Source organism: Streptomyces sp. NPDC086989, from assembly GCF_044745505.1.
In the GTDB taxonomy this organism is placed as follows: domain Bacteria; phylum Actinomycetota; class Actinomycetes; order Streptomycetales; family Streptomycetaceae; genus Streptomyces.
Genome location: NZ_JBIVAL010000007.1, coordinates 389,907 through 447,577, shown reverse-complemented (window position 1 = coordinate 447,577; position 57,671 = coordinate 389,907). Strand labels below are relative to the sequence as shown.

Sequence of the window (57,671 nt, the reverse complement as noted above, 5' to 3'; positions counted from 1 at the left end):
GGGATCCAGCCGACCGGCTCGTCGACCGTCACGGCGGTGACGCGGTCGAGGTCGGCGCCGGTGGTGGGGCGAATCAGCACCGGGGTGCCCGTCTCCTTCGCATACGTGGTGAGGGCCGCGCCGGTGCTGAAGACCCGGGAGTCGGTCAGCTTGAAGGAGTCCGGGCGGAACGGGGCGTCGAAGAGCGGTATGCCGGAGCCGATGACGACCGGGTAACACCTGATGACCAACTCGTCTATCTCCTCACGCAGTTGCCCGGCGAGGCCGGCCCCGCCGCACAGCCAGATGCCCTCTCCTTCCTGGCCCTTGAGGTCGCGGACGAACTCCACCGGGTCCGTGCCGACGACCTCCACGGCGGGGTCGAGCGGGGCGAGGGTGCGGGAGAAGACGTACTGCTTCAAGTGCGGATAGGGGCTGGTGACACCGGCCGCGAGACCGTGCTCGTAGGTGGCACGGCCCATCAGTACGGTGTCGAACCGCCTGTTGGGGACTCCGTCGAGGCCCAACGGCCCCCGGCGGTGGGCCGGGATCGTCTCGGGGTATTCCGCCAGCAGGGCGGCGGCGAGGTCGCCCTCGAAGGGGAAGAGGTCGAACCGGTCGAACCGGCCGTCGGGGCCCGCGACGAACCCGTCGAGGGTGGTTGCGACGTAATAGGTGAGCCTGCGCACACGTCCTGCTTTCGTCGGTGGGTGCTCGGTGCCTGCCGTGTGGTGCGGTGTGCCTGGTGACGTCACTGACGCTATGGCGGCGGCCGTGCGGCAGGCATCAGTCGTCCCGACGTAACGTGAGCGGTCTCCGAGGCGCCGGGGACGGCCGGCATCGGACGGGCCGGACGGACAGCGGGCCGGATCCCCGCCCACCAGGGGGTCTGGTCCCCGCAGGGGCCGCGGGGACCCGGCCCCCGGACCACCGGCAGGGCCGAGTGGCCCAGTCCCGGGTGCCGGGGCCGTGGTGGGCGGCCACAGTGGGCGCGGAGGGGGAAAGGGCGGGCGCGGGCGGTGCCGCGCACGCGGGACGGCGCGTGCCGTGGCATGCGGCCCCGCGGCCGGGAAACGGGAGAACGGGAGCACGGCGATGGCATCGGACGCACCCATGCAGCTCGGAATGGTCGGACTCGGCCGGATGGGTGCCAACCTGGTGCGCCGGCTCATGCAGGACGGACACCGGTGCGTCGTCAACGACCTCGGCCCCGACGCCGTACGGGCGTTGGAGCGGGAGGGGGCGACACCGGCGTTCTCGCTGGAGGAGCTCGTCGAGCGGCTGGAACGGCCCCGCGCCGTGTGGCTCATGGTGCCGGCGGGCGTGGTCCAGGAGACCCTGGACCGGCTGGTCGGGCTCCTGGAGCCCGGCGACACGGTCATCGACGGCGGCAACTCCTACTACCGGGACGACATCACCCGGTCCCGGGCCCTCGCCCAGCAGGGCATCCACTACGTCGACTGCGGCACGTCGGGCGGTGTCTGGGGCCTGGAACGCGGCTACTGCCTCATGATCGGCGGCGAGCGGGAGCCCGTGGAACGGCTCGCCCCCGTGTTCCGCACCATCGCGCCCGGCACCGGCAGCGCCGAGCCCACCCCCGGCCGCACCCGGACCGGGGGCACCGCGCCGCAGGGCTACCTCCACTGCGGCCCCAGCGGCGCCGGTCACTTCGTGAAGATGGTCCACAACGGCGTGGAGTACGGGATGATGGCCGCCATCGCCGAGGGTCTCGCCATCATCGAGCACGCCGACGCGGGTCTGCGCCCGCGTACCGCCGACGCGGAGACCGCTCCGCTGTCCGATCCCGACGCCTACGGGTACGAGATCGACGTGGCGGAAGTCGCCGAGGTGTGGCGCCGCGGGTCGGTCGTCGGCTCGTGGCTGGTCGACCTCACCGCCGACGCCCTGGCCCGCTCCCCGCAACTGGACGACTTCACGGGCCGCGTCTCCGACTCCGGGGAAGGCCGCTGGACCGTGCTGGCGGCCATCGAGGAGAGCGTGCCCGCACCGGTGATCAGCGCCGCCCTCTACCAGCGCTACGAGTCCAGGGGCCTCGGCGCGTTCACCGACAAGGTGCTGTCCGCCATGCGCAGCGAGTTCGGCGGCCATGCCGAGAAGCGCCCCGGGGGGGACGCGTGAGGGGGCCCTCCGTGGACAGGGACCCCGCCGCCTCCCGGCCCGGGCCGCGCCCCGCGGACCACGTCGTCGTGCTCTTCGGTGCGACGGGTGACCTGGCCCGGCGCAAACTGCTGCCGGGTCTCTTCCACCTCGCCAAGGCGGGACTCCTGCCGCAGCGCTACCGCATCGTCGGCTCGGCCCCGACGGCCGAGGCCCTGAGCGACGAGCAGTTCCGCGCCCACGCCCGCCAGGCCGTGGCGGAGTTCGGCCGCTCGCGGCCCGAGGGCCCCGAGTGGCAGGAGTTCGAGGCCGCCCTGTCCTTCGGCGCGGCCGACACGGACGCGACCGGGCCTCTGGAGAGGGCGGTGGGCGAGGCCGAGCGGGCCGTCGGCGGCGCTCCGCGGCGGCTGTTCCACCTCGCCGTCCCGCCCGTGGCGTTCACCTCCGTCATCGAACTGCTCGGGGCCACGGGGCTGGCCCGGGACGCGCGTGTCATCGTCGAGAAGCCCTTCGGGACGGACCTCGCGTCCGCCCGCGCCCTCAACGCGGCCGTCCACGCCGTCTTCGACGAGTCCCGGGTGTTCCGCATCGACCACTTCCTCGGCAAGGAGGCGGTGGACAACATCGTCGCCATGCGGTTCGCCAACGGTCTCTTCGAGCCGCTGTGGAACCGCGAGCACATCAGCCACGTGCAGATCGACGTACCCGAGCAGATCGACATCCAGGGCCGCGCCCATTTCTTCGAGGGCACCGGAACCTTCCGCGACATGGTCGTCACGCACCTGTTCCAGCTGCTCGGATTCGTCGCGATGGAACCGCCGGTCTCCCTCGAAGCGCAGTCGCTGCGGGACGAGCAGGTCAAGGTCTTCCGCAGCATGCGGCCCCTGGACCCCGCCCACGCCGTGCGCGGCCAGTACACCGGCTACCGCGCCGAGCCGGGGGTCGATCCGGCCTCCGACACCGAGACCTTCGTCGCGCTGCGCGTCGACATCGACAACTGGCGCTGGGCCGGCGTGCCCTTCCACCTGCGCTCCGGCAAGGCGCTGGCCGAGAGCCGGCACGTCGTCACCCTCGGCCTGCGCGAGCCCGTGCTCAACATGTTCCCCCTCGACGCCCGGGAGGCGGCCGACGGCCGTGCCAACGCACTTATCATCGACTTCGCCGGCCCCGGCTCCATCACCGCCCGCTTCCTCGCCAAGAAGCCCGGCCCCACGATGCAGCTCGCCCCGGCCGACATGGTCTTCAACTACCGCAGCTCCTTCACCACCGAGAACTCCCTGGAGGCGTACGAGCACCTCATCCTCCAGGCCATGCTCGGCGACCAGTCCTTCTTCACCCGCTCCGACGGCATCGAACGCCTGTGGGAGGTCTCCGCGCCGCTCCTGGACGCGCCTCCACCCGTCGTCCCGTACGCCCCCGGGTCCTGGGGGCCCGAGGCCATCGCCTCCCTCGTCTCCCCCCACCGGTGGCACCTGCCCGAACGGCACCGGCCCGGCGCGGGCGGTGAGTGACGCCATGCTGGGACTCCCCGACCACATCAGCACCTGCCTCTTCGACCTCGACGGCGTGCTCACCCGGACCGCGAAGGTCCACGCGGCCGCCTGGAAGCAGATGTTCGACGGCTACCTGCGGCAGCGCGCCGAGCGCGACGGTTCGCCCTTCGCGCCCTTCGACGCCGTGCACGACTACGACGAGTACGTGGACGGCCGCCCCCGCGAGGACGGCGTGCGCACCTTCCTCGCCTCCCGGGACATCACGCTGCCCGAGGGCACCGGGAGCGACGGCCCCGACCGGGAGACGGTCCACGGGCTGGGCACCCGCAAGAACGACCTGGTGCTCCGCGCGATCCGCGAGCAGGGGGTGGAGGCCTACGAGGGCTCCGTGGCCTACGTGCGCGCCGTACGCGACGCGGGTCTGCGCCGCGCCGTCGTCTCCTCCAGCGCCAACTGCCGCGACGTGCTGGTGGCGGCCGGCATCGAGGACCTCTTCGAAGGGCGTGTCGACGGCATCACCATCGCCGAGCGGGGACTGCGGGGCAAACCCTCCCCCGACAGCTACCTGGCGGCCGCCCGCCTCTTCGGCACCGCACCGCGCGATGCCGCCGTGTTCGAGGACGCGCTGGCCGGGGTGGCCGCCGGCAAGGCGGGCGGCTTCGGTTTCGTCGTCGGCGTCGACCGCACCGGCCAGGCGGACGAACTGCGGGCGCACGGCGCCGATGTCGTCGTCACCGACCTCTCCGAGCTGCTGGACCACCGATGATCACGCACGAGAACTTCGCGCCCGATCCCTGGCAGCTGCGGGAGACGGCACTCGACCTCGGCGTCCTCGCGCAGAGCGAATCCGTCTTCGCCCAGTCCAACGGCCATCTCGGCTGGCGCGGCAACCTCGACGAGGGCGAGCCCCACGGCCTGCCCGGCTCCTACCTCAACAGCGTGTACGCCAGCCACCCGCTGCCCTACGCCGAGGCCGGATACGGGTATCCGGAGTCCGGGCAGACGACCGTCAACGTCACCGACGGCAAGGTCATCCGGCTGCTCGTCGACGACCACCCCTTCGACCTGCGCTACGGCGAACTCCTGTCGCACGAACGCGTCCTGGACTTCCGCACCGGCGTCCTGAGCCGCTCCGTGGAGTGGACCACACCCTCCGGCCGGACGGTACGCCTGACCTCGCACCGCATGGTCTCCCTGGCCCAGCGGGCCGTCGCGGTGATCTCGTACGGCGTCGAGACCGTCAACGGCCCGGCCACCATCGCCGTACAGTCCGAGCTCGTCGCCAACGAACAGTTGCCCACGACCTCGGGCGACCCGCGCATGGCCGCCGTCATCGACTCCCCGCTGCTCCCCGAGGAGCACTACGCGAACGGCACCCGGCTGCGCCTCATCCACAGCACGGCCACCAGCGGGCAGCGCGTCGCGGTGGCGGCCGACCACATCGTGCAGGGCCCCGACGGCACCGCGTGGGCCGCCGAGAGCGAACCGGACGTGGCCCGGCTGACCGTGACCGCCACCCTCGAACCCGGGCAACGGCTCGAACTCGTCAAGTTCGTGGCCTACGGGTGGTCGGCGGAGCGCTCCCTGCCCGCCGTGCGCGACCAGGTGGAGGGCGGCCTGGCCGGGGCCCGCACCACCGGGTGGCAGGGGCTGGTCGACGCACAGCGGGCCTGCCTGGACGAGTTCTGGTCCTGCGCCGACGTCGAGGTGGAGGGCGACGAAGAGGTCCAGCAGGCGGTCCGGTTCGGCCTCTTCCACCTCTACCAGGCCTCCGCGCGCGGCGAGCGGCGCCCCATCCCGGCCAAGGGCCTGACGGGCACGGGCTATGACGGCCACGCCTTCTGGGACACCGAGTCGTTCGTGCTGCCCGTCCTGACGCACACCGCGCCGTACACCGTCGCCTCCGCGCTCGCCTGGCGGCAATCCACGCTTCCCCGCGCGCTGGAGCGCGCCCGCCAACTCGGCCTGGAGGGAGCCACCTTCCCCTGGCGCACCATCAACGGCGCCGAGTGCTCCGCCTACTGGCCCGCCGGAACCGTCGCCTTCCACGTCAACGCCGACATCGCCGCGGCCGTCGAGCGGTACGTGTTCTCCACCGGTGACCGGGAGTTCCAGCGCGGTCCCGGACTCGACCTGCTGGTGCACACCGCGCGGCTGTGGCGCTCACTGGGCCACTTCGGCGCCGACGGCGTCTTCCACATCGACGGGGTCACCGGCCCCGACGAGTACAGCGCCATCGCACGCGACAACCTCTACACCAACGCCATGGCCCGGCGGAACCTGCGCGCCGCGGCGGACGCCGTCTCGCTCCACCCGGACCGGGCACCGGACCTCGGCGTCAGCGCCGAGGAGATCGCGGACTGGCGCAACACCGCCGCGCGGACGGCCATCCCGTACAACCGGCGGCTGGGGGTGCACGAGCAGTCCGCCGGATTCACCGACCAGGAACCCTGGGACTTCGAGGCCACCTCCGAGGACCAGTACCCGCTGCTGCTGCACTTCCCGTACTTCGACCTGTACCGCAAGCAGGTCGTCAAGCAGGCGGACCTGGTCCTGGCCATGTTCACCTGCCCGGACGAGTTCAGCGCCGAGGAGAAGGCCCGCAACTTCGCCTACTACGAGCCGCTGACGGTCAGGGACTCCTCCCTGTCCGCCTGCTGCCAGGCCGTGCTCGCCGCCGAGACCGGACACCTGCGCCTCGCCTGGGCCTATACGCGCGAGGCGGCGCTGATGGACCTGGACGACCTCGAACACAACACCCGGGACGGCCTCCACATGGCCTCGCTCGCCGGCACCTGGATCGCCCTGGTCCAGGGCTTCGGCGGGCTGCGCCGCATCCGCCCCGCCCCGCCCGCGGACCCTCAGGACCAGCCGTCCGGGATCGCGGGCCCCGTCGAGCCGGACGCCGCCGCGCTGTTCGCACCGCGGCTGCCGTCCTCGCTGACCCGGCTGGCCTTCAACGTCCGCGTCCAGGGGCGGCTGATCCGCCTCGACATGGGACAGTCGACGGTCCGCTACACGCTCCTGTCCGGAGGGCCCCTCACCGTGACGCATCACGGCACCCGGGTCGAACTCACCGTGGACACGCCGACGGACCTTCCCGTCCCACCCGCGCCCGACTCCCCCGAACCCCGCCAGCCCAAGGGCCGCGCCCCCCGCACCTGAGGTGTGCGCGGCACGGCGCGCAGACGGTGCCTCAGGGCCGCTCCGGACCGGCCGCACCCGCCACGCGCGGAGGCCACGCCGCGGGGTCCAGCAGGCCCAGGACGTAGGCGCGGGCGATCAGAGCGGGGCGGTTGGGCACGCCGAGCCGTCGGCAGAGGCGGGTCACGTGGTAGTTGACCCCGTCGACGGTGAGACCCACCTCGCGGGCGATGGCCGATCCCGACGCCCCCGCCGCGACGAGCGGCAGGATCCGCGCCTCCTGGGGGCCCAGGCCGTCGGCCGGGTACTGCGGCGGCGGCTCGGGCCGGTCTGCGCCCGCCTCCTCGGTCAGCGAGACGAGCAGGCGGGGGACGTCGTCCTGCGGGTCGGAGACCGGTTCGACGGTGACGCGGCCGTGCCGGGCCGCCCCCCGGACCTGCCAGCTCACCTCGACCGGGTAGCGGGACCTGCGGCGCGAGCGCAGGGCCTCGTCCAGCCTGAGCAACTGCCGGTCGTTGGTCGGAGTGAGGAGGTCGAGGAGTCGGCGGCCTTCCAGTTTTCCCGGTTGCAGCTGCCATGCGGAGGCGAACGCGGGGTTCGCCCCGAGGATCAGGCCGTACGCGTCGCTGATCGCCAGCGCAACGGGCGCCCTGTCGAACAGGCTGACGAAGCGTGACCGCCAGGCCGCCGCCGCTTCGCCCAGCGCAGGCCGTGCCGGCTGTGCCACGCCCTCTCCCTCTGCCACGGCCGACTGCCCCCGATCAAGGCCCGCTGCGGACATCACCCCTACAAGAATAGGTAGTCGTCGTCCGCCGTCGCCCCGGCGGCCGCGTCACTGTGGACACGACACGGCTGACGTGACCAGAAGAGGCAGACGCCATGAACGAACCGCACACCACCGGCCCCGGACCCCTGGACGACGACGCTGCGCACCTGCCGGTCGTCGACGTGAGCGGGCCGGGGCTGACGAGCACCCCGCTGCAGACGGCCATGGGGCACGCCCGCCGGCTCGGTCCGGTCTTCGTCCAGCGCTTCCACGATCGGGAGACCGTGTTCGTGAGTGCGGCGGAGCTGGTGGAGGAACTCTCCGACGAGCGGCGCTTCGCCAAGGGCATCGGTCCGGCGCTCGAGAACGTACGCGAGGTCGCCGCCGACGGACTGTTCACCGCGTACAACGACGAGCCCAACTGGGCCAAGGCGCACGACATCCTGCTCCCGGCCTTCGCCCTCACCTCGATGCGCACCTACCACCCGCACATGCTGCGGGTCGCGAAGCGGCTCATCGGCTCCTGGGACGCGCGGTTCGCCGCGGGCTCCGATGTCTCGACCCCGGTGGACGTCGCCGAGGACATGACCCGGATGACCCTCGACACCATCGGGCTGTCCGGCTTCGGCTACGACTTCGCGTCCTTCGAACGTGAGCAGCCGCACCCGTTCGTCCGGGCACTGGTGCGGGCCCTCGCCCACAGCCAGGCCAAGCTCGGCCGGGTGCCCGGCGCGGACCACGCCGCCGAGGACGCGGCGTTCGCCGAGGACGCCGCCTACCTGGCCAGGGTCGTCGACGAGGTGATCGAGCGGCGCAAGGCGTCGGGGGACACCTCGACGGACGATCTGCTGGGCCTGATGCTGGGCTCCCCGCACCCCCGGTCGGGCGAGGTGCTCGACGAGGCGAACATCAGGAACCAGGTGATCACGTTCCTGATCGCGGGCCACGAGACGACGTCGGGCGCCCTTTCGTTCGCGCTGTACCACCTCATGAAGAACCCGGCCGTACTGCACCTGGCCCAGGCCGAGACCGACGCCCTGTGGGGTGACGACCCGGACCCCGAGCCCGCCTTCGAGGACATCGGCAGGCTGCGCTACGTGCGCCAGGTCCTCAACGAGACGCTGCGGCTGTGGCCGACGGCCGCCGCGTTCGCACGCGAGGCGCGCGCCGACACCGTGATCGGGGGCCGCCACCCGGTCAAGGCGGGGCAGCGGATGCTGGTGCTGACCCCGATGCTGCACCGCGACCCGGTGTGGGGCGACAACGTCGAGGAGTTCGACCCGGACCGGTTCTCCGCCGAGGCGGAGGCGGCCCGTTCCCCACACGCGTACAAGCCGTTCGGCACCGGGGAACGGGCCTGCATCGGACGGCAGTTCGCCCTCCACGAGGCGACGATGCTGCTGGGCATGCTGGTGCACCGTTACCGCTTCCTCGACCGGGGGCGCTACGAGCTGCGCATCAAGGAGACGCTCACGCTCAAGCCCGACGGCTTCACGCTGACCCTGGGCCGGCGCAGCCCGGCCGACCGCTCCCGCAACCGCGCGGGCCTCGCGGCGGTCCTCCCGGCCGGCCACGGGGAGAACACGCAGGCGCCCGCCGCGGGGCCCGCCCCCACCCGGGCCCTTCCCGGTACGACGCTGACGCTGCTGTACGGATCCAACTTCGGCACCTGCCGCACGTACGCGCAGGACCTGGCCGAGACGGCGGCGGAGCTGGGCTTCGGGACGCGTGTCGCGCCACTCGACGACCACCGTGACGGCGGACTGCCCACGGACGGGCCGCTGGTCGTCGTCGCCGCGTCGTACAACGGACGGCCCACCGACGACGCGGCCGGATTCGTCTCCTGGCTGACGCAGGCGGCCCCCGGTGCCGCGGAAGGCGTGCACTACGCCGTCCTGGGTGTCGGGGACCGCAACTGGTCCGCCACCTACCAGCAGGTACCCGCGCTCATCGACGGCCGCCTCGCCTCGGCGGGTGCCGTACGCCTGATGGACCGTGCCGAGGCCGACGCCTCCGGGGACCTCGCGGGAGCGGTACGCGGCTTCACCGCTGGCCTGTGCCGCACGCTGCTGGAGCGCTACGGCGACCCGGCGTCCGTGGCCGCGTCCCGGGCGGAGGATGCCACCGGCCCGGCGTACGACGTCGTCGAGATCACGGGTGGGCCGCTCGACGCACTGGCCCGGCGGTACGACCTCCAGCCGATGACGGTGACGCACACCGGGGACCTCGCCGACCTCGGCCACCCGGCCGGCAGGTCGAAGCGCTTCCTGCGCGTCGCTCTTCCCGAAGGGGTCCGCTACCGCACCGCCGACCACCTCGCCGTCCTCCCGGCCAACGACCCCGGGCAGGTGGAGCGGGCGGCCCGGGTCCTGGGCGTGGACCCGGACTCGGTGCTGACCGTCCGTACCCACCGCCCCGGCCGGACCGCCCTGCCGTTGGACCGCCCCGTCGCCGTGCGCGAACTGCTCTCCCGGTACGTCGAGCTGCAGGCCCCGGCGACCGCCGAGCAGGCGGCCGTCCTCGCCGTGCACAACCCGTGCCCGCCGGAGAGGGCCGCGCTGGAACGGATCGCTGCGGCCGCGGCCGCGGGGGCCGACGGGGCCCGCCCGGGCAGCCTCGTGGACCTCGTCGAGGAGCACCCCGCGCTCCGGGGCCGGCTGCCGTGGCCCGTCCTGCTGGAACTGCTGGAGCCCCTGCGGCCCCGCCACTACTCCATCTCCTCGTCCCCGTCGGCAGGTCCGGGGCAGGCAGACCTGATGATCTCCCTCCTGGAAGCCCCCCACCGCTCGGGCCGGGACGGCGTGTTCCGCGGAGTGGGCTCTTCGTACCTGCACCGGGTGCGTCCCGGGGACACGGTCCTCGCCCGGGTGCAACCGTGCCGGGAGGCCTTCCGCATTCCGCACGACGGGCGGACGCCGGTCATCATGATCGGCGCGGGTACCGGGCTCGCTCCGTTCCGCGGAGCGATCGCCGACCGTCGTGCACTGCGCGCGTCGGGAGCCGAACTGGCGCCCGCGCTGTGCTACTTCGGCTGCGACCACCCTGACGTGGACTACCTCCACCGGGCGGAGCTGGAGGACGCCGACCGCGAGGGCGCCGTGTCCATGCGACCCGCCTTCTCGCTGGCACCGCAGGGCGAGGTCCGGTTCGTACAGCACCGGATCAAGGCGGAGGGTGAGGAGGTCTGGCGGCTGACCGAGGCGGGCGCCCGCATCCACGTCTGCGGGGACGGCTCCCGCATGGCCCCGGGGGTCCGCGAGGCCTTCCGGCAGCTGTACGTCCGCTACAGCGGGAAGGACGGTTCGGCGGCCTCGGAGTGGCTCCGGGGGCTGGTGGCGGAGGGCCGCTACGTGGAGGACGTCTACGTGGGCGGCTGACGGGCCGTCCCGTCGAGCGCACGGTCCGCCACGGCCGCGGAGTGCCCCTCCGTGGCCGTGGCCAGGGGGAACTCCGTCCAGACGGTCTTGCCGCGCCGGGTGTAACGGGCGCCCCATCGTTCGGTGAGCTGGGCCACCAGGAAGAGGCCGCGGCCGCCCTCGTCGGTGGTGCGCGCCCGTCGCAGGTGCGGAGCCGTGCTGCTGCTGTCGGAGACCTCGCAGATCAGGCTGCGGTCGCGGATGAGCCGCAGGGTCACCGGCGTGCCGCCGCCGTACCGGTAGGCGTTGGTGACCAGTTCGCTGACGACCAGTTCGGCGGTGAAGGCCAGCTCTCCCAGGCCCCACCCGGTCAGGGTGGTCTCCGTCAGGTGCCGCGCCCGGCCGGCTGCGGCCGGCTCGGCGGCCAGCTCCCAGAAGGCGACGTGCTCCGGCGCCAGCACGCGGGTGCGGGCGAGGAGCAGTGCGACGTCGTCCGGTGGGTGATCCGGCAACAGGGCGTTCTGCACCGCCGTGCACGTCTCCTCCAGCGAGCGGCCGGGCCCGGTCAGGGCCCCTCGCAGTCGCTCGATCTCCTCGTCGAGGTCGAAGCCACGGGCCTCGACCAGACCGTCCGTGTACAGCGCCAGCAGACTTCCCTCGGCGAGTTCCAGTTCGGCGGATTCGAAGGGGAGGCCACCCAGCCCCAGCGGCGGCCCCTCGGGCAGGTCGGGCAGGCTCACCGTACCGTCGGGGGCCACCAGCGCGGGGGGCAGATGACCCGCCCGGGCCAGGGTGCAGCGCCGGGAGATGGGGTCGTAGACCGCGTAGAGGCACGTCGCGCCCACGATCTGACCGGCCCGCGTGCGGCCGTCTCCAGGCGCCTGCTCAGCCGCCAGGCGGCTGACCAGGTCGTCCAGGTGGGAGAGGACCTCGTCCGGAGCGTAGTCGAGGCCCGCCAGGGTGTGCACGGCCGTGCGCAGGCGGCCCATGGTGGCCGCGGCGTGCAGGCCGTGGCCCACGACTTCGCCGACGACGAGGGCGACGCGGGCTCCGGAGAGCGGGATGACGTCGAACCAGTCGCCGCCGACGCCGGTGGCGGCATCGGCCGGCAGATAGAGGTGAGCGACCTCGACCGCACTGTATTCGGGCAACTCCTGCGGCAGCAGGCTGCGCTGCAAGGTCACCGCGGCCTGGTGCTGCTGGGTGTAGCGGCGGGCGTTGTCGATGCACACGGCGGCGCGCGCGGCGAACTCCTCCGCCAGTGTGAGGTCGTCCTCCTCGAACGGCTCGGGCCGCTCGGCCCGCCACAGGCTGAGCAGGCCGAGGAGCAGACCGCGGGCCGTCAGTGGTACGACGATCAGTGAGTGGGCGTTCAGTTCGAAGGCGCGCCGTGTGCGCTCCGGATCCTGGAAGTACCAGCCGGGGCTGCTGCGGAGCTCCGCTTCGAGGATGGGCTGCTGCTCGGCGAGACACCTGGCCTGCGGCGTACGGGGGTCGAAGTGGAAGACCTCTCCCGCGGGGTACATCACCCCCAGCGCCTCCGCCATGACCGAGTGGACGGCCATCCTGCGGACCGGTCCGCTCGCCTCCTCGGCGCTCTCGTCGCCTCGGGCGACCGACTCCAGCAGATCCACCGAGACGGCGTCCGCGAGGTCGGGGACGGCGACGTCGGCCAGCTCCCGGGTGGTCCGGCCGAGGTCCAGTGTGGTTCCGATGCGGGCGCTCGCCCGGTTGAGGAGCGCGAGCCGCCGCCGGGCCCGGTAGCGGTCGGTGACGTCTTCCACCTGTTGGGTGACTCCGAGGATCCCGCCGGAGGGGTCCTCCATCCGGAACGCGGACACCGACACCACCCGCTCGTGATCGGGGTCGCTCCTCAGGCGGCAGGGCTGCTCGGTGAAGATCAGGGGGGCGCCCGTCTCCAGCACCCTGCGCAGCCGGCTTTCGATGGTCTTCAGATCCGGGCCGATGAGGAAGTCGCCGATGGTCCGGCTCCGGATCTCCGCCGCGGAGAGTTGCGTGTACCGGGCCAGCGCCCGGTTGATCCGCAGGATGCGCAGGTCGGGGGCGTGGACGGACAGACCGATCGGAGAGCGCCGGAACAGACCGTCGAGGACGGACCGGTCCGTCTCCCACTGGAGCACCTCCTTGGCCGGGGCGGCGACGAGGAACCACTCGCGGGCCGGGCCGTCGCGGATCACGGCGCGGACGCGGAGACCCACCTCCACCCGTCGCCCGCTGCGGTGCATGACGGGCAGGACGCCGGACCAGCCCCGGTCGCGCTCGCACGCGGCAGCTGCGGCCCGGACCGCCTCATGGTCACGAGGGTCGGACAACGACTCCAGGGCCGTGCGGCCGAGCACCTCGTCGGGCGGGTAGCCGAGGAGCTCCTGTGCGCGCTCGCTCCAGCCGACGACGCGGCCGTGGCCGTCCAGAACCGCCGAGGCGGAGTTGTGCAGTGCGAACGGGTCCTCGGGCACCTCACCCGGCCCCGTCGCCGGTGCGTCCATCGCTGCCACCCTTCGACCTGCTCGCCCTGCCGAACGGACCGCACAGCCGCATGACCGCGGCGACCACCCGGAGTGACCGGGGACCAGAGGTCGAGCGGTCGGAGCAGTCGGCTCACCTTCAGTATCGCCGCGCCGCCGTGGGTCGGCAGAAGCTGATCCCCCGGGTGGCGACAGGGCTGGTGGGCGGGGGCGAGGGAACCGGGTACCGTCTTTGTCATGTTCTTCCCAGAGGCCGATTCACGCGTGAGGGCGTGTATGGGCCCCTGCCGGCGTCCTTCGGCGTCGCCGCCCGTCCCGTCGCCGCCCGTGTCCCGCCGATGAATCCGTAGCCTTCACACCATGACCCGGGAGAACCCGTGACCGACAGCAAGAACATCAACAACCCCGTGGGCCAGGGCGGCGGCCAGCGCAAGAAGCTGTCCCGCGCCGAACGGCAGAACAACGGCCCGCACCGCAACCTGGACCGCCAGGGTGCGGCCGACAGGAAGGCGGAGCTGGTGCGCAAGATGCGCGAGAAGGCACGCGCCGCCGAGGCCACCGGGCAGACCGGCGAGGACACCGCACAGAGCTGACGCACGGCCGCCGCACGGCGGCACCCTAAGGCAGCGGTCTGCGCAAGGCAGTCCCTCCCCGGCTCCACGCGCGGCGGATGTGGTCGGCCAGCCGGTCTTCCAGCAGAACCGTCGAGGCGCAGCCGAAGGCCACGTCAGCCTCCAGGGCGGGCTCCTCGGTGACGAGTCCGCCGATGACCTCGCGGCGTACGACCTGTTCGTGGACGGCGTCGGCCTCGACGTGCTCAGCGTAGAAGTGCTCGGCGGCGGGTCCGGCTCCGGAGCGCCGCATCGCCTTGGCCAGCCGCCTCGACCCGGGTGACGAGGTGACCTCGACGCATGCGAAGTGGCCGACGAGTGCGCCGCGCAGGGAGCGGTGCAGGCCGAAGAGGGACATCAGGTTCACGGTCGCGAGGAGGGGCGCGGGCGCATGGTCCAGGTAGCGGCCGTAGGAGGGGTCGAGGCCGAGGTCGGTCATGAGGTCCGCGAAGAGCTGCGCGTGGATGCGGTCGGCGCGGCCGGCGCCGAACTCGTCGTACTCGATGGCGACCATGGCGGCCTTGGCCCGCCCGGTGAGCCGGGGGATGACCCAGGCGTGCGGGTCCGCCTCCTTGAGGTGGTAGAGGGAGCGCAGCGCCGCGTACTCGCGCAACTGCCAGAGCTCCCCCTCCGTCGCCAGGTGGTGGCTCAGGCTGCCGGAGAGGTCGGCGGGCTCGACGAGCAGCGGGGCGAAGGCCTCCTCGACCGTTCGGGGCGCATCGGCCAGCTCGCTGCGCAGGGCGTCCAGGAAACGCTCTTCCATCGCCTGGCGCAGCCGGAGCAGGTCCGGGTCCCACTCGCGTGCGTCGTCCACGCCGTCGAAGCCGCGGTAGTGCAGCTCGTAGAGGAGGTAGAGGGCGAGCTGGAGGTCCTCACCCCAGGGGTCGGCCGCCGGTACGGCCCCCGGGGCGTACCGCGGCAGTCCCCCGGACCGCAGGGCGTCCGACACGGCGCCGGACAACTCGCCGCGCCCCTCCACCAGACGGGGGCTCCGGCCGTCTGCCGGGGCGACCGGGTCCGGGCTGAGAGGGTGCATCACGGGTTCCTGTCCTCAGGCGGCGGTGTGGTTCGCTCGCGGCGGCGGTGGCTGGTGTCGCACCAGGGATACGTACGGCTGCGACGGCATGTGCAGATGGCGACCGTGAAGCGGTCGGAGCGCGCGACCGTGCCATCGTCCAGGACGATGTCGACCGGGCCCTCGATGAGGACGGGCCCCTGCGGGTCCACGGACACGCGGCGGGCGGGCCTCACCCCGTAGGCCGGGCAAGGGCTGTCGTCAGGGGTTCTGGGCACGGATGACCACCAGCTCTTCCCACTCTTCGGCCTCGCTCGCCAGGCCTCGCCGCTCCAGCCAGATCCGCCGCGAGCGCAGGACCGGTCCCCAGGGAACGGACGCCTTCGCCGTGACCTGCGCGGACAGCCCGGCCCCGGCCAGCCGGTCCACGGTCTCCTCGGCCCCGCACATGCCGGAGTGCACCATCAGCAGAGCGCCGCCTGGACGCAGCAGGGCGGAAGCGGTCACGCAGATCCGGTCGATCACGAGGCGTCCGTCCGGGCCGGCGTCCCACGCGCGCTGCGGCCCCCGCGAGGGCAGTGTCACAGCCGGAGCGGGCACGTACGGCGGGTTCGCCAAGATCAGGTCGAAGCGCCGGCCGACGGTACGGGCCCTGAAGTCGCCGTGCAGGACGCGCAGGGGGAGCCGGTGGAGCACGGCGTTCACACGCGCTGACATGACGGCCGGCCAGGAGACGTCCACCGCCGTGACCGAGGCGCCTCTGCGAGCGGCGTGCAGGGCGAGCGCGCCGGTCCCGGTGCCGATCTCGAGGACGCTGGTGCGGGGCCCCAGCTCCTCACGGGCGAGTGCCGCGGCGAGCAGGTGGGTGTCCGCCTGCGGGCGGTAGACGCTCGGCAGGGCGACGAGGCCGTCGGCGAGAGTTCCCAAGGTGAGGGCCTGGGCCGTACTGGACACGCGTACCTCCCGGGATCGCGGCGCCCGTAAGGCCGCTTCGTGGACGTCATACGGCGGCTGCCCAGGGTGGGCGGCCTCATGCAGCGTTCCGGCGATCTTCGGACCATCGAAACCTCGCCGTGCTCACGGCAGCGGCGGCCTGGCCCTGTGCCACCGGGCCTACCAGGGGGCGCGGGCGCAGATGGTCTTGCCGCCGTCCGGGGTGGGTTCGATGTGCACCTCGGTGGTCAGGTGGTTGATCAGTTGCCACCCCCACCCGCCGGTCCCGTCGAGGTGGGGCGGGCGCGGCTCGGGCGGGTCGGGACTGGTGTCGGTGACACGGATGTCGATGTGGTCACCGTTCAGTTCCAGGTGCAGCAATGCGGGCCCACGGGTATGGCGCATGGCATTGGCCACCAGCTCGCCCACGATCAGGAGCACGGCGTCGTCGTTCCCCGGCGCGGCGGGCGGCCGGATGCGCGCGGCATGGTGGAGGAAGGCGCGGGTGGCGTCGCGCGCCGACGTCGTGGGCTGTCCGCTGCGGGACAGGGACCGATCGAGCACGGGTGCGTCCATACGTCCTCCTTCCACCGGGCTCTACCACGCACCTGCCCGCTCCGGGGAGGAGAAACCCGGCAAAAACCCCCGGTGGTGCTCCCGGCCAGGCGTCGGCTCAGAGTTCGCGCGGCGGCTTCCGGATGGCGGCCCGTACCAGTCCCAGCACAGAACGGTTGCGTCGTCTCTCGGCGGGACGGAGCTGCACGGTGGGCGCGCCTACGGCGGCAGGGCGTACCGGCCCGCCGGGGGCCGGTACGGGCACCGGCCCGCCGGGGGCCGGTACGGCGGGGGCCGGTACGGCGGACTATCCCGCCGTACCGCTCAAGGTCCGACCGTCCTGGGCCGCCACCCCCGGGTCGCACACGTCAGCGAGCCATGCCGTGTTCAGCTGCTCCCGCGCCACGGCCAGCGCTGCGTCGATGTCCCGCGTCCCGGTCGAGACGCACAGCGTGTAGACCACGTCCTCCATGTGCTGGCGCACAGGTCCATGAGGAGCTGCGGCCCGGAGCGCCGACTCCCTCTCGTACTCCTCCACCAGACGTGTCAGCACCGCGGGGTGAGTCATCAACACGATCTCGCTCCTTCACGCACGTCGAGTCACGGCCGGCCGGCCGCCCCCGGCGTGCCGCATGCCCCGGCACGGGCGCCCCAACCGCGACGCGCTGAGCGCGTTCGAAAGGCACGTTTGAAACCAAGAGACGCGTGAAGAAGCGACGTAACCCAGGCCCCACCTCACGAAGCAGGAGACACATCATGGGCATCATCGCGTGGATTCTCATCGGTCTGTTCGCCGGCCTCATCGCCAAGGCGATCATGCCGGGCAAGGACCCGGGCGGCATCATCATCACCATGCTCATCGGCATCGCCGGGGGACTCCTCGGCGGCTGGCTCGGCAAGGTCATCTTCGGCGTCGACTCCATCGACGGCTTCTTCGACCTCTCCACCTGGATCGCGGCCATCATCGGCTCCGTCATACTCCTGGCCCTGTACCGCCTGGCCGTCGGAAGCCGGCACTCCCACCGGCATGCCTGATTGCGGCTGCGGCGTGTGGGCGTAGACGCCCATCGCCTTTCCATGACCGTTCAGGCCGCATGCGCAGGGCCGGCCGCCACTGCCAGATGGCGGCCGGGTGCGGATGCGCACACCATGACCGGTGACGTGACGCCCCCTGATCCGCCCGACGAGGGCACCTAGGGAGATCCCATGCCTCAGCAAGAGCCCCAGGGCCCCGACCCGGTGACACTCCACCCGCGCCCGCCCTTTCCCGACCAGGAGCAGGACCATCCCGGCTCCACGGAGCGGATGGAGCCTCGACCCGACCACGGCGAGGACTCCTACCAGGGTCACGACGCACTGCTCGAACGGGCGGCGGTCGTCACCGGCGGCGATTCCGGCATCGGCCGGGCCGTCTGTCTGGCGTTCGCCCGCGAGGGTGCGGACGTCGTCTTCACCCATCTCCCCGAAGAGGCGGACGAGGCGGACGAGACGGCGCGCCTGATCCGGGCGGCGGGCCGCAAGGCCGTACCGGTCGCATGTGACATCCGGGACGAGGAGCAGTGCGAGGCCCTGATCGACCGGGCCGTGCAGGAACTCGGGCGCATCGACCTCCTCGTCAACAACGCTGCCTATCAGATGTCCCAGCCCGACGGGATCGAGGCGATCACCACGGAGCAGTTCGACCGGGTGATGAAGACCAACCTGTACGGGATGTTCTGGCTGACCCGTAAAGCCCTGGAACACATGCCGCGTGGCGGCTCGATCGTCAACACCACCTCCGTGCAGGGCTACCAGCCGAGCCCGCACCTCCTCGACTACGCGATGACGAAGTCGGCGATCATCTCCTTCACCCACGGACTGGCCCAGATGCTCGCCGAGCGCGGCATCCGCGTCAACGCAGTCGCACCCGGGCCCGTATGGACGCCGCTGATCCCCGCGACCATGCCCGACGCGACGAAGTTCGGCGAGCAGTCACCCCTGGGCCGGCCCGCCCAGCCCGCCGAGATGGCGCCCGCCTACGTGTTCCTGGCTTCGCCGCAGGCGAGCTACATCACGGGGGAGATCGTCAACGCCACCGGCGGCACACCCCTGCCCTGACCACTTCGCCGGCAGCGCACCACGTGCGCTCCGTCGCCCCGTCAGGATGCAGGGGGTGTAGGGGGTGTTCCCCGATTCGCCATGGCCAGAGGAGACGACATGGGCGACGTGGGCGATCCGTCCGAGGGTCTGTACGGGCGACTGCGGCGGGAGTGCGTCCACCGGGCGGACGATCTGTGGGCCGTCAGCCGCGCCCTGCACGCGGATCCCGAGCTCGCCTACGAGGAGCATCGTGCGGCCGGCCTGCTCACCGACGTCCTGCGGCGCGAGGGATTCGTCGTGGAGAGGGGCACGGCCGGCCTCGACACGGCCTTCGTCGCCCGCGCGGGAAGCGGGCGGGGACGCTGCGTGGCACTGCTGTTGGAGTACGACGCGCTGCCCGGCCTGGGACATGCGTGCGGACACAACCTGATCGCCGCGGCCGGACTGGGGGCCGCACTGGCGTTGCGCAGCGTACGGGGGGAGGAGTTCGAGGGCACCGTGCTCGCCGTGGGGACACCCGCGGAGGAGCGGGGCGGGGGCAAGGTCGCCCTGGCCGAAGCGGGTGTCTTCGACGGTGTGGACGCTGCGCTGATGTTCCACCCCGGCGTGCACGACTGGTCCTGGGCGCCGCTGACCGCGCAGACCCAGGTCCGCGTGGGCTTTCACGGCCGGGCAGCACATCCGACGGGCGATCCCACCCGGGGAATCGATGCCCTGGCCGCCCTCATCCAGCTGTTCAACACCGCCGCCGTGATGAGCAGGCGGTTGCCGTCCGGGGCACACGTCCAGGGGATCGTCACCGACGGCGGCAGCGCGACCAACATCGTGCCGGCTTTCGCCGAAGGCCTGTTCGGCCTGCGTGCGGCCACGAGCACCGCCCTCGATGCGCTGGTGGCCGAGATCGGCACCTGGGCGGAAGGCGTGGCGACCGCGACCGGCACCACGGTGGAGGTGACCCGCGCGGGCAAGGGTTACGCCCACTTCCGGGACAACGACGTGCTCTCGGACCGGTTCGGCGTGCACATTGCACACTCGGGAATCCGGCTCACCCAGCCTGTCGGCGGGGTGTTCCTGGGCTCGTCCGACATCGGCGACGTCAGCAGCCGGGTCCCTTCCATCCATCCCTTCGTCGCCATCCTGGGCGACGAGGCATCGGACCACACCCCCGCCTTCGCGCGCGCCGCCGCCTCGCAGCGGGGCCGCGAGGTGATGCTGGCGGCCGCCGAAGCCCTGGCCTGCACGGCGGCCGACGTCCTGACCGACCCCGGCATCACCGCCCGGGCCTGGGCCCGCCACCGGGAGAAGGCGGCGGCCGGCCTCTGATTCCCGGGATACGCCGCCTCGCGCCGCTGTCTCGCCCCGCGTTCGACGCATACGGCCACGTTCGACCACGCACGAGTGACACCGGGCTGTCGCACGCGTGCCCCGGGCCGTGCCGGGTACGCGCGCTCCATGCCCACCTCCAAGAAAGTCAACGCCGCCCCATGGAACGACAGCACGCTCGCACTCCTGGTGCACGGATACGCGTGGCTGCCCGACCGGATGCGCGGCAGCCTCGACGGCACGGTCCGGACACGCCTGATGGGTCGGCCCGCGATCGCCCTGCGCGGCCCGGACGCGGTCAGCTTCTTCTACGACGAGAAGCACGTCGTACGCACCGCGGCCCTGCCCGACCCGGTCCTGGACACCCTCTTCGGTCAGGGAGCCGTCCACACCCTCGACGCAGACGTGCACCTGGTGCGCAAGGCGATGTTCATCGCCCTCCTCAAGGACGGCGCCGGGGTCGCCGCGCTGGGCGAGTCCGTCACCCGGCGGTGGCGCGAAGCGATGGCCGATCGGCAGCAGGACCGCGTGGTGCTCTTCGACGAGGCCGCCAGGGTCCTCGCACTCGCCGTCCGCGACTGGGCGGGCGTCCCGCTCTCCGACGCGGCGGCCGCCGGCCTGGCCCGCGACTGCACGTCCATGGTCGACGGATTCGCCACCCCCGGCCCCCGCCACCTGCGCGCCCGCCGGGCACGGCGCCGCCAGGAGGACGCCCTCGCCGGCCTCATCACCGATGTGCGCACCACCCCCGAGGCGGACTCCACGGGTTCGGCACTGGAGGCGGTGGCCTGGCACCGCGACCTGGACGGAACCCTTCTGGACCCCCGTACCGCCGCGGTCGAGCTCCTGAACATCATCCGCCCCACGGTCGCCATCGCCTGGTTCGCGGCGTTCGCCGCCCACGCACTGCACCGGTGGCCCCATCACCGCGGCGCCTTGCGGGCCGGCACCGCAGGCTCGTACGCCGAGGCGTTCGCCCACGAGGTACGGCGCTTCTACCCCTTCGCGCCCTTCGTGGCGGGCCTCGCGGCACAGGACCTGACCTGGCAGGGGGCACACGTTCCCCAGGGCGCACTGGTACTGCTCGACCTGTACGGCCAGAACCACGATCCGGCTCTGTGGGAGGATCCGTACCGGTTCGACCCGCGCCGGTTCACCGGCCCCGAGGGACCGAAGGACTCGCTGGACGACCTCGTGCCCCAAGGCGGCGGGGACCCGGCGAGCGGCCACCGCTGCCCCGGAGAGGACATCACCGTCACCGCACTCGCGGCCATCGCGACGGAACTGGCGCGGCTCGACTACGAAGTCCCCGACCAGGACCTCGGGATCCCTCTGTCCCGCATGCCCACGCTCCCCCGAAGCGGCTTCGTACTCCGCCTGAGGTGAGCGGCCGGGGCCTGCACCGGTCGCCCCGGCGTCCGCCGGGGCGACCGGGAGCACTACGGCCCCCGGCCGGATGTCCCGGGCGGCGCTCTCGCGTTCGCGGCGGCCCCACGGACAGGGGTCCTGCCCGAGCCGCCGCAGCGCCTCACGGCTTGATCGTCACCTCCGCACACCGGGTGACGACGGATGCGAGTTCGTGCCCGTCGGCGTGCAGCCGGCGCTGCGTGCGGGCGCCGTTGCCCCGCTCGTGCAGGTGCGCGATGGCTTCCCGGACCCGCTCGTCATCGCCCTGATCCTTCAACGCCTCCCGCACGTGCCGGTACAACGCATCGATCGCGTCCTCGGCAGACGTCTCCCTCATGGTCTCGGGGTGCAGCAGGGGTCCGTCCAGGCCGGAGCGTCCGGCCCGCCAGGACGCCAGTCGCAGCAGACTCGTACCGATCCTGGCAGGAGGCCGCCCGTCCTGCCAGGCGCGGGCCGCCGTCTCGACCAGGCCACGGATGAGGGCGGCGAGCAGGACCGGCGTGGTGGCGTCCAGGCATACGTCGGCCACCCGGACCTCCACGGTGGGGTAGGCGGCCGACAGCCGGGCGTCGAAGTAGATCATGCCCTCGTCGCGCAGCACTCCGGTGTCGAGCATCGCGCGGACCTGCTCGTGGTAGCGGTCGGCGGAGCCGAAGACGTCCACCGGCCCGGCGGACGGCCACCGGTTCCACACCCGGCTGCGGTAACTCCCGTACCCGCTGTCCTCGCCCTGCCAGAAGGGCGAGTTGGCGCTGATCGCCGTCAGGACGGCCAGCCAGGGCCTGATGCGGTCCAGGACGGCGACGCCCTCCTCGTCCGACGCGACCGACACGTGGACGTGGCATCCGCAGGTCAGCTGCTCCTGCGCGGTCAGGCCGAACTGCTCGCCCAGCCACCGGTAGCGCGGCCCGGCGTTCAGCGACGGCTTGACGGGCAGCGGGGATGTCGCGACCGCCGCCACCACGGCGCCGGCGCTCGCCGCGTGGTGGGCCGCCTCCCGGCGGATGCGGACGATCTCCTCTTGCAGCTCACCCATCTCGGTGACGGGTTTCGTGGCGAACTCCAGCTGCTCCTTCTGCAGTTCCTTCTCGAACTCGTGGTCCCGTCGACCGTTCGTGGCGGAGCGCTGCCAGGCCGAGCGCTCCGCGGCCGCCAGCACGGCCCCCGACACAGCGAGCGGTGCACCACTGTCCGCGTCCACGAGCAGCAGCTCCTCTTCCACTCCTACGCTTCGCATGTCGCCGCCTGTGGATCGAACCGTCAGATGCCGCGAACCTGCCCCGCCTCCCCTCGGCCATGCCGCCGCCCCGAGCGTTCTCCCCGGTGGAGGCCTCCGGCGCCAGAAGGTTCCCGTCGGTCCGAGCGTCGAGCTCCATCACCGGGGCAGGCGCGCACCGGAGGTGGTCGAACTTGCCCCGAAGGGTGGTTACGGTGCGGAGGATGTGGTCGGCGGTCGCGGAGCGGGCCGACTATCTGCGTCGCGCGGCGCGAGGAGCCGGGGCCGAGCGGGACGAGGTCCTGCTCGGTGCCAAGACCGTGGTCGCGGCGATGGCGGCGTGGGTCCTGGCCCGCCACCTGCTGCCTCCCGCGGTGTCGACGTTCGCGCCGTTCACCGCGCTGGTGGCACTGCAGGCCACCGTGTACCGCTCGGTGCGCGTCTGCGTCCAGTACGTGCTGGCCATGGCAGCGGGAGCCACGCTCGCCGCATCCCTGGCGGCTTCGGCGGGCGTCCACGGGTGGACGTTCGGCTTCCTCACCCTGGTCGCCCTCTGCATCGGCAGGATCCGGCGCTTCGGGCAGCAGGGCACCCAGGTGGCCGTCGTCGGCTTCTTCGCGTTCTCCTCCGGACAGGGACAGATCGCCTACATCGGCCACCTGGTCGCCTCCGTGGGCATCGGCGCGCTCTGCGGCCTCGCCGCGCATCTCGTTCTCGCCCCCGCCCGCCACACCCACCGTCGCCGGCAAGCCGTCACCGACCTCTACACCACCATGGCCCAGCGCCTCGACGACCTCGCCGACACCCTGGAGGCAGGCGATCCCGACCGGGACCACCTGCGCCAGTGGCGACGCGACTGGCACGGGCTGTCCGCCGAATGCGAGCGCATCCGCCACGCCATCGACACCGAGATCGAAAACGGCCGCATGAACCCCCGCCGGACCATCGGCGGCGCCGGTGAGGCCCTCCCCCGCGCCCGGGAAGCGGTCACCGTCGCCGAACGCGGGATGGACCACCTGCGCTCCATGACCCGAACCGTGGACTACGCCCTCGACAGTGGAGAGCTGGGGAATCTGCCGGCCACCTTCCGGACCCGCTTCAGCGCTGTCCTGCGCGCCGTGGCCACCGCGCGGGAGGAGATCGGCCGGGCCTCCCCGACGGACGCGGACCGGCTCGACGCGGAGATCGACGGGGCAGCCGCAGATCTTGAGCGGGTGCAGTGGCGGGAGCGGACCTCCCCGGGAGCCTCCCCGGCCGTACACGCCGTGCAGGGCACGCTCCTCACGGATGCCGGCCGCCTCCTGGTTGATCTCCGGTCGGGCTGGCAGAGCGTCGCCCGTACGTCGTAGGCCTCGACGATCGGCTTCGTCGCCCGGCCCAAGGGCGGTAGCGGCCGCGGGTACCGCTGGTAGCGGGCCGGCCGGGGGTCAGCCAGCCTCGAATCCAAGGACCTCGGCCACGGCGGTTTCCAGCTCCTCCACGTCCCCGGCACTCCCGGCGATCACCGCGTACCGCCAGGAACGGCCGTCGGGCGGCGCGTCCGCGTACAGCACCACGCCCTCACCGCGATCCGGATCGAAGGCGAGGCGGGAGGCGCGCAGTCGGCCAAGGGCCCCTGTGAAGTCCATGGGGTTGCGCGTCCAGCCCTTCGCCACCGCCCACGCCGGGGGCGGCGCGGCCGATCCCGCGGTCAGCCGGGTGACCATGGCGTGGGGTGTGGTGGTGGCCGTACGGCGGATGTTGCTCTCACTCGCGTACGCGACGCCGGCCGTGTCCACCAGGGCGTCGAGCCCGAAGGGCCCGGCGTAGCCGTGGTCGGCCAGGTGGCGGCCCAGGGCCGTTCCCCACTCCTCCAGTTCCGCGGCCACGTGCGCCCGGGACGGCGGCAGCGGGGAGACGTATCCCGTGAAGGAGCCCTGCACCGTGCGCATCGCGCCGGTGAAGAGCGCGCGTGTCCCGGTGGCGGAGACCTCCAGCTGGACACTGACCGATTCGGCGACGTCGAGGCACTCCTCCACCACCCACAGGCCCTCGGGCCCGCCCACCGTGTCGAGCGGCAGGCTCGCCCCGCCCCCGAGGTCGTCGCGGGACACGAAGCGCATTCCGTGCCCTCCCGCCGAACGGTCGGGCTTCACCACGACACGCTCGTGGTCCCTCAGGAGTTCGCGGGCCACGCCTTCGGTCTCCGCGCGAGGACACGTCCGCCCCGCGGGCAGCCGCATGCCCAGTTTCCACGCCGTCTCGCGGAAGCCGGACTTCGTGTTGAGCAGCATGGTCATCCGCAGCGCCGCCTCGGCAGCCTCGACCGTAGGGTACGGGTGCACCGCGATGCCGATGTCCCGGGCGAACTCGATCGCCGACGCGTCCAGCGCCGTCGGCAGCAGCGCCGCACCCTTGTCACCGGCGAGGGCCCGGACCTGCTCGACGAGGCCGGCCTCTCGCACCGCCCGTGCCAGCGGGACGGCTCCGGCAGGGGGCACCTCCACGACCGCCACCGAATCCGGGGGCACCCCCGTCAGGTCGTACACGTACCGCAGGAAGTCACGGCTCAGCGGCACGGGCGTGACGAACACGTCCCCCGGCCGAAGCAGCCACGCCTTCCGCGGCGCCTGCTGGGCCCACGTGGTCAGGATCTGCCCCTCGTCGAGATCCACCGCCAAGTCAGAGAGGAAGTTCGCGAACACGACGAACGGGCCTGTCTCAGTCACTGCGCTGCTCCTCTGGTCGCCGCACGGACCGTCCACGGTCAGCGTGGGATCAACCGCTCGGCCCCCGCCCGGTGCGGCCCCCCACGGGAAGTCGCCACTGGAACATGGAGGCGAGTCAGGGGAACGGTTCCCACGCCTCGGGGCCGGCCCCACGCCACTCCACGAAGTCGGGGTCGGTCAGGTCGACGTCCTCGGCGTTCTCCATCCCGGCAGCGGCGAGGAAGGCCCGGACATCGGCCGGGCGGTGTGCCACTCCGATGGCGACGCCGTCATAGCGGACACGTCGCCAGCCGTGCTGGTCGGGCGGGTAGATGATCAGCTTGGCGGCCATGGGCCCAGCCTCTGCCGCAGCCAGCGGATCGGCACCCCTTCACATCCGAACGGGTGAAGTCCTCTGCCCGCTTGAGGCCCGGCGGCGCCCACTCACGGCTGAACCGACCGGCCGGAGCCCAGCACGGAGTCGTCGAAGGTACCCGTGCCGGGCAGCTGGTGGCGGGCGGCGATGACGGCGGCGTGCACGTCCGTCGTTCCGGTGGACACGCAGAGCGCTCGCTCGACGGCCTCCATCTCCCTGCGCACGGGCGACCCGCCTTCCGCGGCGTCGAGTACCGAGAGCGCCCAGTACCGGTCGAGGAGGCCAGGAAGCACGGCCGGGTGAGCCATCAGCATGGGTGACTGCCTTTCGCCAGCGGATCCGATTCGTGGCCGTCGTCTGCCCTCCCGATCACCGTTGAACCCTCTGGACCCTGGCGGGGCGGCGGGCCGTGGAGCCTGCCGCCCCGCCCGGGCGTCGGGGTCAGGACGGGTCGCCGTACAGGAGTCCGCGTCCGTTGGTGCCGACGTACACGCGGCCGAAGGCGTCGGGGTCGCCGGTGATGACGGCGGTGCCGGCGATGCCGCCCCACTGGTGGGCGTCGTCGTTGACGCGGAGCCAGGTGGCGCCCTTGTCGGTGGAGCGGAAGACTCCGGTGACGTCCTTGACGGTGCCGATCAGGTACAGGGCCTGGTAGGCGGCGCCCGGGGCGGCCTTGCCGAAGCCGAGGGCCGAGGCGGACTTCACCGGGGCGAGCCCGGTGAAGGTGCGGCCGGCGTCAGTGGAATGCAGGAGTCCCTGGCCACCGCCGGCGATCCACAGGTCCCCCGGGACCCCGGGAACGGCCTTGAGCCGGCCGTCCGCGGGCAGGTTGGAGGCCCGGGCGCTGAAGGTCGCCCCGCCGTCGGTGCTGGCGTAGAGCGTGCCGGCGGCCAGGGAGTAGAACGTCCCGGCCGAGGAGCGGTCGGCGACGACGACGGCGTCAGTGCCCAGGCCGCTGACCTTCGACCAGCTCGCTCCCCTGTCGGTCGAGCGGTACGGGGCCTGGCCGGCCTGCGTCCAGATGATGGCCGAGCCGTCGGCGGACAGCGCTACCCGGCCGCTGTCCGCGCCGGCCACCGGTTCTGACGCGAAGCCGTTCCAGCTGCGGCCGCCGTCGGTGGAGTAGGCGCCGTCCTGCGCACCGCCACGGCCGACGCGGACCATCATCGAGGGGTTGGACTGCGCGAAGTCGATGGATGTGCTGTTGCTCATCATCGGGTTCTGCAGTCGCCCGGAGGGCACCTCGGTCAGGGAGTCGTGGCGGAACCCGCCCTGGTCGCCCATGGCCGTGACGACGTGGGCGCCGCCGGGCGGGGCGATCGCGTCCAGCAGTGAGGTCTCCTCCAGCCCGCGGGCCCCCACGCTCCAGTGGCTGGTGCCGCCGTTGTCGGAGGCGTTGGCGTCCTTGCTGCGCAGGATGCCGCTGCCGGTGCCGTACAGCACGTGCCCGGAGTCGAAGGGATCGATGGCCAGGGCGGTCATCCAGTGCCCGGTCCCGGTACCCACGTACGGAGCGGCGGAGGCGTCCCGCACCGACTTTTCGGCCAGTGCCTTCCATGTCGTGCCGCCGTCGGTGGTCCGGTAGATCTCGTCCTGCGGCCACCAGCGGTCGAGGGTGGTGACCATCACCGTGGAGGGCTTGCGCGGGTCGACGGCCAGACCGGAGAACCCGTAGCCGCCCTGGGACGGGGAGATGTTCTTCCACGCCCCGCCGGCAGGCGTGTGCTTCCACACCGAGCCCGCCGTCACGCCGTTGGGGCCGAGTGCGTTGGTGTACGTCAGGTACAGCGAGCCGTCACCGGAGACCACGCCGTGCTGGGGCAGCTGACCGGTGGGCTGCCCGGGGACGGCCTGCCAGGTGCTGCCGCCGTCGGTGGAGCGGTAGAGGGAGGTGGACCTGTCGGCTACGCCGACGTAGACCGTCTTGCTGCCGGCCGGGCCGTACGTCACGAAGGAGATGCCCGCGCCGCTGCTCGCCCCGTCCTTGACGGGGAACGAGGAGACCTGGCTCCATGTCGCGCCGTGGTCGGTGCTGCGCCACAGGCCGTTCTTGCGTGTGCCCAGCAGCAGCGTGCCGTTGTCCGCGGGGTTGATCGCCAGCCGCTCGCCCGCCCCGCGGCCGTCCTCGTTGCCGCCCAGCTTGAACGGCAGGTCGGTGCGCTGGAACGTGCGGCCACGGTCGTTGGAGCGCAGGATCGCGCCGTTACCGGCCCAGTTGTTGGTGTAGGTGCCCGTGGCGAGGTAGAGCCTGTCCGGGTCGACGGGGTCGGTGGCCAGTGAGTCGATGCCCAGCAGGTTCCAGTCCTTCTCGCCGAGCCAGTCGGTCAGCGGGACCCACTGCTCGGCCCCGGTGTCCCAGCGGTAGGCGCCGCCCATGTCGGTACGCGCGTACAGCAGGCCGCTCTCCCGCTGGTTGAACACCAGCCCGGTGACGTAACCGCCGCCCACCACCTGGGCGTTCCGCCACGTGTACGGTCCGGATCCGGACGCCTGGGTCTCGGCCGTCCTCACCAGTTTCCACTGCTGGTTGGTACCACCGTGGCCGCGATACTGGATGACCGCCGCGCCGTCGGCCGTGGAGCCACCGGAGACGTCCAGGACCTGGCCGCTCCTGCGGGAGGTGAGGACGACGGCGTCGGAACCGCTCACGTCGTCGATCCGCCATTGCTGGGAGGTGGAGGAGCTGTCGGTCTGCTGCTCGGCGGCGGCCGCCTGACCTGTCGCGTCGCCCGCCACGCCCAGCACTTTGCCGCTGTTGCGGTTCACCAGCTCGTAATAGCCGTCCCCGGTGGGTCTCAGCCTCCACTGCTGGTTGGCGGTGTTCTGGTCGGTCCACTGCTGGATGCGGGTGCCGTCGGCGGTGGAGAAGGCGTTGACGTCCAGCGCCTTGCCGCTGCGTACGGAAACCAACCGGTAGTAGGCGTCGCCGTCGACCGTCGCCGCCCGCGAGTCCTCCTGTACGAACACGAGGTACGGCACGAGGACGGCGGGCACACCGAGCAGCAGACCGGTCGCGGTCCAGCGACGGCGGTGACGCCCGCGGTGCCCGCCCTGCGTGGGGTTCTTCATGGGGGGTGTTCTCCTTGCGTGCCATCAGAGGAAAGGTGGATCCGGCTACCGGACGACCGGATCCGGCTCCTTGTGGTCACAGGCCCGCCAAAGGGTTGCCTTGAGCCGGTAGCTTTTTTCAAGTCGCCTCGAAGTGCGGGTGGGCGCTGATGGGTTGCGGGGTCCGACGCCCGGTGCCGCGGCTGGAACCACAGACGTCAACCCCTGGCCAAAGCACCGGCTTTGCCCGCATACCCTTGCCGACGTCAAGGTGTTGCGCCGTACGCGGCGGATCGCCCCCTGAGGGGGTGGGGATGGGTCTCATGGATACGGATCACACGGGGCTGGTCGTCGCGGCCCAGGCCGGTGACGCTCAGGCGCGCGAGGAACTGATCCGCGCGTACCTGCCGTTGCTCTACAACATCGTCCGGCGAGCGCTGAGCGGACACGCCGACGTCGACGACGTCGTCCAGGAAACCCTGCTGCGGGTGGTGCGCGACCTGCCCGCCCTGCGTGCCCCGGAGAGCTTCCGGTCCTGGCTGGTGTCGATCACGCTCCGACAGATCAACACGCACTGGCAGCGACGACGCGCCCTGGCGGACCGGACCGCGGTCATCGACGAGGCACTCCAGATGCCGGACGGCGGCGCCGAACTCGAGGACATGACGATCCTGCGTCTGCATGCGTCGGACGAGCGCCGTCAGGTCGTCGAAGCCGGCCGGTGGCTCGACGCGGACCATCGGGTGCTGCTGTCGCTGTGGTGGCAGGAGTGCGCCGGACTGCTGAGCCGCGACGACATCGCCGCCGCGACGGGCCTCACCGCCGCTCACGTCGGAGTACGCCTGCAACGGATGCGTGAGCAGCTGGACCTCAGCCGGACCGTCGTCGCCGCGCTGGAGGCCCGCCCGCGCTGTCCGCGGTTGGACGAGACCGTCGTCGGCTGGGACGGTCTTCGTACATCGGTGTGGCGCAAGCGGATCGCGCGGCACACCCGCGACTGCCAGGTCTGCACGGCGACGACGACCCGACGGGTCCCTGCTGAACTGCTGCTCCTCAGCCTCGCGCCGCTGGCGGTCCCGGCCGGACTCCTCGCCGCGCTGGCCGCCAAGGGTCTGCTGTCAGGTACGGCCGCGAGCGCCGCCGGGCTGGCCGCGGCACCCGTCGCCGTCGGCACGGCGACGGGTGGAGGCGCGGGTGGAGGCGCTCTGCACGGCTCACTGATCGCCAAACTGCCTGCACTGACCGCTCATCAGCTGGTGGGACTCGCGACCGGCGCGGTGCTCGTCGCCGGGGCCGCCACCTACGCGACGTGGCCCGAGCCGGCGCACCGGGCGCCCGGCGTCATCGCCGCTCCCACGGGCGGCAACCCCACGGCGATCCCGTCGAGCACCACCACGCCGGCCGAACCGTCCCCGGTGAATCCGTCGGCCGGGGCGGCCGCTGTTCCGCTGGGCGCACAGACACTGGAGTCCGTGGACGAACCCGCCCTGTACCTCGCGTACGCCGACGACTTCGCGACGCTCGGCCGGGCCTCGGCGTCCAGCAGCACGCAGACGCGGCAGCGGGTCACGTTCACCGTCCTCCGGGGGCTGGCCGACGCACGGTGCGTCACCTTCCGCTCCGCCGACGGCCGCTATCTGCGCCACCGTGAACTGCGGCTCCGGCTGAGCACCGACGACGGCAGTGAACTGTTCCGTGAAGACGCCACCTTCTGCCCGAGCGCCGGGTCGGTCACCGGGTCCGTGTCCCTCCACGCGCACAACTATCCCGGATCGGTCATCCGCCACCGCGACGGCGGGATCTGGCTCGACGGCTCCGACGGCACCCGGGCCTTCGCCGACCAGGCTTCCTTCATCGTGCGAAGGGGCCTCGGCTGACAACCCCCTGAGCATCCGGAGCGAGTCGCACTCCGATCGCCGCGACCGCCACGGCGCCACTCCCGGAACCGCACATGACCGGGGTGGCGTGTACTTCCCACAGGGCGGCCGGACCGCGGGGCCCGGCATAACGCTTTCTGCCTGCGAGATGCATCACTGAGAAATCGCCGGGGCGGCTCGACTTTTTCGTTACGCGACCACGTGTTCGGGGGCCTCCACTTCGTGGGGTTCCTTCCCGCCGCTCACCACGTGTGCCGGCGCCGGAGGTCCCCACTCCCCCAGCAATGCATCTCCTGAAGAAAGCACCTCCCATGACCCCACACACCCACGAATCCCGGGTGACCGGTGCGCAGGCACGGCGCCGCGTCCTGCACCGCAGCCACCCCGCGGCGGATCCGACCGCACCGGCCGGTGCCCGCCCGGTCACAGCGCCCAAGGCGACCCGCGATCCCCGAGGAGAGTCATGAAGGGCCTGCACCGGCTCGGACGGAGCCGCCGGACACTGGCGATAGGACTGTCGGCCGCGGCGCTGCTGGCCGGCGCCGTGACGCTCCTCCCCGACTCCGCCGGAGCGGCGACCCTGGGTACGCAGGCGACCCCCTCGGGCAGGTACTTCGGCACAGCTGTGGCTGCCGGGAGGCTGGGCGACTCGGCGTACACCGCGATCTCGGACCGGGAGTTCAACATGATCACCCCGGAGAACGAGATGAAGTGGGACGCCGTCGAACCGTCCCGCGGCACATTCGCCTTCGGCCCCGCCGACCAGATCGTCAACCGTGCCGCGGCACACGGTCAGCGCATGCGCGGCCACACCGCGGTCTGGCACTCGCAGCTCCCCTCCTGGGTCAGCTCCATCGGCGACGCGAACACGCTGCGCGGCGTGATGAACAACCACATCACCACCTTGATGACCCACTACAAGGGCAAGGTCTACGCCTGGGACGTGGTCAACGAGGCGTTCGCCGACGGCTCCACCCAGCACCGCAGCTCGGTGTTCCAGAACGTGCTGGGCAACGGCTTCATCGAGGAGGCGTTCCGCACCGCCCGGGCGGCCGACCCCTCGGCCAAGCTCTGCTACAACGACTACAACATCGAGAACTGGTCGGACGCGAAGACCCAGGGCGTCTACACCATGGTCAAGGACTTCAAGTCCCGCGGCGTGCCGATCGACTGCGTCGGGTTCCAGAGCCACTTCGGCACCGGCGGGCCGCCGTCCAGCTTCCAGACCACCCTGTCGAACTTCGCCGCCCTCGGTGTCGACGTCCAGATCACCGAGCTGGACATCGCCCAGGCGTCACCCACCCACTACGCCAACACGGTCAAGGCCTGCCTGTCCGTGGCCCGGTGTACCGGCATCACGGTATGGGGCGTCCGCGACCGCGACTCGTGGCGCCGCGGCGAGAGCCCCCTGCTGTTCGACGACAACGGCAAACCCAAGGCCGCCTACACCGCCGTCGTGAACGCCCTCGCGACCGCCCCCGCCACCGCCGACGGGACCGGTACCGGCACGATCAAGGGCGTCGCCTCCGGTCGCTGCATCGACCTCGACGGTTCCACCACCGTCAACGGAACCCAGGCGCAGCTGTGGGACTGTCACGGACGAACCAACCAGCGCTGGACCTACACCGCCGACAGGCAGCTGATGATCTACGGCAACAAGTGCCTGGCCGCCAGGGCCAACGGCACCGTCAACGGCACCGCGGTGGTCATCGAGGACTGCAACGGCGGCGCCGGCCAGCAGTGGAACATCAACACCGACGGCATGATCGCCGGCGTCCAGTCCGGGCTGTGCCTCGACGCCGTCGGCGCGGGCACCGCCAACCGCACCAGGATCCAGCTGTACGCCTGCTGGTCCGGCGGCGGCAACCAGAAGTGGACCGGCCTGTCCGGGACGCCGGCCCCGACGACACCCGCGCCGACGGGCAGCACGTGTGCTCTTCCGTCGACGTACCGGTGGACGTCGACGGGTGCTCTGGCGCAGCCCGCGAACGGCTGGGCTTCGCTGAAGGACTTCACCACCGTGACGTACAACGGCAAGCACCTGGTCTACGGGTCCAACTTCTCGGGATCGTCGTACGGCTCGATGATGCTCGGTCCCTTCACGAACTGGTCGGACATGGCGTCGGCCGGCCAGTCCGGCATGAGCCAGCCCGCGGTGGCGCCGACGCTGTTCTACTTCGCGCCCAAGAAGATCTGGGTGCTGGCGTACCAGTGGGGCCCGTGGCCCTTCATCTACCGCACGTCGAGCGACCCCACCAACCCCAACGGCTGGTCGGCGCCGCAGCCGCTGTTCACCGGAAGCATTCCGCGCACCGATTCCCCCACCGGCCCGATCGACCAGACCCTGATCGCCGACGACCAGAACATCCACCTGTTCTTCGCCGGTGACAACGGCAAGATCTACCGGGCGAGCATGCCGATCGGGAACTTCCCGGGCAACTTCGGCTCGTCGTACACGACGGTCATGAGCGATACGCCGGACAACCTGTTCGAGGCGCCGCAGGTCTACAAGGTCAAGGGCCAGAACCAGTACCTCATGATCGTTGAGGCGAGGGGCGCGAACGGGCGCTACTTCCGCTCGTTCACGGCCTCCAGCCTGAGCGGGCCGTGGGCCCCGCAGGCCGCCGGCGAGAGCAACCCCTTCGCGGGCAAGGCCAACAGCGGTGCCACCTGGACCAACGACGTCAGCCACGGTGACCTGGTCCGCGACAACCCCGACCAGACCATGACCGTCGACCCCTGCAACCTGCAGTTCCTGTACCAGGGCAAGTCCCCCACCGCCGGCGGCCCCTACGACCAACTGCCGTACCGGCCGGCCGTCCTGACCCTGCGGCGCTGACCTGCCCACCTCCTGACCGATCTCACCGCCTCGAGGAACCCCAGCCGTGCACCGGCCGGGGTTCCTCTCCTTCTGTGGACTTTCGTCGTCAGCGCTGCAGTGTCAGCAGACCCGGCCGGTAGGGCAGGAGGCCGTAGTCGGCGCCGTCGGAGCTGGGGCTGCGTCCCTGGTAGAGCAACTGCAGATGGCAGGGATCCACGGTCATGGTCTGATCTGCGCTGGTGCGGATCAGTTCGCCGTGGCTGATGTCGTTGGTCCAGGTGGCGCCGCTGTTCGCCTTGCCGGCGAAGGGGTTGCTCTCGGTCGCGGCCTGGGGCGTCCATGAACCGTTCAGGCTGGTGGCCGTGAACGAGCGGAAGTAGCGGCCCTGGGAGCCGATCGCTTCGACGATCATGAGGTACTGGTTCTGGCCCTGGAGCTTGTAGACCTGCGGGGCTTCGAACAGGTTGTTCGTCGTGTCGCTCATGATCACGGTCGAGGTCGCGCCGAAACTGCCCGGGAAGTTCCCGATCGGCATACTGGCCCGGTAGATCTTGCCGTTGTCCCCGGCGAAGAACAGGTACATGTTCTCGTTGTCACCGATGAGTGTCTGGTCGATGGGTCCCGTTCCGGAGCCGGCGATGCCCCCGGAGAAGAGCACCTGCGGTGATGACCAGCCCTGGGGGTTGGTGGGGTCGCTCGACGTCCGGTAGGAGAAGGCGGTTCCACCCCACTGGTAGGTGAGCACCCAGATGTTCTTCGGGGCGAAGTGGAAGAGCGTGGGTGCGACGGTGGAGGTCGACATCGTGTTCTGCCCGGCCGAGGCCATGTCCGACCAGTTGGTGAACAGGCCGAAGTTCATCGAACCCCAATTCGTCCCCGTGTCGTGCGTCGTCGCGTACACGAGCTGCCTGCCGTTGTACGGGACGACGGTGAAGTCCTTGAGCGAGACCCACCCCGGCTTGGGCTGCGCCAGCGCGCCCGTTGACGTCCAGCGGTAGGTCGACGGAAGACTGCACGGGCCGGAGCCGCCGCCGACCTGGACGAGCCGCCACTGCTGGTTGCTGCCGCCCCAGTCGTCGTACTGGACGACGTTCGCGTTGTCGGCGGTGGATCCGCCTTGGACTTCCAGGGCCTTGTTGCTGTGGCGCGCGACGAACCTCACGTAGCCGTCCGAGCTGTCGGCCAGCCGCCACTGCTGGTTGGTCCCGTTCACGTCGGCCCACTGGACGATCGGGGCACCGTTCGCGGTGGACCCGTTCTGGACGTCCAGCACCTTGCCGGAGTGGCGGGACTTGATGCGGTAGTAACCGCCACCGGAGTCGACGAACTGCCACTGCTGCTGGTTCTGATCGTTCCTGGTCCACTGGGTGATGCGGGCGCCGTCGCCGGTCGCCAGGTTGTAGACGTCCAGGGCCTTGCCGCTGTTGCGGTTGACCAGCACGTACGAGGCTTCGGTGTCGACGGCCGGCGCCGCGCCGGCGGGCTGGACACTGAGGCAGGTGGCCAGGAGCAGCAAGGGCGCGATGACGGCGAGCAGGCGTCGTCTCAGGTGGACCGGGGACGGTTGGCGAAACCACATCAGAAGAGCTCCTTCGAGGGGGGTGGGAGTGAGGTGACCCCGACGGGCCGCGGAACGGCTGCGGCCAGGGGCCGTCACGCCGGCGGATCCACCGGGCGTCCAGCAGTTCACGTTTCAGGCGGTGGGCCGCGGGCCGGTGATGTTAGCGCTAACAAATTTGCGGATGCCGATGCGGTCAGGCGTTTCACAACGTCTCCTCGGGGGGTGGGGTCGCAGCGGGACGGGTCAGTCCTTGGTGGCGCCCGCCGTGAGTCCGCCGATCAGCTGCCGCTCGGCGACGGCGTAGAACGCGAGGGCGGGGATCATGGCGAGCACGATGTAGGCGAGGACGAGCGCGTAGTCGGTCGAGTACTGGCCCTGGAACTGCTGGACCCCGACCGGGACCGTCTGCCATCTCGGGTCGTTGAACACCAGCAGCGGCAGGAAGAAGTTGTTCCAGCTCGCGACGATCGCCAGCACCGACACCGTGCCGAGCGCCGGACGCGCCATCGGCAGCAGGATCTTCCAGAAGAAGCGGAACTTGCCGCAGCCGTCCATGACGGCCGCCTCCTCGACCTCCGCCGGGACCGTCCGGAAGAAACCCCTCAGAATGGTGATCGTCATCGGGAGCCCGAAGGCCGCCTGGGGAAGGATCACGCCGAGCGGGTTGTCGAGCAGGTCGAAGTTGCGCAGCAGCAGGAACAGCGGCAGGACGGCCACCGCGAACGGGAACATGAGCCCGATCGTGAACAGCGTGTAGAACAGCTCCCTGCCCCGGAAGGCGTAGCGGGCCAGCGCGAACGCCGCCATCGCGGACGCCGCCACCGTGCAGCACGTCGTGCCGATCGCGATGCCCGCGCTGTTGGCGATCTGCCGCCAGAACGTTCCGTCGCCGAGTATGCCGGTGTAGTTGCCGGTCCTCCAGTGCCCGGGCAGCCCGAACGGGTTGGTCGTCAGCTCGCCGGTGCTCTTGAACCCGGAGATCACCGCGTAGCCGAGCGGCACGACGACGAACGCGCCGATCAGCCAGACCACGGCGTGCAGCGACAGGCCTCGCGCGGTCCTGCGGGCGTTCACCGGCCACCTCCCGAGGTGATGGCCCCGCTCAGGTCACGGCGGAGCACGTAACGCTGGTAGAAGAGGGAGAAGACCAGGCTGATCATGAACAGCACCACGCTGATCGCACTGGCGTACCCGACCTGGTAGCGCTTGAACCCGAACTGGAACATCGAGATCGCCATCGTCTCGGAGGAGTGGTTGGGCCCGCCCGCGGTCATGACCCAGACGAGGTCGAAGAGCTGGATGGCCCCGATGACCGAAAGGAAGACGCTGATCCGGATCGTCGGGCCGAGCAGCGGCAGCGTCACGTGCCGGAAGCGCTGCCAGACGCCGGCACCGTCGATGGAGGCGGCCTCGAGGATCTCGCCCGGGATGCCCTGCAGTCCGGCGAGGAAGAGCATCATGTGGAAGCCGAAGTACTTCCAGGTCATGACCACGAACAGGGTGGGCATGACCGTCGAGGGATCGGCGAGCCACTTCCCCCGCAGCCCCTCCAGGCCGAGGGCGCCGGCGAGGTGGTCTGCCATGCCGGCATCAGGAAGGAAGATCATCGTGAAGAGGACCGCCGTGACCACCTCGGACAGGACGTAGGGCGCGAAGAACAGCATCCGGTAGACGGCCCTGCCGCGCAGCCTCTGGTTGAGCAGGACCGCGGTGAGCAGCGCGAACGGCAACTGCACCGTGATCGACAGGGCGATCAGGTACAGCCCGTGCTCCAGATCGCCCAGGAAGACCTGATCGTCGAACAGCTTGGCGTAGTTGTCGAAGCCGACGAAGTCGTCCAGGGGGCCGGTCCCGCCCCACTTGAAGAAGCCGGTGTAGACGGCGACGGCGATCGGGGCGAGGACGAAGACGAGGAAGAGGGCCAGAGCCGGGACGAGGAACCAGACGATCGACGCCCAGCTGTGCAACCCGCGCAGGAGAGGCCGTGCCGGGGCGGGCGGGCCCACCGTCAGGGCGTTCTGCGTCCGCTCCTCGGTCAGCGTGGACACGGGGCTAGGCACCCTTCGCAGCCTCGGTGATCGACTTGGTGACCTGCTCGGGCGTCTTCTTGCCGGCGATGAGGTCGGCGACGCTGTCGTTGACCTGCTGGCCGACCGCGGGCGGGTAGGCCTGGTCGAGGAAGAGCTGGAAGCCCGTCGCGTTGACCAGGCTGTCGGCCACCACCCTCCTGTTGGGGTCGGTGAGCCGGCTCTCCGCGCCCTTGACCACCGGCAGGTAGCCGTTGGAGGCCAGCAGCTTGGACTCGTTCTCCAGAACGAAGAACCTCAGGAACTCCAGCGCCTCCTTCGGCGCACCTTTGCGCAGCGCGAAGCCACCGCCACCGCCGAACACGTCGGTGGCCCGGCCGAGGCCGCCGTCGACCGTCGGGAAGGGGAAGAAGCCCAGGTCCGCTCCGAGGTCGGCGCCCGCGTCCTTCTGGACCGACGGCCCCCACTGGCCCATCAGCTCCATGGCGGCCTTGCCGTTGCCCATGGTCGCGGCCTGGCCGCCGGGGGTGGCGTAGCCCGCACCGAGGAAGCCCGTCTGGAACGGCTGGAGGTCGACCAGCTCCTTGAGACGGGTGCCCGCCTGAACGAAGCCGGCGCCGGTGAAGTCCTTGGTGGTCGCGGCCCGCTGCAGCGCGGGGAGGCCTGCCACGCGCATCGCGAGGTAGGCCCAGTAGTAGTGGCCGGGCCATTTCTCCTTGCCCGCGAGGGCGATCGGAGTGACGCCCGCCGCCTTGAGCTTCGTGACGTCTTCGAGGAGCTCGGCCCAGGTGGCCGGCGGAGCGGTGATTCCGGCCTTGGCGAAGAGCTTCTTGTTGTACCAGAAGCCGACCATGCCGACGTCGTAGGGAACTGCGTAGGTCCGGCCCTCGAACTGATAGGCCTGCAGCGAGACCGGGGTGAGGTCGGACGCCCAGCCCAACGCGTCGGTGAGGTCCTCGACCAGCCCCGCGTCGACCTGCTGCCGCAGAACGCCGCCGCCCCAGGTCTGGAAGACGTCGGGGAGCCTGCCCGAGGAAGTGGTGGCCGTCAGCTTGGACTTGAACGCCTCGTTCTCCAACGAGGTCGTCTTGATCGTCGTGTTCGGGTGGGTGGCCGTGAACGCCGAAGAGATCTGCGGGAACAGGGACTTGCCCGGTTCCGTCGTGGCGATGTTCCACCACGCGAAGGTCACCTTGCCATCGGCCGCCGGCCCGGAGGCGGAGCCGGACTCCCCGCCACCGCAGGCGGCGGTCAGCGAGAGGGACAGAGCGGTCAGACCCGAGAGCGCCAGGAAGCTTCGTCGGCTCGGGGGTGTGCTGGCCATGGGACCTCCGGGGTGGGGGATGCCGGTTCGAGCGCGAAAATATTTCGTAACATTCTCGATTTCGTGCTGCCACAAACTAGGAACGTGGGGCGCCACGGTCAAGCCTTCTCACCGAACTTCCCTCAGGAGCAGCCCTCTTGGAGCTTGACAACCACGTCGCGCCGACCGGAAACTCTTCGAAAGTTTGCGATACATGTCGCCAGCGCAGGCGTGCATGCAGAGGAGTAAAGTTGAGCGAACAGCGTCCGACCCTGGCCGTCATCGCCGCGGAGGCAGGGGTCTCCCAGGCCACCGTGTCCAAGGTGATCAACGGTCGCTCCGATGTCGCACCCGCGACACGCGAACGCATCGAGAGCCTGCTGCGATCTCACAACTACCTGCACCCCGGCCGGCAGGGCAGGGCCCGCAGGTCGGGCCTGGTCGACTTGATCATCGGCGGTCTGGACAGCGCGTGGGCGGTGGAGATACTGCGTGGCGTCGAGGCCGAGTGCGCCCAGCGGAGCGTGGGCACCGTCGTGTCGCTCGTCCCGCCGGGCGAGGCCACGCCGTCGAGCTGGGCCGCACTGCCGGTCCTGCACCACAGCGACGGCGTCATCCTCGTCACCGCCTCCGTCACCCAGGCCCAGCGCGCCCAGGTCGAACAGGCCGGGGTGGCGCTGGTCGTCATCGACCCGATCGACCTGCCGGGCCATGGGGTTCCGAGCATCGGCGCGACCAACTGGGCGGGCGGCCTCGCCGCCACCGAGCACCTGCTGGGCCTGGGGCACCGCCGGATCGCCGCCATCGGCGGCCGCAAGGAGATGCTCTGCAGCCAGGCCCGCATCGACGGGTACCGGGCCGCGCTGGAGCGGGCCGGGATCGAGGTCGACCGGGACCTGATCCGGTTCGGCGACTTCCAGCACGAGGGCGGGTTCCAGCGCGCCCGGGAACTCCTCGCCCTCCCCGAGCCGCCGACCGCCATCTTCGCCAGTAGCGACCAGCAGGCGATGGGCGTCTACGAAGCCGCCCGGCAGGGCGGCCTGAGCATCCCGCAGGACCTCAGCGTGGTCGGTTTCGACGACCTGCCGATGTGCGAATGGCTGTCACCGCCGCTGACGACCGTGCGCCAGCCGCTGGAGGAGATGGGCCGGCTCGCCGCCCGCACGCTCTTCCAGCTCCTGGACGGCCAGCCCCTGGTCAGCCCCCGGATGGAGCTCTCGACCGAGCTCAAGGTCCGGCTCTCCACCGCCCTGCCCCGTCTCTAGGGGGTGTCTTGTCGGTCAGGCCGGGCTCGCGGCGTCTGGCACCGCGCCTCGCCGCGTTGTCGTCAGTCGCCAACGTCCCCCAGCTACCGCTGGGTGGGGTCCCCCCGGACGAAGTCCGGGGGGACCCCCACCGCGTTGACTCCCTCCTCCGCCTAGCGATGCACGGCACCGGACGCCGCTCCCATCCGGCCTGACCGACGAGACACTCCCTAGGAGAACTCCTTGACCGAGCCCTGGCGTGACCCCCTCCTGCCCGTGTCCGTACGGGTCGCCGATCTGCTGGAACGGATGACGCTGGAGGAGAAGGCGGGTCAGCTCGCCGGCTTCTGGGCGCTGCCCTCGGATCCGGGGGCACCGGTCGCGCCGATGGAGGACGATTCCGGCGAGTCCGCGCCCGGCCTCGACGACATCGCCGCCCACGGGCTCGGCCAGCTCACCCGCGTGTTCGGCACCGCTCCGGTCACCGCGGAAGCCGGGACGGAGCGGCTCGCCTCGCTCCAGCGGCAGGTGACCGGATCCGGCCGGTTCGGGATCCCGGCGGTCGCTCACGAGGAGTGCCTGACCGGGTTCATGACGTTGGGGGCGACGGTCTTCCCCGGGCCGCTGGCCTGGGGCGCGTCCTTCGATCCCGGGCTCGTGCGCCGGATGGCCGCCGCCATCGGCACGGGGATGCGGCGGGTCGGCGTCCACCAGGGGCTGGCTCCGGTGCTCGACGTGGTCCGCGACTACCGGTGGGGCAGGACCGAGGAGTGCATCGGCGAGGATCCCTACCTCGTCGGGGCGATCGGCACCGCCTATGTGCAGGGCTTGGAGGGCGCCGGGATCGTGGCGACGCTCAAGCACTTCGCCGGGTACTCGGCCTCACGCGGCGGCCGGAACATGGCCCCCGTCGCCGCGGGGCCGCGCGAGTTCGCCGACGTACTGGTCGAGCCTTTCGTTCGGGCACTGCGCGAGGGAGGCGCCCGGTCGGTGATGAACAGTTACACCGACGTGGACGGCGTCCCGGTGGCAGCCGACGAACGGCTGCTGACGGGGCTCCTCAGAGATGAGCTCGGCTTCAGCGGCGTGGTCGTCGCCGACTACTACGCCGTCTCCTTCCTGGAGACCCGGCACGGGGTCACCGGCTCGCGCGGCGCGGCCGGCGCCCTGGCGCTGACCGCCGGAATCGACGTCGAGCTGCCCACGGCCCGCTGCTACGGCGAGCCGCTGACCGAACTCGTGCGGTCGGGAAGCCTGTCCGAGGAGCTCATCGACCGGGCCGCGGAACGGGTCCTGCTGCAGAAGGCCGAGCTCGGCCTGCTCGACCCGGACTGGGAACCCGTCAAGCCCGTGCCGGTCGACCTCGACCCGCCGGAGAACCGGGTACTGGCCAGGCTCCTGGCCGAACGGTCCACCGTGCTCCTCGCCAACGACGGCACCCTGCCGCTGCGACCGTGCCGTGTCGCGATCAGCGGGCCGTACGCCGACGACCCCCGGTCCTTCCTCGGCTGCTATTCCTTCCCCAACCACGTCGCGCTGTCCGGCGACCTCGGGCTGGAGATCCCGACGCTCGGCGAGGCGCTCACCGCTGCCGGGTTCACCGTCACCGAGGACGATCCGGACGTGAACGTGCTGGTGCTCGGGGACCGGGCCGGCATGTTCGGCCGGGGCACCTCCGGAGAGGGCTGTGACGCCGAGACCCTCGACCTGCCCGGCGACCAGGCCGCACTCGCCTCCGCCGTGCTGGACTCCGGGGTGCCGACCGTCCTGGTCATCGTCTCCGGACGGCCCTACGCGCTCGGCACGCTGGCTGAGCGCGCATCGGCCGTGGTGCAGGTCTTCTTCCCCGGCGAGGAGGGCGGGACGGCGCTGGCCCGGATCATCAGCGGGGCCGCGGAACCCTCCGGTCGGCTGCCCGTCTCCATCCCCCGCCGGACCGGCGGACAGCCCGGCACCTACCTGCACGCCAGGCTCGGCGGGCACACCGACTGGAGCTCGGTGGACCCGACCCCGCTGTTCCCCTTCGGACACGGGCTGAGCTGGACCCGCTTCACCTGCTCGGAGCTCTCGGTGGATCCCGTCGCCGCGACGGACGGAACCGTCGCCGTCTCGGTCACCACGCGCAACGTCGGCGAGGTGACCGGGACCGAGGTGGTCCAGCTGTACCTCTCCGACCCCGTGGCGTCCGTCGTCCGGCCGCAGCGGTGGCTCGCCGGATTCGCCAGGGTCGTACTGCGGCCGGGAGCGGCCGCCCGGATCACCTTCTCCGTCCATGCCGACCGGACCTCCTTCAGCGGGCTCGACCTGCGCAGGAGAGTGGAGCCCGGGGAGATCGGCGTATTCGTCGGACGCTCCAGCGGAGACCTTCCGCTCCAGGGATCCTTCACTCTGGAGGGCCCGGTACGTCACCCGGCGGCCGACCGGGTGCTGTCCGTGCCGGTCGAGATCGTCCCGGTTCCATGACCCGGTTCTCCGGTGATCCCGTCCTGCCCGGGTTCCGGCCCGACCCGTCCGTCTGCCGGGTGGGAGCGGACTACTACCTGGTCACGTCCAGCTTCGAATGGTTCCCCGGCCTTCCCGTGTTCCACAGCCGCGATCTCGTGAACTGGCGGCGCATCGGCTCCGCCCTCGACCGGGCGTCCCAGCTCGACCTCGCCGGGTGCGAGCCCTCACGGGGCCTGTTCGCACCGACGATCCGGCACCATGACGGGGTCTTCCATCTCGTCTGCACCCTGATGGACGGCCCCGGTCATTTCGTCGTCACGGCGACCGACCCGGCGGGGCCGTGGTCAGAGCCGCAGTGGCTGGACGGCGAGGGCTTCGACCCGTCGCTGTTCTTCGACGACGGGCCGGACGACGGCGACGGCGGGAGCGGCGGCAGCGATGGCCGGGCCTGGTTCACCGCCGCCCGCGTACGGGACGAGGCCGCCGGCCGCACCGAGATCTGGATGCGCGAATACCTTCCCCGCGAACGACGGCTCACGGGACCCGAGCACGTCCTGTGGTCGGGAAGCCACCCTGGCGCCCGGTGGTCGGAAGCCCCGCACCTCTACAAGACCGACGGCACCTATCTCCTGCTCACCGCCGAGGGTGGCACCGATGTGGACCACAGCGTGGTGGCCGCCCGCGCCGACCACGTGACCGGACCGTACGAGGGCGCCCCCGGCAACCCGGTGCTGCCACCCGCCGAGGGACCCGTCACCTGCACGGGGCACGCCGACCTCGTCCAAACCCCGTACGGCGACTGGCGGGCCGTCCTCCTGGGTGTCCGTCCGGGCTCCGCCCTCGGCCGCGAGACCTTCCTCAGCCGGATCACCTGGGACGAGGGCTGGCCGGTCTTCTCCCCCGTCGTCCACACCGACCTCCGCCGCCCCCTCCACGACGACTTCGCCACCCTCTCCGCCGACTGGAACACCCTGCGCACCCCACCCGCGCGGTTCTGGACCACCGGCGAGGGACTACGCCTTCGACTCCGCCCCGAGCGCCTCGGCGAACGCACCACCCCGTCCCTCCTGGCCCGCCCCCAGGAACAGCCCGACTGCGACGTCTCCACCGAACTGCACTTCACCCCCGCCGCCCCGGACGAACAGGCGGGCCTCGCCGTGGTCCTCGACGACGACACCCACCTGCTCTTCCTTCGCACCACGGAAGGACTCAGCCTCCGCCACGGGCCCGACGTCCTGGCATGCGCTCCCGTCCCTCCGGGCCCCGTTCAGCTGGGGGTCCGCATCCGGGGCTTCAGCCACACCTTCGCCCACACGGCACCCGGCGGCACCTGGCAGGACCTGACCACCGTCGAAGCCACTTTCCTCGTCCCGCTGTTCACCAGCATCCAGCTCGGCCTCTACGCCACGTCCAACGGCCGCCCCTCCGCCAACCACGCACACTTCGCGTGGTTCGACATCACGTACCTGAGCCGGCGGGAACCGCCGTGACGCCGACGTCGGTGATCCCACGGCCGTGGGCAGGGGCGGGCTGGTGTGCCGGGCACTCGCCAGGTCATCGAAGCCGATCGCCGCGACGTCCTCTGCGACGAATTCAAATCATCCCACCAGCGTGACCCGAACCTTTCCAGAAAGGGAAAGCGCTTCCCCAACTCCTCGCCCGTCGGAGGAAGAATCATGCGCACATCCTTCCGAGCCGTATCGGCCCTGCTGGCCGGTGTCCTCACCACCGGTTTCGCCCTGATAAACGCCGCACCGGCGTATGCTGCCGACCCGACCACCATGACCAGCGGCTTCTACACCGACCCCGACAACGCCGCCCTGCGGTGGGCCGACGCAAACCCGGGCGACGGGCGGGCGGCGGCGATCCGGACGTCCATCGCCCACACCCCGTCGGCCCGCTGGTTCGGCAACTGGAGCGGCGACATCGGCACGGCCACCGGCGCCTACGTCGGTCGCGCGGACTCCTACGACAAGCTTCCGGTCCTGGTCGCGTACAACATCCCCCATCGGGACATCTGCGCCGGTCACTCCGGCGGCGGCGCCGGGAGCCGCGCCGCGTACGACGCCTGGATCGCCGCCTTCGCCAGCGGCATCGGCAACCGCCCGGCCCTCGTCGTCCTCGAACCCGACGCCCTCGGCCACGAAAGTTGCATGACGGCCGATCAGATCGCCGAGCGCAACGCCATGCTGAGGAACGCGATCGCCCAGTTCAATGCCAAGGCCCCCCATACCTGGGTGTACCTCGACGCCGGGAACCCCGGCTGGATCGGCGCCTCGACCATGGCGCAGCAGCTCGCCGCCGCCGGTGTCGGCGGGGCACACGGCTTCGTGCTGAACGTCTCCAACTACTTCACCACCGGCCAGAACACCTCCTACGGCAACGCGGTCAACTCCGCTCTCGGCTCCTTCGGCTACACCAAGCCGTTCGTCGTCGACACCAGCCGCAACGGCAACGGTTCCAACGGCCAGTGGTGCAACCCCGCGGGCCGCCGGATCGGCACTCCGAGCCAGCGCGGCGGAGACGGCGCCGAGATGCTGCTGTGGATCAAGATTCCCGGCGAGTCCGACGGCAACTGCGGTGTCGGGGCCGGCTCCTCGGCCGGGCAGTTCCTGCCCGAGGTCGCCTACAAGATGATCTACGGCTACTGACCCCCTCCCCCACGCCTCGCCGAGCTCAACCACGCGACCAACGCCAAGCCCGTGCGACGGCCGGTGCACCCGCAGCATGCGGGCAGCACCATCGAAAGTATTTCGAGGGCGACGACTCAACGGAAAGCAGCCACCAAGCCGCCCAGGCGGCGCACTCTCGAAATCTTTTCGAAACTCTTGACACTTTGCGGCGGGGTTTCCAGACTGAGGCCCGAGGCGGTCCGCTTTTCTGTGTCCGGGCGCCAAGGGTGCCGGCCTTTGAATTCCCGTCCCGGCGGCGAGCGTCCTTCGTCCGTGGACGCGGGCGCCGTTCATGCGAATTCACTCTGCCGCACTCCCGTCCTTCCGTGATTTCCCTCCTGGAGGTTCTTTCATGGGCTTACACGCCATTCCCCCCACCACCGTCCGACGGAAGGCCGGTGGTCTTCATGCGGCCCTGGTCGTCGCCGTCCTCGGTTCGGCCGCTCTGCTGGGGGCGCCGCTGACCTCACAAGCCGCCGAGGGCACGCTCGGTGGTGCGGCGACGCAGAGCAGCCGGTACTTCGGCAGCGCCATCGCATCGGGCAGGCTGGGCGACTCGGCGTACACGACGATCGCGGGTCGCGAGTTCAACTCGGTGACGCCCGAGAACGAGATGAAGATCGACGCGACCGAGCCCCAACAGGGCCAGTTCAATTTCTCCGCCGGTGACCGCGTCTACAACTGGGCGGTGCAGAACGGCAAGCAGGTACGCGGCCACACCCTGGCCTGGCACTCCCAGCAGCCCGGCTGGATGCAGAACCTCAGCGGCAGCGCCCTGCGCCAGGCGATGACCAACCACATCAACGGCGTGATGACCCACTACAAGGGCAAGCTCGCCCAGTGGGACGTGGTGAACGAGGCCTTCGCAGACGGCAGTTCGGGAGTACGGCGCGACTCCAACCTGCAGCGCACCGGCAACGACTGGATCGAGGTCGCCTTCCGCACCGCGCGCGCCGCCGACCCGGCCGCCAAGCTCTGCTACAACGACTACAACATCGAGAACTGGACCTGGGCCAAAACCCAGGGCGTGTACGCCATGGTCCGGGACTTCAAGCAGCGCGGCGTGCCGATCGACTGCGTCGGCTTCCAGTCCCACTTCAACAACGACAGCCCCTACAACAGCAACTTCCGCACCACCCTGCAGAGCTTCGCCGCCCTCGGCGTCGATGTGGCCGTCACCGAACTCGACATCCAGGGCGCCTCGGCCACGACCTACGCCAACGTGACCAACGACTGCCTGGCCGTCCCGCGCTGCCTCGGCATCACCGTCTGGGGTGTGCGCGACACCGACTCCTGGCGATCGGAGCAATCGCCTCTGCTGTTCGACGGCAACGGCGGCAAGAAGCCCGCCTACGCCTCCGTGCTCAACGCACTCAACGCCGTTTCCCCGACGCCCACTCCGACCCCCTCGCCCGGTACGGGGCAGATCAAGGGCGTCGGTTCGGGCCGCTGCGTGGACGTGCCCGGTGCCGGCACCACCGACGGCACCCAGGTCACCCTGTGGGACTGCAACAACCGAACCAACCAGCAGTGGGCGTACACGGCCGAGGGCGAGCTCAGGGTCTACGGCAACAAGTGCCTGGACGCCGCCGGCACCGGCAACGGAGTCAAAGTCCAGATCTACAGCTGCTGGGGAGGCGACAACCAGAAGTGGCGCCTCAACTCCGACGGATCGATCGTCGGGGTCCAGTCCGGCCTCTGCCTCGACGCCACCGGCAACGGCACCGCCAACGGCACCCCGATCCAGCTCTACTCCTGCTCGAACGGCGGTAACCAGCGCTGGACCCGCACCTGAACCACCGAAGACCCACGGTGCGGCTTCCCCCGAGGAGCACGCGCACACCATGGAGTGGAGCCAGGACGATCCTGGCTCCACTCCGTCGTCGTCCGCCCTTCAGCATCCGATGGGCCGGGGCGGCGCTGTCCGGCCCGGGCATCAGGGCCTCAGCAGTCCGCCCACCCACCAGTCGTGCGGCTTGCCATCGTTGGCGATGCTCCGATTGCGGAGTGTCCCTTCGACGGTGAAACCGAGCCTCTCGGCGACGGCGCGCGAGCCGGTGTTCCCGACCATGGCCCACCACTCGATGCGGTGCACGTCGAGCGTGGCCCAGCCCCAGTCGCACAGGGCCCGAGCGGCCTCCACCGTGTACCCGCGTCCGCGCTGCTCCTTGACCGCCCAGTAACCGAGCTCCCAGACGCCGCGGCTGATGAGGGTCAGGCAGTGCGAGCCGACCAGGGCGCCGGTGTCCTTGCGGAACGCACCAAGGGTGTAGTCCCTGTCCTCAGCCCACTGAGCGGGCAGCTCCTCGCCGACGAGCCTCTCCGCGTCCGCACGCCGGTACGGCACCGGAACCGGGGTGTAGAACTGGATGTCCTCGTCCTGGCAGGCTTCGTACACCGCATCCACGTCGGCAGATGTGAACGCCCGCAGCACCAGACGGTCGGACTCAAGAGTCACTGGATCCATCGCGGCAGTATGACCACCATCAACAACCCTCGACCAGCGAATATCTCGTGCCGAGCGCGCTCTGCCCGCCGCGCCTGAGGGGCGGCGGGCAGGGCGCGAGGGCCGTTCAGGAGCAGAGGGCACCGTTGAGCACGTAGCGCGTGGGGATCGCGTTGGCTCCCGAGTACGTCGCCTGGAAGCCGAGGCTCGCGCTGCCGCCGGGCGCCAGCGTGCCGTTCCACCCGGCGTCCCGGGCGGTGACCGTGTTGCCCGACTGGCTCACCGTGGCGTTCCAGGCGTTGCTGATCCGCTGATCACCCGCGAAGCTCCAGCCGAGGGTCCAGCCGGAGATCGCCGAGGTTCCGGTGTTCCTCACGGTGACCGTCGCCGTGAAGCCGTTGCCCCACGCGTCGTCGATCCGGTACGCCACCGTGCAGGAGGCCGCCGACGCGTCGTCGTCCGCCTCCGTCGCCGTGAACGTCGCGGGCTGCACGCCGGGGCCACCGACCGTGAAGGTCGCACTGCCCGGCAATGCGTCGGCATCCTGCGCGGCGAAGACCGGAACCCGCTGCGCCGTCGCCCAGTTGACCGGACTGAACACCAGGGTCGCCGCCGCCGACAGGTCCTCGTCGCCGGAGTTCCGGGCCACCGTCACCGTGACGTTCTGGGCGGGCGCGGCCGTGAGCCGCACGTCCACCGGCGCCGAACCGCCCTCGGGGACCGTCACGGCGGCCGGTGCCACCTGGACCACGGGCACCGCCGGGGCACTGCGCCGCTCAGCCGCAAAGGCCGCCAGCCAGGCCAGCGAGGCGTTCCAGTTGATGGCCACCTCGTTCGTGGAGTAGGAGCCGATGTCGTCCACGTAGCACGCCGCCGGAGCGCAGCCCGCCAGCTTCTCCCTGGCCACCGGGTCCTCCAGTGCCGCGTTCGGCCCGCCCGCGAAGGAACCGGCCGGCGGGTGCGGCAGAGAGGCCTCGTTCTGGTGCGCCCAGAACCGGTGGTGCTGGTTCTCGGAGTAGCGGTCGCCGTAGCCGGTGACGTAGGAGAGGTCGAGCGCATTGCGGCCCAGCAGGTAGTCCAAGGACTCCAACGCGCCCAGCCGATAGCGTGGTTGGCCGGTGAGCTCGTACGCCACGGCCAGCACCATCGCGTTGTTGGTGATGGAACTGTTGGAGCCCCACACGTACCCGGTGGCCGGGAGCGGCACCCCGTAGCCCTGTCCGGCCATGGTGGACAGGTGGCCGTCGGCGGCGGCGGTCAGCAGGCCGCGCAGCCGGGCCACGTCGTCGGCGGGCAGGGTCACGCCGGGGGTGGTGGCGAGGGTGATGCGACCGAGCGTCGCGGTGCCGCCCCACCAGAACGCGTCGACGGGCTTGGTGTGGTGCGCAGAGGTGGTGACCGCGTCCCGGTACGGTGATTCACCGGTGGTGGCCAGGAGTTCCGCCGCTGCCCAGTAGAACTCGTCGGAGACGTCGGGGTCCTCGTACGCACCTCCTCCGGTGTTGTCGGCCGCCGGGGCGAGCACGTGGGGGTTGGCCTTGGCGGCCGTCCAGGCGCGGCGGGCCGCGTCCAGGCAGCGCGCGGCGAACGCGGCGTCGTACGGTGCGTACACCCGGGCGCACTGCGCGGCCGAGGCCGCCAGGTTCAGCGTCGCGGCGGTCGACGGTTGGTGCAGCTCACGCTGTTCGGGGTCGGTTTCGGGCCGAGTGGGGAGGGCGGTCCATTTGGCGTCATGCACCTTGTGGAAGGCCATCCCGGCCATCGGCTTCCCGGCCGGGACCTGCATCCGCAGCAGGAACTCCAGCTCCCAGCGGGCCTCGTCCAGCACGTCCGGCATCCCGTTGCCGCGCTCCGGCACGTGCAGCGTCGAGTCCCCGAGGGCCGCATCGCCGCCCGAACGGTGTGCGCGTTCGAAGGAGTTGACTATTTCCCAGGCGGATATGCCGCCGTTGACCACGTACTTGCCGTGGTCGCCCGCGTCGTACCAACCGCCCCGCACGTCCCGTTGGTAGTCGCACACCCCGGCCTGACAGGGGACACTGCTGTCGCCCTTGTTGGGGGCTACGCCCAGGTGCCCGGCGGGGCGGGCGTAGGCGGTACCGCCCGCCAGGGCGGCGTCGATCGCAATGCCGCTGCGCTGCTGGTAGAAGAAGGACATGCTGTCGGCGCGCAGTCCGTCGTACAGTGCGGCGGAGATGTCGAAGGGGTGGCTGCTCCGGCCGTCGACGACCAGGGTGAAGCCGGTGCCGTTGCCCGCATACGCGCCGAAGTCCACCAGGTGCGTGGACTGGCCGGACGCCTGGTCGGCGCCGTGCACCGTGGTGGTGCCCGAGGCGGCCACCGCACCTGAGGCGTCGCGCAGTTGCCAGGCGAGCGGGGCGGTCGCGGAGCTGACCACGGTGGCCCGCTTGGGGCCGTCGGGCAGGTAGCCGAGCTGGTTGACCCGGACGGGTGTGCCGGCATCGGCGGCCCCGGCGGCGGCAGCCGCGACCGGAACGGTCAGGGCAGTGGTGGACAGGACGCCGACGGCCAGCGCCAGGCCGGCGAGCAGGGCGGCCGCGCGACGTGGCACGCCGCGGGCGGAGGTGACAGGAGGCATGGACGGAGCCTTCCTTGTGGGGGGCATTCGTGGGAGCGCTCCCAATCAAGCCAGCCGACGGACGGCACCGTCAAGTACCGCGGTGTGTACGGTGGTTGACCGCCCGCGGTCCGAGACGAGACCGACCCGGGACGCCGCCGGACTGCCGGGGCGAGCCGTCCGTCCACGGGGACGCGGGTGCGTCCGGCAAGGCGTCGGCCGTCGCGCCGAGAGGGGCGGGCAGGCCGCACCGGCCGCTGCGGGGCCTCGGCGTCGGCCAGGCGGCCGGCCTGCAGGCAGGGCCGCGCCCCGGCAGGCCTGCCGGCCGTCCGTCTCACCGCTGAGATCCCCTGGGCGCCGCTCCTTCCGGCAACGCGGGATTGACACCGCCCCACCGCGACGCGTGCTCGACCGCCGGACCCGAGTGGCCTACGAGGGCACGGGTGCACGGGCTTCACAGCCGCCCTTCGTGTGCGCACCGCGAGGACGCGCCGCCGGACGCGCGCGGCAGGTCACTCGCGCGGTCCTACAACACAGCGAGGCGCCGTGCCGGGCGTCGCGAGGCGGTGAACCCATCCGGTCACAGCACTGGGCGGTGCGCGACCTCAGGCGCCCGGGACATGTGGGGCGTTGCCGTAGTAGGCGTCCGGCCCGTGCTTGCGGGTGAAGTGCCGCTCCAGCAGATGCCTCGGCGGCTCGGAGGTGTCCCCGAGGCGGGATCCCAGCGCCAGCGTGTGCAGCGCCATCTCCGCCACGGCCTCGCAGACGATGGCGTTCTCCAGCGCAGCCTTCGCGCTGGCGCCCCAGGTGAAGGGACCGTGTCGCGAGACGAGCGCTCCGGGGACCTCGTCGGCCCGACGGGGGTCGCCGTCCAGCCGGGCAACGATCACCTGTCCGGTGTTGTACTCGTAGTCCTGCGCGCACTGCTCGGCGGTGAGGTCCGCCGTCACGGGGACGGGCCCGTTGAAGGTGTCGGCGTGGGTCGTACCGAGCACGGGGATCGGGCGGCGCGCCTGGGCGAAGGCGACCGCGTGCGTCGAGTGCGTGTGGGTGACACCGCCGATGGAGGGGAAGGCCCGGTAGAGGCACCGATGGGTTTCGGTGTCGGTGGACGGCCTGAGGTGCCCGTCGACGACCCGCCCGTCCTCCAGCGCCACCGCCACCAGGTCCTCCTCGGTGAGGTCGGCGTAGGAGACCCCGGACGGCTTGATGACGAAGACGCCGGCGTCTCGATCCACTCCACTGACGTTGCCCCAGGTGAGGGTGGCCAGACCGGCCTCAGGGATGCGCAGGTTGGCCGCGAGCACCTCGCGACGGAGGTCCTTGAGGCTGGTCTCGCTCACTACACTTTCACCGTCTTTCCGACATGTGCGGCGGTTTCCGGGACCGGCGTCCGTCAGGCCCCGCTGTCGCGCACGAGTGGGCTGGACTGATCGGGGGGCCGTACCGGGCATCGCGGTTGCGGCACGTCGGCGGCCCCTCGAATTGTGAGCGCTAACAAGCACGAATCTCAAGAGTCGCGAGAAGATTTCCTGCCCTCACCCTGCGCGCAACGCTGCATAATGTGAACGCCAACATCGAACGCCGACATCGATACCTGGTCGACGATCTCCCGCTCGGTCCGAGACGTGGGCGGGCCGCGGCTGGTTCGATACCTTGAGGGAAGGCCGCTCGATGAGGAAAGGAAGAGAGTTGACCCAACTCCCAGACGTCTCGCGCGCGCCCACGATGACGGATGTCGCACGCGTCGCCGGCGTGTCCCATCAGACCGTTTCCCGGGTGCTCAGCGACCACCCGAACGTCAGCGCCAAGACCCGGGCCGCGGTGACACAGGTCATCGAGCAGCTGGGGTACCGCCGCAACTCGGCGGCCCGGGCGCTGGCCACTCGCCGGACCCACACACTGGGCGTCATCGCGGTGAACACCACTCTGCACGGGCCCGCCAGCACCGTGGCGGGGGTTCAGGAGGCGGCTCGGGACCGCGGCTATCTCACCTCTGCCGTCACGCTCCGGACGGCCACGCAGACGGCCCTCGCCGAAGCCATGCAACACCTCGCGGGGTGGGGCGTGGAGGGGATCGTCGCCGTGACCCCCCAGCGCGCCGCGGTGAGGGCCCTGGCGGCATTGGAAGCACCGTGCCCGGTGGTCACCGTGGAAGGCGGCCACACCCTGGACCTCCCGGGGGTGTCGCTGGACCAGAATCTCGGCGCTCGCATGATCACGGAACACCTCCTCGCCTCGGGCCACTCCACCGTGTGGCACGTCGCAGGCCCTCCCGACTGGCTGGAGAGCGAGGCCCGCACGCAGGGGTGGGAGGAAGCGCTGCGCGATGCCGGCGCCGAGACGCCACCCCTGCTGCGCGGCGACTGGAGTCCACTGTCCGGATACCAGGCCGGCCAGCAGCTCGCGGGGCGGGTACGGGCGTCACGAGGGCAGGGAGCGGGCCTCACCGCGGTGTTCGTCGCCAACGACCAGATGGCCCTCGGTGTCCTGAGGGCCTTGCGGGAAGCAGGCCTGCGCACGCCGGAGGACGTAGCGGTGGCCGGCTTCGACGACATCCCCGAGGCGGAGTTCTTCCCACCTCCGCTGACGACGATCCGTCAGGACTTCGCCTCGCTCGGCCGCGACAGCATCGGCTTGCTCCTGGACCACATCGAGGGCCGGACCGACGAGTCGACGCACCTGGTGGTGGCGCCCGAGCTCATCGTGCGCGCCAGCACGGCGCGCAGGATCGCTCCGCCCGGCGAATGACCCCACCGCCCGGGCCGCGGACAGGACCGGCCCGCCCCTCTCAGGCGGTGACGTGGTGAAGCTGTGGACCCTGGTCGACCGGTACGGCCCGCCCGGCCGTCGGAGGCCCGTCGGGCAGGGGGCCGGTTCGGCGAGGCGGGGCCGGGCAGTGCCGGGTTTCCGGCGACCCCCTGCGCAGGCCCGGGAGGGCCCGCCGCCCTTGCCCGCAGGGGTTCGCACCGCCGCACGCGCTGGTCGACCCCGTCGGGACCGCCGTCACCGTGTGCCCGGTCCCATGGGTGGCGAGCCGTGGGGGGAGCCGCGACGCCGAGCCGGCCGCGCGCGATGCGGTCGGCGCAACGGCCCGCCGTCGCACCGAAGGGGCGTACGGGGTGCTCGCAAGCGGCGAGGTCGTGGGCCGTGAGCCCCACAACGGCCGGGTGGCCCCAGCCGTCCGGCGGGATCAGCGGATGGAGGCGGACGACGCGCGCGTGGACCTCCGCGCGGGCCCGGCAGCCGGGGCACCTGAACCGCCCCTACGACCGGACGCCGCGCGCGTGGACATCCGCGCGGCCCGGCCGGGGCACCTGAACCGCCCCTGCGACCCGTTCCCCCATCGTCCGGGGCGCAGGGGGCGCACCGTCCGCGGACGACGCACTTCCTGCCTGGGCCCGGAAGCCCGGTCGACGGACCGGTCTGCGTCTTCCACGGTGGTGTGTCCTGCGGCCGTTCCGCCGGGCGCGTGCCGCGAAGCAAGCGGTGCGGGCAGCACGCAGCGCGGTGGCACGGGCGGACGGGCTGCGGACCCGGGGTCAGTCGTCGGCGGGGCGGCGGCCGCTCATCAGACGTTGCAGCAAGATGAACACGAGCAGCAGGGCGCCGATGACGATCCGGGTCCACCAGGAGCTGAGCGTGCCCTGGAAGTTGACGACCGTCTGGATCATGCCGAGGACGAGCACGCCGAGGGCGGTGCCCAGGACGAAGCCGGCGCCTCCGGTCAGCAGCGTGCCGCCGATCACCGTGGCGGCGATCGCGTCGAGTTCCATGCCCATGGCGTGGAGGGCGTAGCCGGAGAGCATGTAGAAGGTCAGCAGCAGGCCGCCGAGGGCGGAGCACAGGCCGCTGACGGCGTATACGGCGATCTTGGTGGAGCCCACCGGAAGACCCATCAGGCGTGCGGAGGACTCACTTCCGCCCAGTGCGTACACGTTGCGTCCGAAGCCCGTGTGGTGCAGTACGACGAAGGCGATCACCAGCACGGCCAGGGCGATGACCACGGGGATCGAGACGAACAGTCCCCCCGGGCCGTACAGCCGGGTCTGAGCGATTCCCGTCGTGGCGGGGTCGCTGATCGTGATGGATTCCGTGCTGATCGTGTAGCAGAGCCCGCGGGCGAGGAACATGCCGGCCAGGGTGACGATGAACGGCTGGATCTCGAAGGTGTGGATGATCCAGCCCATGAGCGTTCCGCTCGCGGCGCCGACCAGCAGGACCAGTGGGATGACGGCGGCCAGGGGCCAGCCGTGCGACTCGACCAGCCAGGCGGTGAGCGTGGTCGACAGGGCCACCATGGAGCCGACGGACAGATCGATGCCGCCGGTGAGGATGACGAAGGTCGCCCCGACCGCAACGACCAGGAGGAATCCGTTGTCGATCAGCAGGTTCAGCACGACTTGCGCGGAGAGGAAGCCCTCGTAGCGCACCGATCCGACGCTGAACATGACGACCAGCAGGACGGCCGTGACGATCAGTGGGATACGGGTGCGGGTGCGCGGGGACACGGTCGCGAGGGGGCGGGTGAGCCCAGCGGCTGCGCTCGCGATGCCGGTACTCATGCGCGTACCTCCTGCTGCTGCGGGGCGGCGCCCGCCGTGGTGTCGGATCGGGGAGGGGTTGTCCCGCGGCGGCGCAGGGCCTTGGCACGGAAGACGGGCGACTGGACGAGGCAGACGACGATGACGACGAAGGCCTTGAAGACGAGGGTGGTCTCGGGTGGGACGCCGAGCGTGTAGACGGTGGTGGACAGGGTCTGGATGATCAGGGCGCCCAGGACGGTGCCGCCGAGGGAGAAGCGTCCCCCGGTCAGGGCGGTGCCGCCGACGACGACGGCGAGGATCGCGTCGAGTTCGATCCACAGGCCGGCGTTGTTGCCGTCGGCGCTGGAGACGTTGGAGCTGATCATCAGCCCGGCGACGGCGGCGCACAGCGCGCTGAAGACGTAGACCAGGGCGAGCAGACCGCCGGCGCGGATGCCGACCAGGCGGCTGGCGGCGGGGTTGCCGCCTACGGACTCGATCAGCATGCCGAGTGCGCTGCGACGGGTGACGAAGCCGGTGAGCGCGACGAGTGCGGCGGCCAGGAGGACGGCGAACGGGAAGGTCAGCCAGTAGCCGCCGCCGATCATCTTGTAGGGGGCGCTGGTCACCGTGATGATCTGGCCGCCGGTGATGAGCTGGGCGACGCCGCGGCCCGCGACCATGAGGATCAAGGTGGCCACGATCGGCTGCACTCCCAGCCCGGAGACCAGGAAGCCGTTGGCGAGGCCCAGTACGAGGGCGACGCCGAGCGCGAGGGCGACCGCCGTGAGCATGGTGGCGGCGCTGCCCGGATGTGCGGCGGTGGAGATGTGCCCACAGGCGAGGGCGCCGGCGATGGCGACCGTGGAACCCACCGAGAGGTCGATCCCGCGGGTGGCGATGACGAGGGTCATGCCGAGCGCCACGAGGGTGAGGGGCGCGCCGAACTGGAGGATGTCGATGAGGCTGCCGTAGAGGTGGCCGTCGCGTACGCGGACGGAGAAGAAGTCGTGGTGGAACGCGAGGTTGCCGAGGAGCAGCGCGAGCAGGATGAGCGTGGGCCACAGCAGGTGGTGGCCGGCCGGGCGTCTGCCGATTCCGCCGACCGCCTGGGGCTCGGCAGGCTGGGTGGTCATGAGTCCGCTCCGGTGGCGATGGTCGTGAGGATGCGTTCGGGCGTGACGGTGTCGTCGTTCGTGAGGGTGGCCACCATGCGGTGGTCGCGGAGCACGGCGATGCGGTGGCTCAGACGCAGGACCTCTTCGAGTTCCGCCGAGATGAACAGCACGGCGGTGCCTTCGCCCGCCAGGCGGGCCACGAGCTTCTGGATCTCCGCCTTGGCCCCGATGTCGATGCCCCGGGTGGGTTCGTCGAGGATCAGGAGCCGGGGAGCGGTCAGCAGCCAGCGCGCGAGGAGGACCTTCTGCTGGTTGCCTCCGCTGAGGTGGCGTACCTGCGCTTCGGGGTCGGCGGGCCGGATGTCCAGGGCGTCGATCCAGTGCCGCGCCAGCTCGTCCTGTTTCGTACGGGTCAGTGGCCTCGTCCAGCCGCGGGCGGCCTGCAGCGCGAGGATGATGTTCTCGCGGACCGTGAGCTCGCCCACCAGGCCCTCGGACTTGCGGTTCTCGGAGCAGAACGCGATGCCCCGGGCGATGGCGTGGCGCGGGGTGCGCAGGGGTACCCTCCTGCCCTCGATGCTCACCTCACCGGCGTCCGCGCTGTCGGCGCCGAACAGGAGGCGCGCCACTTCGGTGCGGCCCGAGCCCAGGAGGCCGGCCAGTCCGATGACCTCGCCGGCATGGATGTCGAGGTCGTACGGTTCGATCGAGCCCGTGCGGGTCAGCTGTCGCGCCTGGAGGAACGGCTCGGCGGTCGCACGTTCGGCCGCTTCCTCGTGGGCACGTCCGGACAGCTGGTCGAGGGTGGCCAGTTCTCCGCCGATCATGCGCTGCACCAGCGTCACCGGAGTGAGTTCGCCGATGGGGTACTCGCCTTCCAGGCGGCCGTTGCGCAGGATGGTGACGCGGTCGCAGAGGTCGAACACCTGGTCGAGGAAGTGCGTGACGAACAGGATGGCCACACCGCGGTCACGCAGGCGCCGCACCAGGGCGAAGAGCTGGGCCACCTCCTCGCGGTCCAGGCTGGAGGTCGGTTCGTCCAGTACGAGCACCTTGGCCGAGACGTCCACCGCCCGGACGATGGCGACCAGCTGCTGCACGGCAAGGGAATGTGAACCGAGCAGACCGGTGACGTCCAGGTCGAGGTCCAGTTCCGTCAGCAGCTCCGCCGCCCGCTGCCGCATCGCGGACCAGTGGATGAGACCGAACCGGCGCGGTTCGCGCCCGATGAGGATGTTCTCGGCGACCGAGATGTTCGGACAGAGGTTGACCTCCTGGTAGACGGTGCTGATTCCGGCCTGCTGCGCCTGGAGGGGGTCCGCGAACGCGTGGGACCGGCCGTCGACGAGGACGGCGCCGCCGTCGGCGGGGTGGACACCGGTGAGCACCTTGATCAAGGTGGACTTCCCGGCGCCGTTCTCGCCCATCAGGGCGTGCACCTCACCGGGGAAGAGCCGCAATGCGACTCCGTCGAGGGCGAGCACGCCCGGGAACTGCTTGCGGATGCCGCGGGCTTCCAGGACCGGCTGCGGGTCCCCGGCGTCCGTGGGCCGCGGGGTGGACGGGGATGCCATCCGCCCTCCTCTCATGGGTGGGGTGGTGGAGCGGGCTCCGGACGGTGGAGGAGGAGCCGGGCGGACCTCCTGCCGCGCCGGAACCTGCAGTTTCAGTAGTTCCGGGACGGCAGCGCGGCCGCGGCCTTGTCCTGCGGGAAGACACCCTCCTGAGTCTCGACACGAGGCGGCACGCTCTCCCCCGCCGCGACCTTCTTGGTCAACTCCATCAGCTGGTCACCGAGCAGCGGGTTGCACTCCACCACGACGTTGATCTTGCCCTCGGTCATCGCGACGAAGGCGTCCTTGATCCCGTCCACCGAGATCACCTTGATGTCCGTCCCGGGCTTCTTGCCGGACTCCTCGATGGCCTGGATGGCACCGAGGGCCATGTCGTCGTTGTGGGCGTAGAGGACGTCGATGTCCTTCTGGGACTTCAGGAAAGCCTGCATGACCTCCTTGCCCTTGGCGCGGGTGAAGTCGCCCGACTGCGAGGCCACGATCTTGAACTTGCCGTCACTGCGGATGACGTCGGCGAAGCCGGCCTTGCGGTCGTTGGCGGGTGCGGAGCCCGTGGTGCCCTGGAGCTCGACGATGTTGACCGGACCCTGCTCGTTCGCGTACGCGCTGGTCAGCCACTCGCCCGCGGACTTGCCCTCCTTGACGAAGTCCGAGCCCAGGAAGGTCTTGTAGAGGGAGGTGTCCTTGCTGTCCACGGCGCGGTCGGTGAGGATGACCGGGATACCGGCGTCCTTGGCCTCCTTCAGCACCGTGTCCCAGCCGGACTCCACGACCGGCGAGAAGGCGATGACGTCGACCTTCTGCTGGATGAAGGTGCGGATCGCCTTGATCTGGTTCTCCTGCTTCTGCTGCGCGTCGGAGAACTTGAGGGTGATTCCGGCCTTCTT

43 protein-coding genes (2 of these 43 cut by a window edge) are annotated in these 57,671 nt (G+C 71.2%); 19 read left to right on the top strand and 24 right to left on the bottom strand.

Annotation, left to right across the window (positions count from 1 at the left end):
* Positions 1 to 668: the beginning of a dihydrofolate reductase family protein gene (locus ACIPK4_RS19975; protein ID WP_402314299.1), read on the bottom strand. Its footprint begins 874 nt before the window's first position; only the first 668 of its 1,542 coding nucleotides appear in the window; its start codon is at positions 666 to 668; its stop codon lies off the left edge, out of view.
* A gap of 406 nt (positions 669 to 1,074) precedes the next feature.
* On the opposite strand from ACIPK4_RS19975, the gene gnd reads away from it, so the two are divergent.
* Genes gnd through ACIPK4_RS19955 form a run of 4 tightly spaced genes read left to right on the top strand, consistent with a single transcriptional unit; the run spans position 1,075 to position 6,755 of the window.
* Positions 1,075 to 2,118 (top strand): phosphogluconate dehydrogenase (NAD(+)-dependent, decarboxylating), encoded by a 1,044-nt coding sequence (gene gnd, locus ACIPK4_RS19970; protein WP_402314297.1) that lies wholly within the window; start codon positions 1,075 to 1,077, stop codon positions 2,116 to 2,118.
* Positions 2,119 to 2,129: 11 nt separating this feature from the next.
* Positions 2,130 to 3,608 carry a glucose-6-phosphate dehydrogenase gene (gene zwf / locus ACIPK4_RS19965; protein WP_402314295.1) on the top strand — a complete coding sequence of 493 codons (1,479 nt, stop codon included), beginning with the start codon at positions 2,130 to 2,132 and terminating at the stop codon, positions 3,606 to 3,608.
* Positions 3,609 to 3,612: 4 nt separating this feature from the next.
* Positions 3,613 to 4,356: a beta-phosphoglucomutase family hydrolase gene (locus ACIPK4_RS19960; protein WP_402314293.1), complete on the top strand. Its 744-nt coding sequence runs from the start codon at positions 3,613 to 3,615 to the stop codon at positions 4,354 to 4,356.
* Positions 4,353 to 6,755, top strand: a complete 2,403-nt coding sequence (locus ACIPK4_RS19955) for a glycoside hydrolase family 65 protein (RefSeq protein WP_402314291.1) — start codon at positions 4,353 to 4,355, stop codon at positions 6,753 to 6,755. Before ACIPK4_RS19960 ends, ACIPK4_RS19955 begins: the two co-directional genes overlap by 4 nt.
* Before the next feature lie 31 nt (positions 6,756 to 6,786).
* On the opposite strand, the gene ACIPK4_RS19950 is transcribed toward ACIPK4_RS19955, so the two are convergent.
* Positions 6,787 to 7,461 (bottom strand): PAS domain-containing protein, encoded by a 675-nt coding sequence (locus ACIPK4_RS19950; protein WP_402314289.1) that lies wholly within the window; start codon positions 7,459 to 7,461, stop codon positions 6,787 to 6,789.
* A gap of 152 nt (positions 7,462 to 7,613) precedes the next feature.
* On the opposite strand from ACIPK4_RS19950, the gene ACIPK4_RS19945 reads away from it, so the two are divergent.
* A complete protein-coding gene (locus ACIPK4_RS19945; RefSeq protein WP_402314287.1) occupies positions 7,614 to 10,877 on the top strand; it encodes a bifunctional cytochrome P450/NADPH--P450 reductase in 3,264 nt (1,087 codons plus the stop codon).
* Here ACIPK4_RS19945 and ACIPK4_RS19940 read toward each other — a convergent pair.
* Complete coding sequence (locus tag ACIPK4_RS19940) at positions 10,862 to 13,363, bottom strand: SpoIIE family protein phosphatase (protein ID WP_402314285.1); 2,502 nt, start codon at positions 13,361 to 13,363, stop codon at positions 10,862 to 10,864. The genes ACIPK4_RS19945 and ACIPK4_RS19940 overlap by 16 nt on opposite strands.
* Before the next feature lie 356 nt (positions 13,364 to 13,719).
* Between ACIPK4_RS19940 and ACIPK4_RS19935 the strand changes: the two genes are divergently transcribed.
* Positions 13,720 to 13,935, top strand: coding sequence for a DUF6243 family protein (locus ACIPK4_RS19935; protein ID WP_402314282.1), 216 nt, complete (start codon positions 13,720 to 13,722; stop codon positions 13,933 to 13,935).
* A 25-nt stretch (positions 13,936 to 13,960) separates the two neighbouring features.
* Here the strand turns inward: ACIPK4_RS19935 and ACIPK4_RS19930 are convergent, their stop codons facing one another.
* The 5 genes from ACIPK4_RS19930 to ACIPK4_RS19910 form a co-directional block, all read right to left on the bottom strand.
* Positions 13,961 to 14,989, bottom strand: a complete 1,029-nt coding sequence (locus ACIPK4_RS19930) for an iron-containing redox enzyme family protein (protein ID WP_402314280.1) — start codon at positions 14,987 to 14,989, stop codon at positions 13,961 to 13,963.
* Entirely contained in the window at positions 14,989 to 15,246 is a 258-nt protein-coding gene (locus tag ACIPK4_RS19925; RefSeq protein WP_402314278.1) for a CDGSH iron-sulfur domain-containing protein, read from the bottom strand. The genes ACIPK4_RS19930 and ACIPK4_RS19925 overlap by 1 nt, the downstream gene beginning before the upstream one ends.
* A complete protein-coding gene (locus ACIPK4_RS19920) occupies positions 15,230 to 15,922 on the bottom strand; it encodes a HemK2/MTQ2 family protein methyltransferase (protein WP_402314276.1) in 693 nt (230 codons plus the stop codon). Before ACIPK4_RS19920 ends, ACIPK4_RS19925 begins: the two co-directional genes overlap by 17 nt.
* A 159-nt stretch (positions 15,923 to 16,081) precedes the next feature.
* Positions 16,082 to 16,477 (bottom strand): ATP-binding protein, encoded by a 396-nt coding sequence (locus ACIPK4_RS19915; protein WP_402314274.1) that lies wholly within the window; start codon positions 16,475 to 16,477, stop codon positions 16,082 to 16,084.
* Between the two features lie 286 nt (positions 16,478 to 16,763).
* Positions 16,764 to 17,030 (bottom strand): DUF5133 domain-containing protein, encoded by a 267-nt coding sequence (locus tag ACIPK4_RS19910; RefSeq protein WP_402314272.1) that lies wholly within the window; start codon positions 17,028 to 17,030, stop codon positions 16,764 to 16,766.
* Between the two features lie 182 nt (positions 17,031 to 17,212).
* On the opposite strand from ACIPK4_RS19910, the gene ACIPK4_RS19905 reads away from it, so the two are divergent.
* From ACIPK4_RS19905 to ACIPK4_RS19890, 4 genes are all read left to right on the top strand, one after another.
* Complete coding sequence (locus ACIPK4_RS19905; protein WP_376194449.1) at positions 17,213 to 17,491, top strand: GlsB/YeaQ/YmgE family stress response membrane protein; 279 nt, start codon at positions 17,213 to 17,215, stop codon at positions 17,489 to 17,491.
* A gap of 171 nt (positions 17,492 to 17,662) precedes the next feature.
* Positions 17,663 to 18,553, top strand: coding sequence for an SDR family oxidoreductase (locus ACIPK4_RS19900; protein WP_402314270.1), 891 nt, complete (start codon positions 17,663 to 17,665; stop codon positions 18,551 to 18,553).
* Between the two features lie 99 nt (positions 18,554 to 18,652).
* Positions 18,653 to 19,858, top strand: coding sequence for an amidohydrolase (locus ACIPK4_RS19895; RefSeq protein ID WP_402314268.1), 1,206 nt, complete (start codon positions 18,653 to 18,655; stop codon positions 19,856 to 19,858).
* Positions 19,859 to 19,987: 129 nt separating this feature from the next.
* Positions 19,988 to 21,244, top strand: coding sequence for a cytochrome P450 (locus ACIPK4_RS19890; protein WP_402314266.1), 1,257 nt, complete (start codon positions 19,988 to 19,990; stop codon positions 21,242 to 21,244).
* 142 nt (positions 21,245 to 21,386) lie between these two features.
* On the opposite strand, the gene ACIPK4_RS19885 is transcribed toward ACIPK4_RS19890, so the two are convergent.
* Positions 21,387 to 22,502: a glutamate--cysteine ligase gene (locus ACIPK4_RS19885; RefSeq protein WP_402314264.1), complete on the bottom strand. Its 1,116-nt coding sequence runs from the start codon at positions 22,500 to 22,502 to the stop codon at positions 21,387 to 21,389.
* A 203-nt stretch (positions 22,503 to 22,705) separates the two neighbouring features.
* Between ACIPK4_RS19885 and ACIPK4_RS19880 the strand changes: the two genes are divergently transcribed.
* Complete coding sequence (locus ACIPK4_RS19880; protein WP_402314262.1) at positions 22,706 to 23,830, top strand: aromatic acid exporter family protein; 1,125 nt, start codon at positions 22,706 to 22,708, stop codon at positions 23,828 to 23,830.
* A gap of 78 nt (positions 23,831 to 23,908) precedes the next feature.
* Here the strand turns inward: ACIPK4_RS19880 and ACIPK4_RS19875 are convergent, their stop codons facing one another.
* The 4 genes from ACIPK4_RS19875 to ACIPK4_RS19860 all read right to left on the bottom strand — a co-directional run bounded on the left by ACIPK4_RS19875 (position 23,909) and on the right by ACIPK4_RS19860 (position 28,613).
* A complete protein-coding gene (locus tag ACIPK4_RS19875) occupies positions 23,909 to 25,189 on the bottom strand; it encodes a peptide ligase PGM1-related protein (RefSeq protein WP_402314260.1) in 1,281 nt (426 codons plus the stop codon).
* A gap of 115 nt (positions 25,190 to 25,304) precedes the next feature.
* Positions 25,305 to 25,520, bottom strand: coding sequence for a hypothetical protein (locus ACIPK4_RS19870; RefSeq protein ID WP_063789546.1), 216 nt, complete (start codon positions 25,518 to 25,520; stop codon positions 25,305 to 25,307).
* Positions 25,521 to 25,612: 92 nt separating this feature from the next.
* Positions 25,613 to 25,858, bottom strand: coding sequence for a DUF5133 domain-containing protein (locus ACIPK4_RS19865; protein ID WP_054227854.1), 246 nt, complete (start codon positions 25,856 to 25,858; stop codon positions 25,613 to 25,615).
* Between the two features lie 127 nt (positions 25,859 to 25,985).
* Positions 25,986 to 28,613, bottom strand: coding sequence for an RICIN domain-containing protein (locus ACIPK4_RS19860; protein ID WP_402314258.1), 2,628 nt, complete (start codon positions 28,611 to 28,613; stop codon positions 25,986 to 25,988).
* Between the two features lie 302 nt (positions 28,614 to 28,915).
* On the opposite strand from ACIPK4_RS19860, the gene ACIPK4_RS19855 reads away from it, so the two are divergent.
* Together ACIPK4_RS19855 and ACIPK4_RS19850 are read left to right on the top strand one after the other, a co-directional pair.
* On the top strand, positions 28,916 to 30,469 hold the full coding sequence (locus ACIPK4_RS19855) for a sigma-70 family RNA polymerase sigma factor (protein WP_402314256.1): 1,554 nt from the start codon (positions 28,916 to 28,918) through the stop codon (positions 30,467 to 30,469).
* A 463-nt stretch (positions 30,470 to 30,932) separates the two neighbouring features.
* Positions 30,933 to 33,308 (top strand): non-reducing end alpha-L-arabinofuranosidase family hydrolase, encoded by a 2,376-nt coding sequence (locus ACIPK4_RS19850; RefSeq protein ID WP_402314254.1) that lies wholly within the window; start codon positions 30,933 to 30,935, stop codon positions 33,306 to 33,308.
* 88 nt (positions 33,309 to 33,396) lie between these two features.
* On the opposite strand, the gene ACIPK4_RS19845 is transcribed toward ACIPK4_RS19850, so the two are convergent.
* The 4 genes from ACIPK4_RS19845 to ACIPK4_RS19830 all read right to left on the bottom strand — a co-directional run bounded on the left by ACIPK4_RS19845 (position 33,397) and on the right by ACIPK4_RS19830 (position 38,202).
* Positions 33,397 to 34,869, bottom strand: a complete 1,473-nt coding sequence (locus ACIPK4_RS19845) for a non-reducing end alpha-L-arabinofuranosidase family hydrolase (protein ID WP_402314251.1) — start codon at positions 34,867 to 34,869, stop codon at positions 33,397 to 33,399.
* A gap of 225 nt (positions 34,870 to 35,094) precedes the next feature.
* The gene (locus ACIPK4_RS19840; protein ID WP_402314249.1) at positions 35,095 to 35,925 is read right to left on the bottom strand and encodes a carbohydrate ABC transporter permease; all 831 of its coding nucleotides are present in this window, start codon (positions 35,923 to 35,925) and stop codon (positions 35,095 to 35,097) included.
* Positions 35,922 to 36,911, bottom strand: coding sequence for a carbohydrate ABC transporter permease (locus tag ACIPK4_RS19835; protein WP_402314247.1), 990 nt, complete (start codon positions 36,909 to 36,911; stop codon positions 35,922 to 35,924). The genes ACIPK4_RS19840 and ACIPK4_RS19835 overlap by 4 nt, the downstream gene beginning before the upstream one ends.
* Positions 36,904 to 38,202 (bottom strand): extracellular solute-binding protein, encoded by a 1,299-nt coding sequence (locus ACIPK4_RS19830; protein ID WP_402314245.1) that lies wholly within the window; start codon positions 38,200 to 38,202, stop codon positions 36,904 to 36,906. Before ACIPK4_RS19830 ends, ACIPK4_RS19835 begins: the two co-directional genes overlap by 8 nt.
* Before the next feature lie 230 nt (positions 38,203 to 38,432).
* On the opposite strand from ACIPK4_RS19830, the gene ACIPK4_RS19825 reads away from it, so the two are divergent.
* The 5 genes from ACIPK4_RS19825 to ACIPK4_RS19805 all read left to right on the top strand — a co-directional run bounded on the left by ACIPK4_RS19825 (position 38,433) and on the right by ACIPK4_RS19805 (position 46,337).
* Complete coding sequence (locus ACIPK4_RS19825; protein WP_054227862.1) at positions 38,433 to 39,446, top strand: LacI family DNA-binding transcriptional regulator; 1,014 nt, start codon at positions 38,433 to 38,435, stop codon at positions 39,444 to 39,446.
* Positions 39,447 to 39,668: 222 nt separating this feature from the next.
* Complete coding sequence (locus ACIPK4_RS19820) at positions 39,669 to 41,888, top strand: glycoside hydrolase family 3 N-terminal domain-containing protein (RefSeq protein ID WP_402314242.1); 2,220 nt, start codon at positions 39,669 to 39,671, stop codon at positions 41,886 to 41,888.
* Positions 41,885 to 43,360: a glycoside hydrolase family 43 protein gene (locus tag ACIPK4_RS19815; RefSeq protein ID WP_402314240.1), complete on the top strand. Its 1,476-nt coding sequence runs from the start codon at positions 41,885 to 41,887 to the stop codon at positions 43,358 to 43,360. Before ACIPK4_RS19820 ends, ACIPK4_RS19815 begins: the two co-directional genes overlap by 4 nt.
* A 186-nt stretch (positions 43,361 to 43,546) precedes the next feature.
* A complete protein-coding gene (locus ACIPK4_RS19810) occupies positions 43,547 to 44,521 on the top strand; it encodes a glycoside hydrolase family 6 protein (protein WP_402314238.1) in 975 nt (324 codons plus the stop codon).
* A gap of 373 nt (positions 44,522 to 44,894) precedes the next feature.
* Positions 44,895 to 46,337, top strand: coding sequence for an endo-1,4-beta-xylanase (locus ACIPK4_RS19805; protein ID WP_402314236.1), 1,443 nt, complete (start codon positions 44,895 to 44,897; stop codon positions 46,335 to 46,337).
* Positions 46,338 to 46,478: 141 nt separating this feature from the next.
* Here ACIPK4_RS19805 and ACIPK4_RS19800 read toward each other — a convergent pair whose 3' ends face one another.
* The 3 genes from ACIPK4_RS19800 to araD all read right to left on the bottom strand — a co-directional run bounded on the left by ACIPK4_RS19800 (position 46,479) and on the right by araD (position 50,909).
* Positions 46,479 to 47,009: a GNAT family N-acetyltransferase gene (locus ACIPK4_RS19800; protein WP_054227867.1), complete on the bottom strand. Its 531-nt coding sequence runs from the start codon at positions 47,007 to 47,009 to the stop codon at positions 46,479 to 46,481.
* 106 nt (positions 47,010 to 47,115) lie between these two features.
* Positions 47,116 to 49,587: a glycoside hydrolase family 9 protein gene (locus ACIPK4_RS19795; RefSeq protein ID WP_402314235.1), complete on the bottom strand. Its 2,472-nt coding sequence runs from the start codon at positions 49,585 to 49,587 to the stop codon at positions 47,116 to 47,118.
* Positions 49,588 to 50,171: 584 nt separating this feature from the next.
* Entirely contained in the window at positions 50,172 to 50,909 is a 738-nt protein-coding gene (araD, locus tag ACIPK4_RS19790; RefSeq protein WP_402314234.1) for an L-ribulose-5-phosphate 4-epimerase AraD, read from the bottom strand.
* A gap of 331 nt (positions 50,910 to 51,240) precedes the next feature.
* On the opposite strand from araD, the gene ACIPK4_RS19785 reads away from it, so the two are divergent.
* On the top strand, positions 51,241 to 52,317 hold the full coding sequence (locus ACIPK4_RS19785) for a LacI family DNA-binding transcriptional regulator (protein WP_402314232.1): 1,077 nt from the start codon (positions 51,241 to 51,243) through the stop codon (positions 52,315 to 52,317).
* 791 nt (positions 52,318 to 53,108) lie between these two features.
* Here the strand turns inward: ACIPK4_RS19785 and yjfF are convergent.
* The 4 genes from yjfF to ACIPK4_RS19765 form a co-directional block, all read right to left on the bottom strand.
* The gene (gene yjfF, locus ACIPK4_RS19780) at positions 53,109 to 54,131 is read right to left on the bottom strand and encodes a galactofuranose ABC transporter, permease protein YjfF (RefSeq protein ID WP_402314230.1); all 1,023 of its coding nucleotides are present in this window, start codon (positions 54,129 to 54,131) and stop codon (positions 53,109 to 53,111) included.
* Complete coding sequence (locus ACIPK4_RS19775; protein WP_402314228.1) at positions 54,128 to 55,228, bottom strand: ABC transporter permease; 1,101 nt, start codon at positions 55,226 to 55,228, stop codon at positions 54,128 to 54,130. The genes yjfF and ACIPK4_RS19775 overlap by 4 nt, the downstream gene beginning before the upstream one ends.
* Entirely contained in the window at positions 55,225 to 56,784 is a 1,560-nt protein-coding gene (locus tag ACIPK4_RS19770; RefSeq protein WP_402314226.1) for a sugar ABC transporter ATP-binding protein, read from the bottom strand. Before ACIPK4_RS19770 ends, ACIPK4_RS19775 begins: the two co-directional genes overlap by 4 nt.
* Before the next feature lie 92 nt (positions 56,785 to 56,876).
* Positions 56,877 to 57,671: the 3' portion of an ABC transporter substrate-binding protein gene (locus ACIPK4_RS19765; RefSeq protein ID WP_402314224.1), read on the bottom strand. 204 nt of this gene lie beyond the right edge of the window; 795 of the gene's 999 nt are visible here — the last part of the coding sequence; its start codon lies off the right edge, out of view — the gene reads right to left on this strand; its stop codon occupies positions 56,877 to 56,879.

What these genes read in the sequence shown, in the direction of transcription:
- gnd (WP_402314297.1), top strand. Translation starts at nt 1,075, where the DNA reads ATGGCATCGGACGCACCCATGCAGCTCGGAATGGTCGGACTCGGCCGG.
- ACIPK4_RS19960 (WP_402314293.1), top strand. Translation starts at nt 3,613, where the DNA reads ATGCTGGGACTCCCCGACCACATCAGCACCTGCCTCTTCGACCTCGAC.
- ACIPK4_RS19955 (WP_402314291.1), top strand. Translation starts at nt 4,353, where the DNA reads ATGATCACGCACGAGAACTTCGCGCCCGATCCCTGGCAGCTGCGGGAG.
- ACIPK4_RS19945 (WP_402314287.1), top strand. Translation starts at nt 7,614, where the DNA reads ATGAACGAACCGCACACCACCGGCCCCGGACCCCTGGACGACGACGCT.
- ACIPK4_RS19940 (WP_402314285.1), bottom strand. Translation starts at nt 13,363, where the DNA reads ATGGACGCACCGGCGACGGGGCCGGGTGAGGTGCCCGAGGACCCGTTC.
- ACIPK4_RS19930 (WP_402314280.1), bottom strand. Translation starts at nt 14,989, where the DNA reads ATGCACCCTCTCAGCCCGGACCCGGTCGCCCCGGCAGACGGCCGGAGC.
- ACIPK4_RS19915 (WP_402314274.1), bottom strand. Translation starts at nt 16,477, where the DNA reads ATGGACGCACCCGTGCTCGATCGGTCCCTGTCCCGCAGCGGACAGCCC.
- ACIPK4_RS19905 (WP_376194449.1), top strand. Translation starts at nt 17,213, where the DNA reads ATGGGCATCATCGCGTGGATTCTCATCGGTCTGTTCGCCGGCCTCATC.
- ACIPK4_RS19900 (WP_402314270.1), top strand. Translation starts at nt 17,663, where the DNA reads ATGCCTCAGCAAGAGCCCCAGGGCCCCGACCCGGTGACACTCCACCCG.
- ACIPK4_RS19895 (WP_402314268.1), top strand. Translation starts at nt 18,653, where the DNA reads ATGGGCGACGTGGGCGATCCGTCCGAGGGTCTGTACGGGCGACTGCGG.
- ACIPK4_RS19890 (WP_402314266.1), top strand. Translation starts at nt 19,988, where the DNA reads ATGCCCACCTCCAAGAAAGTCAACGCCGCCCCATGGAACGACAGCACG.
- ACIPK4_RS19885 (WP_402314264.1), bottom strand. Translation starts at nt 22,502, where the DNA reads ATGCGAAGCGTAGGAGTGGAAGAGGAGCTGCTGCTCGTGGACGCGGAC.
- ACIPK4_RS19880 (WP_402314262.1), top strand. Translation starts at nt 22,706, where the DNA reads ATGTGGTCGGCGGTCGCGGAGCGGGCCGACTATCTGCGTCGCGCGGCG.
- ACIPK4_RS19870 (WP_063789546.1), bottom strand. Translation starts at nt 25,520, where the DNA reads ATGGCCGCCAAGCTGATCATCTACCCGCCCGACCAGCACGGCTGGCGA.
- ACIPK4_RS19865 (WP_054227854.1), bottom strand. Translation starts at nt 25,858, where the DNA reads ATGCTGATGGCTCACCCGGCCGTGCTTCCTGGCCTCCTCGACCGGTAC.
- ACIPK4_RS19860 (WP_402314258.1), bottom strand. Translation starts at nt 28,613, where the DNA reads ATGAAGAACCCCACGCAGGGCGGGCACCGCGGGCGTCACCGCCGTCGC.
- ACIPK4_RS19855 (WP_402314256.1), top strand. Translation starts at nt 28,916, where the DNA reads ATGGATACGGATCACACGGGGCTGGTCGTCGCGGCCCAGGCCGGTGAC.
- ACIPK4_RS19850 (WP_402314254.1), top strand. Translation starts at nt 30,933, where the DNA reads ATGAAGGGCCTGCACCGGCTCGGACGGAGCCGCCGGACACTGGCGATA.
- ACIPK4_RS19845 (WP_402314251.1), bottom strand. Translation starts at nt 34,869, where the DNA reads ATGTGGTTTCGCCAACCGTCCCCGGTCCACCTGAGACGACGCCTGCTC.
- ACIPK4_RS19830 (WP_402314245.1), bottom strand. Translation starts at nt 38,202, where the DNA reads ATGGCCAGCACACCCCCGAGCCGACGAAGCTTCCTGGCGCTCTCGGGT.
- ACIPK4_RS19815 (WP_402314240.1), top strand. Translation starts at nt 41,885, where the DNA reads ATGACCCGGTTCTCCGGTGATCCCGTCCTGCCCGGGTTCCGGCCCGAC.
- ACIPK4_RS19810 (WP_402314238.1), top strand. Translation starts at nt 43,547, where the DNA reads ATGCGCACATCCTTCCGAGCCGTATCGGCCCTGCTGGCCGGTGTCCTC.
- ACIPK4_RS19805 (WP_402314236.1), top strand. Translation starts at nt 44,895, where the DNA reads ATGGGCTTACACGCCATTCCCCCCACCACCGTCCGACGGAAGGCCGGT.
- ACIPK4_RS19800 (WP_054227867.1), bottom strand. Translation starts at nt 47,009, where the DNA reads ATGGATCCAGTGACTCTTGAGTCCGACCGTCTGGTGCTGCGGGCGTTC.
- ACIPK4_RS19795 (WP_402314235.1), bottom strand. Translation starts at nt 49,587, where the DNA reads ATGCCTCCTGTCACCTCCGCCCGCGGCGTGCCACGTCGCGCGGCCGCC.
- ACIPK4_RS19785 (WP_402314232.1), top strand. Translation starts at nt 51,241, where the DNA reads ATGAGGAAAGGAAGAGAGTTGACCCAACTCCCAGACGTCTCGCGCGCG.
- yjfF (WP_402314230.1), bottom strand. Translation starts at nt 54,131, where the DNA reads ATGAGTACCGGCATCGCGAGCGCAGCCGCTGGGCTCACCCGCCCCCTC.
- ACIPK4_RS19775 (WP_402314228.1), bottom strand. Translation starts at nt 55,228, where the DNA reads ATGACCACCCAGCCTGCCGAGCCCCAGGCGGTCGGCGGAATCGGCAGA.
- ACIPK4_RS19770 (WP_402314226.1), bottom strand. Translation starts at nt 56,784, where the DNA reads ATGGCATCCCCGTCCACCCCGCGGCCCACGGACGCCGGGGACCCGCAG.